This window comes from Candidatus Accumulibacter phosphatis (assembly GCF_000024165.1).
Classification (GTDB): Bacteria; Pseudomonadota; Gammaproteobacteria; order Burkholderiales; family Rhodocyclaceae; genus Accumulibacter; species Accumulibacter phosphatis.
On the sequence record NC_013193.1, the window covers coordinates 113,973 to 167,595 of the forward strand.

52 protein-coding genes and 3 pseudogenes (1 of these 55 running past the window's edge) are annotated in these 53,623 nt (G+C 62.0%); 6 read left to right on the forward strand and 49 right to left on the reverse strand.

The features are described from left to right. The 11 genes from CAP2UW1_RS22715 to CAP2UW1_RS22765 all read right to left on the reverse strand — a co-directional run. Window positions 1-1,966 carry the 5' portion of an efflux RND transporter permease subunit gene (locus tag CAP2UW1_RS22715; RefSeq protein ID WP_012806785.1) on the reverse strand. 1,154 nt of this gene lie to the left of the window's left edge, so only the first 1,966 of its 3,120 coding nucleotides appear in the window; its start codon is at window positions 1,964-1,966; the stop codon falls past the left edge of the window. Between the two features lie 12 nt (window positions 1,967-1,978). Beyond that, the gene (locus tag CAP2UW1_RS22720; RefSeq protein WP_012806786.1) at window positions 1,979-3,001 is read right to left on the reverse strand and encodes an efflux RND transporter periplasmic adaptor subunit; all 1,023 of its coding nucleotides are present in this window, start codon (window positions 2,999-3,001) and stop codon (window positions 1,979-1,981) included. Continuing rightward, entirely contained in the window at window positions 2,998-3,552 is a 555-nt protein-coding gene (locus CAP2UW1_RS22725; RefSeq protein WP_012806787.1) for a hypothetical protein, read from the reverse strand. Before CAP2UW1_RS22725 ends, CAP2UW1_RS22720 begins: the two co-directional genes overlap by 4 nt. Window positions 3,553-3,563: 11 nt before the next feature. Beyond that, complete coding sequence (locus CAP2UW1_RS22730) at window positions 3,564-4,862, reverse strand: TolC family protein (protein WP_012806788.1); 1,299 nt, start codon at window positions 4,860-4,862, stop codon at window positions 3,564-3,566. Window positions 4,863-4,996: 134 nt separating this feature from the next. Beyond that, a complete protein-coding gene (gene czcI / locus CAP2UW1_RS26310) occupies window positions 4,997-5,380 on the reverse strand; it encodes a cation efflux protein, CzcI family (RefSeq protein WP_412566882.1) in 384 nt (127 codons plus the stop codon). Between the two features lie 131 nt (window positions 5,381-5,511). Next, window positions 5,512-5,949 (reverse strand): DUF411 domain-containing protein, encoded by a 438-nt coding sequence (locus tag CAP2UW1_RS22740; RefSeq protein WP_012806791.1) that lies wholly within the window; start codon window positions 5,947-5,949, stop codon window positions 5,512-5,514. 70 nt (window positions 5,950-6,019) lie between these two features. After that, window positions 6,020-6,511 (reverse strand): protein-disulfide reductase DsbD N-terminal domain-containing protein, encoded by a 492-nt coding sequence (locus tag CAP2UW1_RS22745; protein WP_012806792.1) that lies wholly within the window; start codon window positions 6,509-6,511, stop codon window positions 6,020-6,022. A gap of 20 nt (window positions 6,512-6,531) precedes the next feature. Then, complete coding sequence (lspA, locus tag CAP2UW1_RS22750; protein ID WP_012806793.1) at window positions 6,532-7,134, reverse strand: signal peptidase II; 603 nt, start codon at window positions 7,132-7,134, stop codon at window positions 6,532-6,534. Window positions 7,135-7,255: 121 nt separating this feature from the next. After that, on the reverse strand, window positions 7,256-7,594 hold the full coding sequence (locus CAP2UW1_RS22755) for a c-type cytochrome (protein ID WP_012806794.1): 339 nt from the start codon (window positions 7,592-7,594) through the stop codon (window positions 7,256-7,258). Further along, window positions 7,591-7,935, reverse strand: a complete 345-nt coding sequence (locus tag CAP2UW1_RS22760; protein ID WP_012806795.1) for a c-type cytochrome — start codon at window positions 7,933-7,935, stop codon at window positions 7,591-7,593. Before CAP2UW1_RS22760 ends, CAP2UW1_RS22755 begins: the two co-directional genes overlap by 4 nt. Then, window positions 7,932-10,178 carry a heavy metal translocating P-type ATPase gene (locus tag CAP2UW1_RS22765; RefSeq protein WP_012806796.1) on the reverse strand — a complete coding sequence of 749 codons (2,247 nt, stop codon included), beginning with the start codon at window positions 10,176-10,178 and terminating at the stop codon, window positions 7,932-7,934. The genes CAP2UW1_RS22760 and CAP2UW1_RS22765 overlap by 4 nt, the downstream gene beginning before the upstream one ends. 89 nt (window positions 10,179-10,267) lie before the next feature. On the opposite strand from CAP2UW1_RS22765, the gene CAP2UW1_RS22770 reads away from it, so the two are divergent. Both CAP2UW1_RS22770 and cadR (CAP2UW1_RS22775) read left to right on the forward strand, forming a co-directional pair. Continuing rightward, window positions 10,268-10,606 (forward strand): YnfA family protein, encoded by a 339-nt coding sequence (locus tag CAP2UW1_RS22770; protein WP_012806797.1) that lies wholly within the window; start codon window positions 10,268-10,270, stop codon window positions 10,604-10,606. 16 nt (window positions 10,607-10,622) lie between these two features. Continuing rightward, window positions 10,623-11,099, forward strand: coding sequence for a Cd(II)/Pb(II)-responsive transcriptional regulator (gene cadR, locus CAP2UW1_RS22775; RefSeq protein ID WP_012806798.1), 477 nt, complete (start codon window positions 10,623-10,625; stop codon window positions 11,097-11,099). Window positions 11,100-11,394: 295 nt separating this feature from the next. Here the strand turns inward: cadR (CAP2UW1_RS22775) and CAP2UW1_RS22780 are convergent, their stop codons facing one another. From CAP2UW1_RS22780 to CAP2UW1_RS22845, 15 genes are all read right to left on the reverse strand, one after another. Next, a complete protein-coding gene (locus CAP2UW1_RS22780) occupies window positions 11,395-12,408 on the reverse strand; it encodes a tyrosine-type recombinase/integrase (RefSeq protein WP_012806799.1) in 1,014 nt (337 codons plus the stop codon). Beyond that, window positions 12,401-13,375, reverse strand: a complete 975-nt coding sequence (locus CAP2UW1_RS22785; RefSeq protein WP_012806800.1) for a tyrosine-type recombinase/integrase — start codon at window positions 13,373-13,375, stop codon at window positions 12,401-12,403. The genes CAP2UW1_RS22780 and CAP2UW1_RS22785 overlap by 8 nt, the downstream gene beginning before the upstream one ends. Next, entirely contained in the window at window positions 13,372-14,328 is a 957-nt protein-coding gene (locus tag CAP2UW1_RS22790; protein WP_012806801.1) for a tyrosine-type recombinase/integrase, read from the reverse strand. Before CAP2UW1_RS22790 ends, CAP2UW1_RS22785 begins: the two co-directional genes overlap by 4 nt. Window positions 14,329-14,623: 295 nt before the next feature. Continuing rightward, entirely contained in the window at window positions 14,624-16,939 is a 2,316-nt protein-coding gene (locus CAP2UW1_RS22795; RefSeq protein WP_012806802.1) for a heavy metal translocating P-type ATPase, read from the reverse strand. Window positions 16,940-16,943: 4 nt separating this feature from the next. Continuing rightward, window positions 16,944-17,606, reverse strand: coding sequence for a methyltransferase family protein (locus CAP2UW1_RS22800; RefSeq protein ID WP_012806803.1), 663 nt, complete (start codon window positions 17,604-17,606; stop codon window positions 16,944-16,946). Continuing rightward, on the reverse strand, window positions 17,606-17,866 hold the full coding sequence (locus tag CAP2UW1_RS22805; protein ID WP_012806804.1) for a DUF2933 domain-containing protein: 261 nt from the start codon (window positions 17,864-17,866) through the stop codon (window positions 17,606-17,608). Before CAP2UW1_RS22805 ends, CAP2UW1_RS22800 begins: the two co-directional genes overlap by 1 nt. After that, window positions 17,853-18,008: a hypothetical protein gene (locus CAP2UW1_RS24965; RefSeq protein WP_199931759.1), complete on the reverse strand. Its 156-nt coding sequence runs from the start codon at window positions 18,006-18,008 to the stop codon at window positions 17,853-17,855. Before CAP2UW1_RS24965 ends, CAP2UW1_RS22805 begins: the two co-directional genes overlap by 14 nt. A 52-nt stretch (window positions 18,009-18,060) precedes the next feature. Beyond that, window positions 18,061-18,492, reverse strand: a complete 432-nt coding sequence (locus tag CAP2UW1_RS22810) for a hypothetical protein (RefSeq protein ID WP_041568874.1) — start codon at window positions 18,490-18,492, stop codon at window positions 18,061-18,063. A gap of 125 nt (window positions 18,493-18,617) precedes the next feature. Further along, complete coding sequence (locus CAP2UW1_RS22815; RefSeq protein WP_012806807.1) at window positions 18,618-19,055, reverse strand: DUF411 domain-containing protein; 438 nt, start codon at window positions 19,053-19,055, stop codon at window positions 18,618-18,620. Between the two features lie 126 nt (window positions 19,056-19,181). Further along, window positions 19,182-19,709 carry a hypothetical protein gene (locus tag CAP2UW1_RS22820; RefSeq protein WP_199931760.1) on the reverse strand — a complete coding sequence of 176 codons (528 nt, stop codon included), beginning with the start codon at window positions 19,707-19,709 and terminating at the stop codon, window positions 19,182-19,184. Window positions 19,710-19,745: 36 nt separating this feature from the next. Beyond that, complete coding sequence (locus CAP2UW1_RS22825; protein ID WP_012806809.1) at window positions 19,746-20,213, reverse strand: hypothetical protein; 468 nt, start codon at window positions 20,211-20,213, stop codon at window positions 19,746-19,748. Window positions 20,214-20,244: 31 nt separating this feature from the next. Then, a complete protein-coding gene (locus CAP2UW1_RS22830; protein ID WP_012806810.1) occupies window positions 20,245-23,349 on the reverse strand; it encodes an efflux RND transporter permease subunit in 3,105 nt (1,034 codons plus the stop codon). 1 nt (window position 23,350) lies between these two features. Next, entirely contained in the window at window positions 23,351-24,502 is a 1,152-nt protein-coding gene (locus CAP2UW1_RS22835) for an efflux RND transporter periplasmic adaptor subunit (protein WP_049778703.1), read from the reverse strand. Next, window positions 24,502-25,047, reverse strand: a complete 546-nt coding sequence (locus tag CAP2UW1_RS24245; protein ID WP_012806812.1) for a hypothetical protein — start codon at window positions 25,045-25,047, stop codon at window positions 24,502-24,504. Before CAP2UW1_RS24245 ends, CAP2UW1_RS22835 begins: the two co-directional genes overlap by 1 nt. Further along, window positions 25,044-26,180 (reverse strand): TolC family protein, encoded by a 1,137-nt coding sequence (locus CAP2UW1_RS22845; RefSeq protein WP_049778704.1) that lies wholly within the window; start codon window positions 26,178-26,180, stop codon window positions 25,044-25,046. Before CAP2UW1_RS22845 ends, CAP2UW1_RS24245 begins: the two co-directional genes overlap by 4 nt. Before the next feature lie 342 nt (window positions 26,181-26,522). On the opposite strand from CAP2UW1_RS22845, the gene CAP2UW1_RS22850 reads away from it, so the two are divergent. Together CAP2UW1_RS22850 and CAP2UW1_RS22855 are read left to right on the forward strand one after the other, a co-directional pair. After that, window positions 26,523-27,200 (forward strand): heavy metal response regulator transcription factor, encoded by a 678-nt coding sequence (locus CAP2UW1_RS22850; RefSeq protein ID WP_012806814.1) that lies wholly within the window; start codon window positions 26,523-26,525, stop codon window positions 27,198-27,200. Further along, window positions 27,197-28,585, forward strand: coding sequence for a heavy metal sensor histidine kinase (locus CAP2UW1_RS22855; RefSeq protein WP_012806815.1), 1,389 nt, complete (start codon window positions 27,197-27,199; stop codon window positions 28,583-28,585). The genes CAP2UW1_RS22850 and CAP2UW1_RS22855 overlap by 4 nt, the downstream gene beginning before the upstream one ends. A gap of 256 nt (window positions 28,586-28,841) precedes the next feature. Here CAP2UW1_RS22855 and CAP2UW1_RS22860 read toward each other — a convergent pair whose 3' ends face one another. Continuing rightward, window positions 28,842-29,141: a CopK family periplasmic copper-binding protein gene (locus tag CAP2UW1_RS22860; protein WP_012806816.1), complete on the reverse strand. Its 300-nt coding sequence runs from the start codon at window positions 29,139-29,141 to the stop codon at window positions 28,842-28,844. Window positions 29,142-29,267: 126 nt separating this feature from the next. Then, on the reverse strand, window positions 29,268-29,591 hold the full coding sequence (locus tag CAP2UW1_RS24970; RefSeq protein ID WP_012806817.1) for a hypothetical protein: 324 nt from the start codon (window positions 29,589-29,591) through the stop codon (window positions 29,268-29,270). A 633-nt stretch (window positions 29,592-30,224) separates the two neighbouring features. Between CAP2UW1_RS24970 and CAP2UW1_RS22875 the strand changes: the two genes are divergently transcribed. After that, on the forward strand, window positions 30,225-30,536 hold the full coding sequence (locus CAP2UW1_RS22875; RefSeq protein ID WP_012806818.1) for an integration host factor subunit beta: 312 nt from the start codon (window positions 30,225-30,227) through the stop codon (window positions 30,534-30,536). 147 nt (window positions 30,537-30,683) lie between these two features. On the opposite strand, the pseudogene CAP2UW1_RS26315 reads toward CAP2UW1_RS22875, so the two are convergent. The 5 genes and pseudogenes from CAP2UW1_RS26315 to CAP2UW1_RS22895 all read right to left on the reverse strand — a co-directional run. Further along, window positions 30,684-31,037: pseudogene (locus tag CAP2UW1_RS26315) on the reverse strand (muramidase); the annotation flags it as partial. 32 nt (window positions 31,038-31,069) lie between these two features. Continuing rightward, window positions 31,070-34,036, reverse strand: a complete 2,967-nt coding sequence (locus CAP2UW1_RS22880; RefSeq protein WP_012806061.1) for a Tn3 family transposase — start codon at window positions 34,034-34,036, stop codon at window positions 31,070-31,072. A 2-nt stretch (window positions 34,037-34,038) separates the two neighbouring features. Then, window positions 34,039-34,599 carry a recombinase family protein gene (locus CAP2UW1_RS22885; protein ID WP_012806060.1) on the reverse strand — a complete coding sequence of 187 codons (561 nt, stop codon included), beginning with the start codon at window positions 34,597-34,599 and terminating at the stop codon, window positions 34,039-34,041. A 129-nt stretch (window positions 34,600-34,728) separates the two neighbouring features. Next, the gene (gene lspA, locus CAP2UW1_RS22890) at window positions 34,729-35,808 is read right to left on the reverse strand and encodes a signal peptidase II (protein ID WP_008063278.1); all 1,080 of its coding nucleotides are present in this window, start codon (window positions 35,806-35,808) and stop codon (window positions 34,729-34,731) included. Beyond that, complete coding sequence (locus CAP2UW1_RS22895; protein WP_008063280.1) at window positions 35,805-38,210, reverse strand: heavy metal translocating P-type ATPase; 2,406 nt, start codon at window positions 38,208-38,210, stop codon at window positions 35,805-35,807. Before CAP2UW1_RS22895 ends, lspA (CAP2UW1_RS22890) begins: the two co-directional genes overlap by 4 nt. 83 nt (window positions 38,211-38,293) lie before the next feature. Between CAP2UW1_RS22895 and cadR (CAP2UW1_RS22900) the strand changes: the two genes are divergently transcribed. Further along, window positions 38,294-38,734 carry a Cd(II)/Pb(II)-responsive transcriptional regulator gene (gene cadR / locus CAP2UW1_RS22900; RefSeq protein WP_008063281.1) on the forward strand — a complete coding sequence of 147 codons (441 nt, stop codon included), beginning with the start codon at window positions 38,294-38,296 and terminating at the stop codon, window positions 38,732-38,734. A gap of 45 nt (window positions 38,735-38,779) precedes the next feature. Here the strand turns inward: cadR (CAP2UW1_RS22900) and CAP2UW1_RS22905 are convergent. The 16 genes and pseudogenes from CAP2UW1_RS22905 to CAP2UW1_RS22980 all read right to left on the reverse strand — a co-directional run. Then, a pseudogene (locus tag CAP2UW1_RS22905) lies at window positions 38,780-39,016 on the reverse strand (hypothetical protein); the annotation flags it as partial. Window positions 39,017-39,034: 18 nt separating this feature from the next. Continuing rightward, window positions 39,035-39,619: a TrbM/KikA/MpfK family conjugal transfer protein gene (locus CAP2UW1_RS22910; protein WP_012806820.1), complete on the reverse strand. Its 585-nt coding sequence runs from the start codon at window positions 39,617-39,619 to the stop codon at window positions 39,035-39,037. Between the two features lie 14 nt (window positions 39,620-39,633). Further along, window positions 39,634-41,160, reverse strand: coding sequence for a P-type conjugative transfer protein TrbL (gene trbL, locus CAP2UW1_RS22915; protein ID WP_012806821.1), 1,527 nt, complete (start codon window positions 41,158-41,160; stop codon window positions 39,634-39,636). Between the two features lie 8 nt (window positions 41,161-41,168). Beyond that, window positions 41,169-41,396, reverse strand: a complete 228-nt coding sequence (gene trbK / locus CAP2UW1_RS22920; RefSeq protein WP_012806822.1) for an entry exclusion lipoprotein TrbK — start codon at window positions 41,394-41,396, stop codon at window positions 41,169-41,171. 15 nt (window positions 41,397-41,411) lie between these two features. Continuing rightward, window positions 41,412-42,215 (reverse strand): P-type conjugative transfer protein TrbJ, encoded by an 804-nt coding sequence (gene trbJ / locus CAP2UW1_RS22925; RefSeq protein WP_012806823.1) that lies wholly within the window; start codon window positions 42,213-42,215, stop codon window positions 41,412-41,414. Window positions 42,216-42,233: 18 nt separating this feature from the next. After that, window positions 42,234-43,685: a TrbI/VirB10 family protein gene (locus CAP2UW1_RS22930; protein ID WP_012806824.1), complete on the reverse strand. Its 1,452-nt coding sequence runs from the start codon at window positions 43,683-43,685 to the stop codon at window positions 42,234-42,236. Between the two features lie 6 nt (window positions 43,686-43,691). Beyond that, window positions 43,692-44,153, reverse strand: a complete 462-nt coding sequence (locus CAP2UW1_RS22935; protein ID WP_012806825.1) for a conjugal transfer protein TrbH — start codon at window positions 44,151-44,153, stop codon at window positions 43,692-43,694. Between the two features lie 2 nt (window positions 44,154-44,155). Next, window positions 44,156-45,046, reverse strand: a pseudogene (gene trbG / locus CAP2UW1_RS22940) (P-type conjugative transfer protein TrbG). A 13-nt stretch (window positions 45,047-45,059) separates the two neighbouring features. Beyond that, a complete protein-coding gene (locus tag CAP2UW1_RS22945; RefSeq protein WP_012806826.1) occupies window positions 45,060-45,833 on the reverse strand; it encodes a conjugal transfer protein TrbF in 774 nt (257 codons plus the stop codon). Further along, on the reverse strand, window positions 45,830-48,388 hold the full coding sequence (locus CAP2UW1_RS22950; protein ID WP_012806827.1) for a VirB4 family type IV secretion/conjugal transfer ATPase: 2,559 nt from the start codon (window positions 48,386-48,388) through the stop codon (window positions 45,830-45,832). Before CAP2UW1_RS22950 ends, CAP2UW1_RS22945 begins: the two co-directional genes overlap by 4 nt. Then, on the reverse strand, window positions 48,385-48,696 hold the full coding sequence (locus CAP2UW1_RS22955) for a conjugal transfer protein TrbD (protein WP_012806828.1): 312 nt from the start codon (window positions 48,694-48,696) through the stop codon (window positions 48,385-48,387). Before CAP2UW1_RS22955 ends, CAP2UW1_RS22950 begins: the two co-directional genes overlap by 4 nt. Window positions 48,697-48,698: 2 nt before the next feature. After that, a complete protein-coding gene (trbC, locus tag CAP2UW1_RS22960; RefSeq protein ID WP_012806829.1) occupies window positions 48,699-49,121 on the reverse strand; it encodes a conjugal transfer system pilin TrbC in 423 nt (140 codons plus the stop codon). 13 nt (window positions 49,122-49,134) lie between these two features. After that, window positions 49,135-50,097 (reverse strand): P-type conjugative transfer ATPase TrbB, encoded by a 963-nt coding sequence (trbB, locus tag CAP2UW1_RS22965; RefSeq protein WP_012806830.1) that lies wholly within the window; start codon window positions 50,095-50,097, stop codon window positions 49,135-49,137. Between the two features lie 323 nt (window positions 50,098-50,420). Beyond that, complete coding sequence (locus CAP2UW1_RS22970) at window positions 50,421-50,792, reverse strand: transcriptional regulator (RefSeq protein WP_012806831.1); 372 nt, start codon at window positions 50,790-50,792, stop codon at window positions 50,421-50,423. 425 nt (window positions 50,793-51,217) lie between these two features. Continuing rightward, window positions 51,218-52,261 carry a PDDEXK nuclease domain-containing protein gene (locus CAP2UW1_RS22975; protein WP_012806832.1) on the reverse strand — a complete coding sequence of 348 codons (1,044 nt, stop codon included), beginning with the start codon at window positions 52,259-52,261 and terminating at the stop codon, window positions 51,218-51,220. Window positions 52,262-52,273: 12 nt separating this feature from the next. After that, complete coding sequence (locus CAP2UW1_RS22980; RefSeq protein ID WP_012806694.1) at window positions 52,274-53,254, reverse strand: IS110 family transposase; 981 nt, start codon at window positions 53,252-53,254, stop codon at window positions 52,274-52,276. Window positions 53,255-53,623: the final 369 nt, after the last annotated feature.

The following is a 53,623-nucleotide window of genomic DNA, read 5'->3' on the forward strand; positions in this document are numbered from 1 at the left end:
CAACCGCTGCCGGCAGGTTGATCAGGCGGGCGCGAATGTCGGCCGAAATTTCGCCCATCGAGCGCGTCATTTCGGACGCCGGCTTCAGGCCGACATCCAGTTCACTGACGTGAACGCCTTCCGCATGCTCGTCGAGTTCCGCCCGGCCGCTGCGCCGCCCGACGTGCACAACTTCCGGCACTGCCTTGACTAGCACCTCGGCCTGTTGCGCCAGGGCCGACGACTCGGCCAGCGTGACGCCGGGATTAAGGCGCATGCCAATCAGTAGCGTTCCCTCATTGAAGGGCGGCAGGAAGGTTTTTGGGAAGAAGGGCACCGCGACCGCTGCCACCAGAACGGCAACAGCACCGGCAGCCAACGCCGCTTTAGGCCGGTTGAGCACCGCCTGCAAACTGCGGCCATAGCTGGCTTTCAGCCAGGCCAGCAGTTTCGTATCGCCATGATCGAGCGACTTCATTCTGGGCAGCAGGTAGAAGGAGAGCACCGGCGTCACCGTCACCGACACCACCAGCGAGGCCAGCGTCGAAACGATGAAAGCGATGCCGAGCGGCACGAACAGCCGACCTTCCATACCGGGCAGTGCGAACAGCGGCAGGAAAACCAGCACGATAATAATCGTTGCGTAGAGGATGGCCGAACGCACTTCCATCGTCGCATGGGCCACTAGTTCAATCGGGTGCATTCGATGATCGTGGTGCTTGGCCCGGTCTTCCTTCAGGCGCCGCAGCACGTTCTCGACGCCGACCACTGCGTCATCGACCAGGCCGCCGATGGCGATGGCCAGACCACCCAGGGTCATGGTGTTGATCGACAGGCCGTAATAGTCGAAGACCAGCGCCGTAATGAAAATTGACACCGGTATCGCGGTCAGCGCGATCACCGTCGGGCGCAAGGTGCCCAGGAAGAAGAACAGGATGACGGCGACGAAGACCGACGCCCCGATCAGCTTGCCTTGCAGCGTGCTGATCGACGACTCGATGAAACTGGCCTGGCGGAAGGTTACCTTGGGCGCCTCCATGCCGGCCGGCAGCGATTTTTTCAGATCCTCCACGGCGGCCTCAATGCTCCGGGTCAGATGGATGGTGTCCGCCGTTGGCTGCTTCTGGATGCCGAGAATGACCGCCGGCTTGCCCTCGAAACCGGCATCGCCCCGCTTGATGGCCGGCGCGAAGGTCACGTCGGCGATTTGCCGCAATAAAACGGGTTGACCGTGGCGGGCCGTCAGCGCCAGATTTTTCAGGTCGTCCAGACGCGACGTGCGGCCGAGATGGCGAATCAGGTATTCGCGCCCGTTGAGTTCGAGGAAACCGCCGGAGGTGTTGGCCGAGTATCCCTTGAGCGCCCCGGTCAGCTGTTCGTGCGAAATGCCCAGTTCCGCCATGCGCGTCGTGTTCGGCTGCACCTGGAACTGCCGTACTTCGCCGCCGATGGGAATGACCTGCGCCACGCCGGCGATGGCCATCAAACGCGGACGCAGCACCCAGTCGGCGTATTCGCGCACCTGCATCGGCGAAATCTTCGCTGTGTCGATGGGAATGGCGATCTGCATGATTTCGCCCATGATCGAACTGATCGGCCCCATGCGCGGCGTGACGCCCGTCGGCAGCCCTTCCTCCATCGAGGAAAGACGTTCCGACACCATCTGTCGCGCCCGGAAAATCTCTGTTCTCCAGTTAAAGGTCACATAAATGAACGAGAGGCCGGCACTGGAAACCGACCGTACGCTTTCCACCCCTGGCAGACCGTTCATGGTCGTTTCCAGCGGGAAGGTGATCAGTTGTTCAACTTCCTCGGCGGCCATGCCGCCGGATTCGGTCATGATGGTGACCGTCGGCTTGTTGAGGTCTGGAAACACATCGACCGGCGTGCGCGAGAGCGTGAATGCCCCATACGCCATCAGCACCAGGCTGGCGATGATGACCAGCAGGCGGTTGGCAAGGCTGTTGTCGAGAAGCCACTTAAACATGATTGGCTCCGCTCAGCGTATCTGGTTGATCAGAGTGGCCGCGCGGACGGCAACCCGATCCCCGGCTTTCAGTCCGCTGGTTACCGCCACGTGGGTGCCGTCCAGCGGCTCGGCGGTTACCGTGCGCGGCTCAAAGCGTTCCGGCGCCGTCTTGACCCAGACGATGCTCTGGTTGGCCGGGTTCTTCATTAGCGCCGCCGCCGGCACACGGATTCCTGGCACCGTGCTGCGCGTCTGCACGAAGACCCGAACCGGCTGGCCGACGGCCAATCCCGCCAAAGCGCTACCTTCACCCCGGAAGGTCAGCGGCAGGGCCTGTTCGCGCAGGCTGCGGGCAACGCCGACCAGGCGTAGCGGCAACTTCTGCTCGCCAACGGCAACAAAGGCCCCGGCCACATCGCTGGCGACGGCCATATCGAAAGCCAGCGCCTCGATCAGCAGGCGTTCCGGATTGACGATCTCGAACAGGATTTCGCGGGCTTCGAGCACCTGACCAGAGACGACGTTGGCCGAGGCAATAACGCCACTGACCGGCGCCACCAGTTGCTCGTTGGCCACGGCAGCTTCGGCTTCCTCGATGACCTTGCGCGGCACGGTGTCGGACAGTTCTCGCAGGCGGCGCAGGCGACTTTCAGCCAGGGAGCGGCTGTTGCCGCCGACTTCCGGCGTCACGTAAGCCAGCACCTCGCCTTTCTTGACCTGCTGGCCGGGCAATGGCAGACCGCGTGGTCCCGGCGTGACACGACCGGCAACGATGGCCTGCACTTTGCCGCCGGCATTCGGGTCCATGACCACCTTGCCGGCCAGTTCATGGGTACGGGGCAGTTCGCCTGGCTCAACCAGCAGGGTGCGAACGCCGATCTGGCGTTGCGCCGGTTTGGGCAGGAAGACGCTGCCGTCCGGCTGGCGTTTGGGGCCGCTGCCGCTGGCAGCGGGTGGGGCGTCACCGTGGTCATGGCCGTCGCCGGCCAGAGCCGGCATTGGGGAGAGCAAGAAGGAAAGACAAAAAGCGCTCAATAACAGCCGGGGCCTCATGCGGCACCTCCGAAATGCGGGTTGCGGGAAGCGCGCAGGCGGCGCAATAGGGCGGCGAGGAGTAGCAGCGCCCCGCCGGCGGCACCACCCCACAGGGCGTATTCCTTCCAGCCATGGGTGTGGGCGCTCGTTTCTCCATGCGCCTCTTCGTGGATGTCGAGTTCACCAGCCAGCAAGTCGGTTTCCTCGCCGGCGATGACGGTAGCCACGACCGACACGACCCCCGGCTTGAGTTCCTGCGCCAGCGTTGCCTCGAACTCGCCCTCGGCATGCGCTTCGACGGGGACTTTGACGCCGCCCAGTTCGAGTTCGAGCCTGGCGTTTTTGACTGGGCTGCCGTCGGCATAGCGGTCGAGATAGAGCGTCAGTTGCTTGCCATTGACGACGCCGACCAGTTCAAAGGTTTCGGACGTTGCCGCAAAAAGCGGCGAGGTGGGACCAGCCGATGATGCCGGCGCCTCGCCATGGTCGCCACCGGCCCAGGCCAGTGGAGTCGCCAGGACGATCCAGGCGGCCCATCCCAAAGCGACCAGCGTGTTTGTTGTTCTCATGTTCGGATTCCTCATTTTTGTTCGGGGAGCAGGCCCAGGGCCTGACGCAGGGCGGAGATGGCGGCGGCCAGGTCAATCCGGGCGCGAGCGTTTTGCCGTTCGGCTTCGACGGATTCGAGTTCGATACGCAGGCGGGTCGGCAGGTCACTTTCGCCCAGGCGGAAGGACTTGTCGAAAAAGCCCCGCGACTCACGCGCCAGTTGGGTGCGCTTCTCGGCGGCCGCCAGTTGCGTGCGACTCGATTCGACGCGCACGCGCGCCGCTTCCAGATCAGCCGCCAGGCGCTCGCGCTCGAGGCGAAGTTGCCCCTCGGTTTCGAGGGCTTCAGCGCGGGCAAGGCCGAGTTTGGCGCGATTGCGGCTCTCCGAACCAAAAGGGATGCGCACGCCTAGTGTGACGGTCTGCTGATAGTCGTCGCCGAAAGCGCCTCGCTCGCGGGTAGTCGCCAGCAGCAGTTCGGGATTGCTCCTCGTCTGCACGCTGGCCAGATCGGCACTACGGCGAGCAACCTCGGCCCGGTCGAACAGTTCGACGACCGCTGGGTGGGTCGAATCCAGGGCGGTGAAGTCGGCAGGCACCGCCGGCGGGGTTTCCGGGCCGTCGGCTGCTGCCACATCCGGCAGCTTGCCGATCAAGGCGCGCAGCTGCTGGGTGGCTGCGGCCAGCAGGCTGGCGCTTTCCGCCAGGGTCACCTCGGCGCTTGCCGCCACGCCATCGGCCTGATGCTGGTCCGATCGTGCCAGGTCGCCGGCCTTGACCCGGCGGCGGACATCTTCTGCCAGTTTTTGCGCGCTGACCAAGCGCTCGCGGGCCAGTGACTGTTCGCCGCGTGCCCGCTGCCAGTTCCACCAGGCATCACGCACGGCGGCGGCTGTGCGCAATTGGGCAGCCGTCACCCGGCTGTCCACGGCTTTGGATTCGGCGTCTGCCAAGGCACCCTGACGGGAGCGCTCGCCCGGCAGCCACAGGGGCAAGACCACACCGGCCGCGTATTCGCGGCTGCCTTGATTCTTGCTCAGTTGGTCGGTCTTGCCGTACAAATCCAGCGAAGGCGCTTGGGCCGTCCAACTGCCGGCAACCTGCCGACGCGCCTCGGCAGCATCGCGCCGCAGATCAAGGGATTGCGCTTCCGGTTGTCGCTCCCAAGCGGCCGCAAAGGCTTGCGACAGGGTAATCACGGCACCAGCGGGGGCTGACGTCGATTGCGCCCACAGGTCCCCGGTCGCTATTGCAGCGAGCGAGCACAGCCCGGCAACGACTAGGCGGGCCGGTAAAAAGGTAGTTCGTGAAATTGATTTGCTTCGAGACATCCGATTCTCCAGTGATGAAAAGACACACGGGGAATCGGCGAGGTGCGACCGGGAAGTGTCGCAATGCGTCAGGGCGGATCAGTCCACCGCAGCCACAAGGGAGAAGCGCAGAAAAGTGCTATCCACCCCGCCGATTAGGCGAGGACGGACCAGTTGGGGCGTTCGGGGTGCGCGAGAGGCGGCGCGGTCAGATTTCCCGGTGACCAGGGAATCGCAATGGACGCGCTGCTTGAAGCCGGCAAGGAGGCCATGCTGAAGATCGCCGCCGCACAACTCGCATGACAGGCGACGCAATCGCTGTCGATGCCACCACCCAGTGCTTTGGCATCCGGCGTGCCCTCCTGATCGGCAGCGGCCTGATGCTGGTGGTCATGATGGCCAAAGTGCTGCGCAGCAGCCCCGGACTCGTGCTGGCAATAGCCGGCCACCGCCGCCCAGGAGAACTGGAACGGCAGAAAAACGAGAAGAAGGATTGAGAGCCAGCGGCGCATTGGTCGGATTGTATCAGCGAAAATCATTTCCGGAAGCCCACCGCAAGATGCGCACGCCGTTGCCCACCACCAGCAGACTCGCGCCCATGTCGGCGAAGGCTGCCATCCACATGGACGCATTGCCAAAATTTCCCCAACCGCACTTTCGGGAATCGGCGCTATTCGACCGAGTAGAGGCGGGACGACTCACCCTCTTTGGGCAAGGTATATACCTTCAGCGTTCCCACGATGTGCGGCCCCATGCCGGGGGCATTGGTCGGCATGCCCGGAATGGTCAGGCCCCGAACCGACGGCTGCTCGGTCAGCATTTTCTTGACAGCGGAGGCGGGCACATGGCCTTCCACGGTGTAGCCGCCAACTTTCGCGGTATGGCAACTAGCCAAATGCGGGGGCACCCCAAACCGTTGCCGTTCCACGTCCATGGCACGGGTATTGACCTGTTTCACCTGAAAGCCGGACTCTTGCATGTGCTTGACCCACTCGGTGCAGCAGTCGCAATCAGGATTCTTGTAGACGGTCACTTCGGGCAGTTGTGCCGCAAGGGCACCCTGTAGTGCGGTGGTCACTAACAGGCAGGCAATGAGCTTTTTCAACATGAAAATAAATCCTTTCAATAAAATGGGAGATGGGCTAAACGCTAGTAATGGAAAAATGTGATAACCGGCGTCAATCGAACTTCATGTCAACGGTTTTCTCAATCGGCGGATAACAGATGCCGAGTGTCTCATTGCACCCCTGATAAGACGCATAAAGGGTGACGGCTTTAGACTTGGGAGCGCGTTCCACAACGATTTCCGCGACGACCGGCGACTTATAGACTTCAATCAGCCCAAAATAGGGGTCGTTCTTCATCTCGCCGGAAGGTAGCCTCACCTCCTTAATCAAGACGCCGCTGGCGTTCTTCAAGGCGAAGCGGACCTTGTTCTTGTAGAGGTAGTGCTTCTTGGCAGGAATGATTTCAGCCACCACCGTATCGCCACCCTTCAGGGATGCCTTGAGCCGAAACGCCTGATCAGGAGGCAAGGGTTCCTCGGCTGCCGAAGCGCAATGGACCAGGCCCATGAGCATCAAGGCAGACAACGTGCGACGGTCAAATAGGGAGAAGGATCGTTGAGCCAATTTGTGTTCCTGGTTTTGATTTATAGCCAAAATTTGCATCGAGATTTCCTGCGCACTTGCTAAGTGGGCGCCTTGCTTTGAGCTGACGACGGCAAGGTTCCCAAAAGAAGAATCAAGGCGCTCAGACAAAGCGCCGTATCGGCGAGATTGAAGGCTGGCCAGTGCCAGCCGCCGGCATGGAAGTCCAGATAATCCACGACCGCTCCCCGGCCCAAGCGATCTACCAGGTTGCCGACGGCACCGCCGAGGAGCAGGCTATACCCCCACCCTTCCCACCGGTTCGCCACGCCTTTCAGCAACATGATGGTCAGCCCCACCGAGACGGCCAAGGCAAGGGCAATCAAGACATAGCGTTGCCAACCGCCGGCATTCGCGAGAAAACTGAAGGCTGCGCCGCTATTCAGGATGTGGACGAGATTGAAAAACGGTAACACCGTTTCGCCTGCGCCCAAGGGGAAGGTACCCGCGATCCAATGCTTGGCCCATTGGTCCGCCAAGGCCACACCGATGGCCAATCCCAGCCAGCGGTACCGGTCCATCATGGGCTTGCGCGGGATTATTTGCGGAGCACTCGCCCTATCGCCAGAACCCTGTTGCGCGGTCTCTGCTCTCGGGAGCGCCGCGAGGGCGGTCATGGTCACTATGAGACGAGTCCTGTCCATGTCATCTCTCCTTGGTTGAATCAGCTATCAATGCGAGGCATGGCCTCGCGTCGCTACAGGAGCACGCCCACGACGAGCGCGCCTCTGCACTTCTAAAGGTGGCATCGGCGTCGAGACGGTGTCACCAGCAATTGCCCCACGTCGGCTGCTTGACGGTCAGCCCGGCCTGCGCCGCGTAGTACGCGGCGAGCTTCCCCATATCCTCATCGGACAACCCTTCCACCTGAGGCTTCATCACCGGATCGATTCGTCTGCCGTCGCGATATGCCCGCAGCGCACCCACGAGATAAGCCTCTCGTTGACCTGCAATCCGGGGAAACTGGTCGGTGGCGCTGTTGCCGTCGGTCCCATGGCATGCGGCGCAGACCTGCTGCGCCTTGCCCGGTGGCCTGACCTCGGCCGCGAGGACCGCTCCTGCGGCCAGTAAAGCGGTCAGGCCGCTTATCCAGGCATATCTCATTTGTTGTCCTTTCTGGCATAGAAGGCGGCGATCTCGGCAATTTCCCTATCGTCGAGCATCGAGGCCATGCGATTCATCAAGGGATGGCGGCGTTCGCCGCTGCGATAAGCCCTCAGGGATTTTTCGAGGTAAGCGGCGTGTTGTCCGCCCAACTTCGGCGCCGTCTCGCCGGGACCCATGCGAATTCCCATACCCATACCGCCGCGCATAGCCATGTCGTGGCAGCCGTGGCACATCTCGACCTTGTTCCAGCCCCCGTCGGCGCGGCCCATGCCCCAGTTCTGTGCGTGTGCCGATGTGCCGGTCATGAGGAACAAGGCCATCATTGCCAGATATTTCATGCAGCTGTCTCCTTCCCTGGACCGGTAACTCGCAGCAAACGCAAGCCGTTCGCCACCACGAGCAGGCTTGCACCCATATCGGCAAACACCGCCATCCACATGGTCGCATTACCGAAAACGGCGAGTCCGAGAAAGATCGCCTTGATGCCCAGGGCCAGCCCGATGTTTTGCCAGAGCACCGCATGGGTACGCCGGGACAGGCGAATGGTCTCGGGAATGCGCCGCAGGTCGTCGTTCATAATCACCACATCGGCCGCTTCCATCGCCGTGTCCGTGCCGGCAGCGCCCATGGCCACGCCGATGTCGGCACGTGCCAGGGCCGGTGCGTCGTTGATGCCGTCGCCGGTCATCGCGGTCTGACCATAGCGACGTTGCAAATCTTCGATGGCCGCCAGTTTGTCCTCTGGAAGAAGATTGCCCCGGACGTCGTCGATGCCGGCTTCCCTGGCGATGCTCGCGGCCGTAGCCACATTGTCGCCGGTCAGCATGGCCGAGGCGACACCGAGACGGTGCAGATCGGCCACCGCCTCACGCGAACTTTCCTTGATCGTGTCCGCCACCGCAAAAATCGCCAGCACCTGCTGTGCCGACGCCAGCATGGTGACCGTCCGGCCTTGCGTCTCATGCAACTGAAGGCGAGCCTCGATCTCGGCACTACACAGGTTGCGCTCCTCAACCAGGCGATGATTGCCGAGGACGATGAGTTGGCCATCCGTGCGAGCTTCAACACCTCGTCCGGCGAGGGCGACAAAATCGGTCAAGCCGTTCTCCGGAAGCTTGAGACCGGTCGCAATCGCTTTTGAGACCGGATGGTCCGAGTGCCCGGCCAGGCTGGCCGCCCAGGCCAGCACCTGGGATTCGGGGACCGCTGAGGGAAGGATCTCCATGGCGACCAGACGGGGTTTGCCTTCGGTAATGGTGCCGGTCTTGTCGAGGGCAATGACCCGCAGTTTGCGGGCCTCCTCAAGATAGACACCGCCCTTGATCAGGATGCCGCGTCGGGCCGCCGCCGCTAGGCCGCTGACCACCGTCACCGGCGTGGCAATCACCAGCGCGCAGGGGCAGGCGATGACCAGCAGCACCAAGGCTTTGTAGAGCGCCTGCGTCCAGGACCAACCGAGAAGCAAGGGTGTCAGAACCGCCACGGCAACCGCAATGGCAAACACGGTCGGGGTGTAGATTGCGGCAAAGCGATCCACGAAGCGCTGGGTTGGCGCTTGCGTCCCCTGCGCCTGTTCGACCGCGTGGATGATGCGGGCCAGCGTGGTATTGTCGGCAGCGGCGGTCACACGAAACTCCAGAATGCCGGTTTCGTTGATCGTGCCGGCGAACACCGGGTCGCCTGCCGCTTTGTCAATCGGGATGCTTTCGCCGGTGACCGGCGCCTGATTGACTGCACTGCTTCCTGCCGTCACCTGACCATCGAGCGGTATCCGAGCGCCTGGTTTGACCCGCACACTGGCTTCCAGCTTTACCTCAGCGGCTGGTACTTCCAGCCACGTCCCATCATCCTGCCGCACTTCCGCCGTCTCCGGCGTCAGGTCGAGCAGGCCCTTGATGGCGTTACGCGCCCGATCCACGGACCGGGCCTCAATCAGTTCGGCAATGGCATACAAGGCCATGACCATCGCCGCCTCGGGCCACTGTCCAATGAGGAAGGCACCAGTCACCGCCACACCCATCAGCGCGTTCATGTTCAACTGCCCGCGCCGCAATGCCGCCAGTCCCTTGCTATAGGTGGAAATGCCGGACAACCAAATAGCGACGACGGCCAACGCCATACCGAAGCCCTTGAAAGGCAGTGTGTCGGGCGCGAAATAATCCACCGCTTCCGCACCGATGGCCAGTACCAGCGCCAGAACACTTCGCCACAGCTCACTGACGCCAGCGTTTTTTGTCGCCGCCTGTTCTGCCGACACCGCCTTGGGGCTGAACCCCGCTTTGCGGATGGCGGCCAAGGCTGCATCGAGGGACTCCGTCGTCGCATCTATCGACACGGTGCGGGCCGACAGCTGGAACCGCAGGGAACGGATGCCGTCGATACCGGCCACCGCACGACGGATATCATTCTCCTCGTTCGGGCAGTCCATGGTTGGAATCAAGAAGACGGGCACGCCATCGCTTTGAACGAGACCAGAGGCTGCCGGGATTTCTGCGGCTGTGGTCACTGCTGCGGAACAGCCGCCCGCACATCCGCAATGGGCGGTTTCCGGAAGGGGCTTCGGGTTGGGATCAAGACTCATGGCGTGCTCCTTGTTTCCCGCATTAGAAACCCTTGAGTGACTACAGAGTCAAGGGATTACAATGAAAAAAACTATGCGGAGCCAAAGCGATGCTTGAGTTCGTCAAAGTTCTGGGATTGTTCGCCATAACCGCGCTGGCCGAGATTGTCGGCTGCTATCTGCCGTGGCTGGTCCTGACCCAGCAGCGTCCAGTTTGGCTTTTGATCCCCGCCGCCGTCTCCTTGGGGCTGTTTGCCTGGCTGCTGACCCTGCACCCCGGTGCCGCCGGGCGAATCTACGCTGCCTACGGAGGTGTCTACGTGGCAATTGCCCTGATCTGGCTATGGCGGATCGATGGCGTTGTGCCCACCAGTTGGGATTATGTCGGCAGTGCGGTCTCGCTGGCCGGTATGGCTATTATCATGCTCCAACCGGCCCGATCCGTTTGAACGTCAGGAGGCGAAGATGAAAATCGGCGAACTGGCCCGCCTTGCCGGGACGAACGTGGAAACGATCCGCTATTACGAGCGTGATGGGCTGCTGCCAGTACCTGCCCGCAGCGAAGGCAACTACCGTATCTATGGGGATGCCCATGTCCAGCGACTGTCTTTTATTCGGCGTTGTCGCAGTTTGGACATGACGCTGGATGAGATTCGTGTCTTGCTGCACTTCAAGGAGTCACCCCAGGAGAACTGCGCGGATGTGAATCGACTGCTTGACCGACACATTGGGCACGTTGCCCAACGGATGCAGGAGCTCCAGGAACTGGAGAGCCAATTAAAAGACCTGCGTGAGCGATGTGACGAGGGGCGGGACGCTGCCCACTGCGGCATTCTTGACGGGTTGTCTCAAGCGATTGTGCACAGCGAAAAGACGGTATCCCACGTTCAGGGAACGCATCGGAGCAGTTTGGCGAAGGGTAATCAAGGTAACCAAGTTTGATGGCATTAGCTTAGCGTATGAATTGTCCCAGTTTCCGTGATGCCCCTTGATACAAACCACAATTCAACATCAATGTCGGCAACCTTCGCAAAAACGATCATTCAATCCAGCCAATGCCACGGGCTGCTTTGGCAGAGCACCAGCGTCATGTCATCAGCAATAGACAGCGTTTCGGCCTTATGTGGAGCTCCACAGGGCCGATTATGTAGATGCCACGATTATGTTGAGCCAAGGCAGACGCCGTGCGCCAACCACCCATCTGGAGCGGCAGGCGCCGATTTTGAGCTCCACATAATCAGAGCGTCCGCAGGAAGTCGATCAGCGAGTCGGGTGCCCGATAGCGACGAAGCTTGGTCTCTGGCTCTTGGAGCCGGGCCAGCGCCCGTTCCTTCATGGCCAGATCGGCCTCGACGTATTGGTGCGTCGTTGCCGGACTCTCATGGCCAAGCCAAAGCGCAATGACGCTGATATCGACGCCGGCCTGCAGCAGGTGCATTGCCGTCGTGTGGCGAATCACATGCGGCGAGATGTGGCGTGTTGCCAACTCAGGGCAGGATTCTGTGGCAACCTGGACGGCGCGATCCAGTCGCTGCATCACGTTCCATCGCGACATTGCTTGGCCATCGCGATTGTGCAGCAGTGGCGAGTCGGAATCGAACTGCGGATTTCGTTTGATCCAGGCCCGGATTGCCCTGATGGTTGAACGCCACAGTGGCACGCTGCGCTGCTTGCGTCCCTTGCCGTGCAGATGAACGCAGGCGGCCCCATCGTCGAGCACCACCTCGCCGACCTTCACGCCGACGATCTCTGAAACCCGCGCACCGGTGTTGTAGAGCAACAGCACCAACACATGATCCCTTTGGCTGAACCATGTTCCATCCGGCGTGCCGATCACAGCGAGCATTTCTTCCCGGGACAGATAGCCAAGCATCGGCCGCTCGAAGCGCTTTGCCGGAACGCCGAGCGCGTGCTCGATCACCTGCAGCGATGTCACGTCGCGGTGCGCCGCGAACTTCAGGAACGAACGCAGCGCCGCGAGACGGCCATTCCGGCTGCGCACGCTGTTGTGCCGCTTGCGTTCCAGATGATCGAGGAAGGCCGTGATCAGGTCCGGCGTGATGTCGGCCAGCGTGATCAGCGCTGGCGAACGGCCAAGTCGCACCTCGGCAAAGCCCAGGAAGAGCACGAAGGCATCCCGGTAGGCGGCAACCGTCTGTGGACTGAGTGCGCGTTGTTGCGTCAGGTGCTCAACGAAGAAGGCTTGCACGAGTGCGGGAAACGATGGCGCTGGTTTGGGTTGTCTACGCATCATCATCTCCCGCGAGATCGGCGAATTGCTCGAACCGGCTGGCAGCGATTGCCATCAACTCGGGAACGGCGGTGAGGTACCAGTACGTGTAGAAGATCTCGGCATGCCCCATATAGGTCGACAGCGCCAGCATCTTCTGGTCAACATCAGCACCGTCGGCGTACCAGCGCACCAGCCGCCGCACAGCGAAGGTGTGGCGCAGGTCGTGCAGGCGCGGGGCATCGTGTCCACCGCGATTGACCCAGCCAAGACCGTCGCGCAGGCTGGTAAAGACGCGGTGCGCCTGTCGCTCGCCGAGTGGTAGCCCCAGTCGGCAACCGCGACTGCCGATCAGGAACGGCATGCCCGTCGTCATCGGAAGATGCCGCTCACGTTGTTTCCGGTAGCGCACCAGCGCCTTGACCGTGCTGGGATGGATCGGAAGTTGCCGGGACTTGGCGAACTTGGTCTGCCGGATCGTCAGCATTCCGCGTTTGAGGTCGACATCAGTATCGCGCAGGTGAATGGCTTCGGAAACGCGCAATCCGGTCGAGGCCATCAGGCCGAACAGGGTTTCGTAGGTGAATGGCCGAAGACTGCCGGATGGGCCGAGTGTGCGTGCCGCCGCGAGCAAGTCGACGACCTCATCTTCACGGTAAATGTGGGGTGCCACGCGACCGGGTTCCGGGCCGAAGAGCGATGCCTCAGGAATCTCAGTGTCCGGCTCAAACTGCCGCAGGTAGCAGATGAAGTGTCGCAGCCGTCCCCAACTGCGCGCCCAGGTGCCCACATCGCCATGGCCATCCTTGCCGGCACGTACCCATTCGACCATGAGTTCCGCAGTCAGCGGACCGTGATGGCCCTTTGTCTCCACGAAGCGTGCAAAACCGGAGAGGAAGGTGTCACGGGAGCGCAGGTGGAAACCCTGGCGGCGACGCTCAGCCAGATAGTCGTCGATTCTGGCCTGCAGGCTTCGGCGCCGGCTCATGATTCGCTCCCCGGCCAGGGCAACGGAACCTCGGTGAGCTTTGGCGTGTCGAGCTTGGCGTAGATCCGGGTGGTTTCCAGGGATCGATGCCGCAAGACATCGGCAACCTCCTTGAGCGAGCTGCCGTTCCCGACCAAGCGGCAGGCCAGCGTGTGACGCAGCAGGTGCGAACCGGAATCGGGCAGACCAGCCCGTCGGCAGGCACGGCGGATTACGTTCTCAACCGCATAAGTTGTGATCGGGATGTCACGCGATTCGCGGCGGCACAGAAAGAGTGCCCTGCTTGGGTTTGCCAGGCGCTCATGCTGCAGGTAGTCTGCCAATGCTTGTCCGGTCGCCATCGGCAACGGCAGGATGTCCTGCCGTCGCGACTTTGTGCCCTTCAGCGTGACCGTGCCTTCGCGCCAGTCAATGGCGTCGATCGACAGGTTCGCGATCTCGCCAGCGCGCAGCCCCATGTCCAGCGCACAGCGGACGATGGCATAGCCACGCCGGGGCTTTCGTCCGTAAGGGAGTGCAGCAAGCAGCCGTTGAACCTCGTCCGGCTTGAGAGCGCGTGGCAGCGATGCAAGCTTCCACTGCACCGGCGAGGAAATCGCCGCGCTCAGCCGGACAACCGAATCACCGCAGACGGTCCGGTAGCGGAGGTAACTTCGCAAGGCTGTCGCGACTTGAGCGGCAGCCGAATGCGATGGGCTATCCCCCAGTTGCCGAGCGATAAAGCGGCGTACGTCGGCTGCACTCAGCTTGGCAATGGTGACGACGCCACCGGCGAACTTCTTTCGCAACAACTGCGCGACGATGCGGCAATGGTTGCGACGCGTGCCTGCCGCAAGGCCGCGGACGTCACGCAGGTGGTCGTCGTACCGGTGCAGTTCGTCGGCGATGGGGTCGGGGATTTCTGCAGAAGAGCGCACCTGCTGCGCGCTCCGGGGCGGTGAGATTCGGTTCATGAGCGTCTCCTTGAGTGGAAACTCCACTTCAGGAGAACGCTGAAATTATGTCGAGCTCAAAATGCCATCAGCCGCCCGAATGGTCCACGGCTACGCGCTCCAGCAAGCTACGTCGAGGAAAGCTCAACATAATCGAATCATCTACATAATCGGCCAGAGTTGCCGGTGGCAAATCGAACGATGTCGGGCAGCAACGAGGCGGATAGCCGCCCTTCAACTGATGGAGTGTAAGAGGGCAACAGACCTCATGGGCATATTGAGTGATGGCGTGTGTCAGGCAAGGCTGTCCTGATCCTCAGCTACCCCGCAGCCGCAATGCATTGCCGACCACGCTCACCGACGACAAGCTCATGGCAGCAGCGGCGATGATCGGCGACAGAACCAATCCAAAGCTCGGGTACAGCACACCCGCAGCGATCGGCACGCCCAGCGCGTTGTAGAGGAAGGCGAAGGCAAGGTTTTGGCGCATGTTGCCGACTGTCGCCGCCGAGAGCAGGCGAGCACGGGCGATGCCGCGCAGGTCGCCCTTGACCAGCGTGACCTGGGCACTGTTCATGGCTACATCGGTGCCGGTGCCCATGGCGATACCGACGTCCGCCCTGGCAAGTGCCGGGGCGTCGTTGATGCCGTCTCCGGCCATGGCCACGATATGCCCTTCCTTTTGCAGGCGCTCGACGAGTGCCAGTTTGTCGGCCGGTTTGACCTCGCCGTGCACCTCGTCGATGCCGAGCCGCTGTCCGACGGCGCGCGCCGTCGTCTCGCCATCGCCGGTGGCCATGATCACTCGCAGTCCTGCTTGGCGCAGCACAGCCAGAGCCTCAGGCGTGCTTGCCTTAACCGGATCAGCGACAGCCAACAGGCCCAGTAGCTGGCCGTCGGCGGCCAGGTGCATGACGCTCGCCCCCTCGCGCCGCAGTTCCTCGGCCTGAGCCGCCAAGGGCGACACGTCCGCGCCTTCCTGTTCCATCAGCACGGTATTGCCCAGCGCAAGGCGGCGTCCGCCGACGCTGCCGCGCACGCCGATGCCGCTGGAGGACTCGAAGCCCTCGGCCTTGTCCAGCGTCAGCCCCTTTTCCCGGGCCGCCCGGACGATGGCGTCGGCGAGCGGATGCTCGCTGCCCTGATCGAGACTGGCCGCCAGCCGCAGCACCTCGTCTTCGGCAAGCCCCGGCGCCGCGACCGCGCGCTCGAAGGCCGGGCGGCCTTCCGTCAGCGTGCCGGTCTTGTCCACGATCAGGGTGTCGATCTCGCGCAGGCGCTCGATGGCCGCCGCATCGCGGAACAATATCCCCTGCGTCGCGGCCTTGCCGGTGGCGACCATGATCGACATAGGCGTGGCCAGGCCCAGCGCGCAGGGGCAGGCGATGATCAGGACTGAGACGGCGTTGATGAGGCCGAACAGCCAGCCGCGCTCGCCGCCGAAGATCCCCCAGCCGAAGAAGGAGAGCAGTGCGATCCCGACCACCGCCACCACGAAATAGCCGGCCACGACGTCGGCCAGACGCTGCATCGGCGCTTTGGAACGCTGTGCCTGGGCGACCATCTGGACGATCTGGGCGAGCACGGTCTGAGCACCGACCTTTTCGGAGCGGATCACCAGGCTGCCTGAGGTGTTGAGCGTAGCGCCGATCACCTTGTCGCCGGGCCACTTTGTCACGGGCAGGGGTTCGCCGGTCAGCATGGATTCGTCAACCGCACTGGCGCCTTCCGTGACTTCGCCATCCACCGGCACCTTCTCGCCCGGCCGCACGCGCAGGATGTCACCGACGTGAACATGCGTCAGCGGCACGTCTTCCTCGCTGCCGTCCGGCCGGATGCGTCGGGCGGTCTTGGGTGCGAGGCCGAGCAGGGACTTGATCGCCGCCGAGGTTTTCGAGCGGGCGCGCAGTTCCAGCATCTGCCCGAGCAGGGTCAGCGAGATGATCACTGCTGCCGCCTCGAAATAGACGCCGATGCGGCCGTGGGCTTCGAACGAGTCCGGGAACAGGCCGGGCGCCAAGGCCGCCACGACACTGTAGACAAAAGCGGCGCCGGTGCCGATGCCGATCAGTGTCCACATGTTCGGGCTGCGCCGGACGATGGACTGCCAGCCGCGCACGAAGAACGGCCCTCCCGCCCAAAGAACGACCGGAGTGCTGAGTAACAACTCGGCCCAGGTACGCGCTGCCGGGGTCAATCCGGCGACGAGGTGCCCGGCCATGGCCAGCAGGACTACGGCGACGGTGAGCGGCAGACTGCCCCAGAAGCGTCGCCGGAAATCCCGAAACTCACCATCGTCTTCCTCACGTTCCAGTTCGGGCACGGCGGGTTCCAGGGCCATGCCGCACTTCGGGCAGGTGCCCGGCCCGAACTGGCGGACTTCCGGGTGCATTGGGCAGACATATTCGGTGCCCGCCGACTCTGCCTCTGCTTTCGTCGGCGCGGGAGACAGATAGCGCTGCGGGTCGGCAACGAACTTGTCGTGGCATTTCTGCGAGCAGAAGTGAAAAACCGTGCCCGCGTGTTCTGCAGTCGGCTTACCGGCATCCAGCGACACATCCATGCCGCATACCGGATCTCTCGCGCTCGTGGCATGGTGGGTGTGGCCATGAATAGCGTGATCGTGACTCATGCGGTCAACTCCTTGGCGACGCCGGGTTCTGTCCGTCGTTCCAACGTGGAAAGAAGGCCGGCGTCATGCTGGCATAGCGTATCCATGCCTCGCCAAAGGCAGCAGCGGAATCGCGCTCCTCGCGCCGGGCGAGACGCACATACACGACGAGCAGGATGGGGAACATCACCAGCGTAATCAGCGTTGGCCATTGAAGCAGGAACCCGACCATGATCAGGACGAAGGCGACGTACTGCGGATGACGCACACGCGCGTAAGGGCCGCTGGTCGCCAGCCGACCGCTTGCCTGCGCCGCATAGAGCACGCGCCATGCGGCCGCGAGCGACCAGAAGCCGCCGCCGATCAACGCCGCTGACAACAGGTGGAACGGCCCGAAGTGCGGATTGGCGCGCCAGCCGAACATCACTTCCAGAAGATGCCCCGAGTCATGGGCGAGGAAGTCCACGCCGGGGAACTGCTTGGTCAGCCAGCCCGAGAGCAGATAGATGGTGAGCGGAAAGCCATACATCTCCGTGAACAACGCAAGCACGAAGGCCGAAAACATGCCCAGAGTGCGCCAGTCGCGAGCGCTTTGAGGTTTGAAGAAGCTGAAGGCAAAGAAGATGAACAGCACCGAGTTGATCAGCACCAGCGACCACAAACCATAGGCGGGAGCAGTTTCTGTCATTATCCTGCTCCATCGTTGGATCTGCCGTCGCCTCCACCATGGCCATGGCCGCCGTGCATGAACAGGTGCATCAGCGGGCAGGCTAGCAGGACCAGGTAGGGCAGCCAGCCAATCAGGCCGGAGAGGTGCATCCAGTGCTCAAAAGCCAGGAGCAGAACGGCGAGGAGTGCGAAGCCTCCCAAGACCCAGCGGGAGCGCCGGCTTATCCTGGCGGTTGTCGCATGCAGTGTCCCGTGTGGGGAATGGTCATGGGTTTGCATCGTATTCACCTGCTGGTAATGACTTAGGTGGCGGGGGTCGATGCGTTTCGTCCTTGCTGGTGCGACCGGCCGCCGCTTTGGCGAACAGCCAGACCAGCAAGGCGATCGGTATCAACCAGAGCAGAATCATGCCGATGCCCATCAGGCCTCCTCCGTGATCGTATCCCCACATGGCAATGCCTCCATGAATGTGGTCAGGCTGGTTTCGGGGGCTCGCCCAGCGGCATGCCCATGCGGCCCTGCATCATCATCTCCATGCGTTTGGACATCATGTCGTGCTGGGAAACCTTGCCTTGTCCCATCATTCCCATGCCCCCCTGCATCATCGGACAGTCCATCATGCCCGATTGCATCCCCGTGGCCATGCCCATGTTCTCCTGCATCGTCTTCATATGCTCGTCCATGAGTTTCTGGCGTTTGTCGGCGGTCTTCGCTTTCGCCAGCCGCTGGAGCTGGGTGTGCATTCGGCCCAGGTTGTCCTGCATCTTTTGCACGGTCTTGCCATCCGCCTGCGCCTGGGTAGTTGGCGCCCCGCCGGGTTGCGCCGGGTGATGCGATTCCTCAGCGAATGCCGGCATGGCAAGGGCAAGTGAAACAGCAATTGCTGAAAGGGCGACGGTTCTCAAAAAATTCTCTTTGATCGATGTTGTGAAACGACTTCAAAGCCAGAAGTGCAGGCCCGCCACCCAGCGCGCTTCGCCGGAAGGACGAGAGAAAATCCGCTGTGTCGCATCAATTAATCCTCCCGGGGTTAATGACGTGCGTAAGTTGCGGTACTGCCGTCCTGGCGCACGAGGAAAATCTCGTAGGGCTGCTTGCCGGGCGCGTCCATGCCGGGTGCGCTCTGCGGCATTCCCGGGGAGACGAGGCCCTTGGCCTGCGGCTTCTCGGCGAGCAGGCGCTTGACGTCGGCGGCCGGCACGTGGCCCTCGATCAGGTAGCCGGCAACCTCGGCGGTGTGGCAGGAGCCCATCGCCGGTGGGACGCCCAGTCGCTGCTTGTGCGGGGTGACGTCGTTCATGTCCTGCGTGACGACCTTGAACCCGCTGGCCTTCATGTGATCCACCCAATTGCTGCAGCAGCCGCAGGTCGGTGTCTTGTAAACCTTGACGGTCGGCAGCGCTTCGGCCGCCCATACGGCAGGCGCGAACAGGGCAAGCAGGACTGTGGTGCGGATAGCGGGTTTCATGTGGGACTCCTTTGTGATTCGATGGGTTCAGTATGAACTGCGGACACCAACACCAGCCTGACCGCGGGATTACATTTCTGTCATTCTGCGGCGCAAGTAGGCATCATTTGAAATCGGTGGTATCGATCAATTTCGTCGCAAGAAGATGATGTAGGCAACGATGGTCATCACAGCGTAGTTGATAGACATAAACCACGGCGCATTCCATGCGATGCCATCGAATCCCCAGTAGGTCAGTGGATATAAGACGGGGGAAGGGTAGAACTCCGCCGAATGCGTAAATACATCTATCAGAATATGCGACCACCAACCCAATAGTGGAACCCAGAGGCGCCCCAGCCACAACCAAACGGCAGCAGTAATCGCGCCGGCCACCAAGGCACTGTGCATCACGCAATGCAGATGATGGGTAAGTTGATTGAGGTTGGGGGACAACGGAGGCTCAAAGCCCGGTGAAGCATTGACATAGGCAGTGAATATTTCCAGCCCATTTGCCGCGAATGGCGCCGCGATCATCAGGGGGAGCAAATGTATGAGATCGGGGGCAACCGCCAGCCCGATCGTCGCCATCTTCGTCTTTGTGTTTATGCGATGATATTTTCCGGCCCAAGCAATGCCGAGGCCAGCCCAAAGACCATGTGCAACGATGTCCAAGTTTTCGCTCCCGAAGTGTTCAACGGCGCGTTCCGTTCAGTGCGAGTGCCCGGCGTGCCCGTCCTGAGTAGAGAGCATCGGTTTGTCCAGTGGCGTGAAGCGAGCTTGTTCTGGAGACTTGTTCGGGAGCGTGACCGAAACGATAGCCTTCATATCCGGCGCTGAGGCGTAGGCGCCCGAACCCTTTAGTCGGTTGTCGCCATCCGGTATCAGGCTGACGGTGACCTTGGCTTTTCCGGAAAGGATGGTTACCGTACCTTTTGCACCTGCCGTCGGCACCTTTGTACCGGCATGGTCGGTGACATACACGACCACCGGGTTGTCCTTCGCTTCCTTGCTGTCCTTGGCGACTACCAGTTCGTAGTGATAGGCGCCGGCCATGCGCAACTGGCCGCCGTTGGGCGCTTTCTGGGTATCCAGGGCTTCGTCGGTGTGGGCAAGCAACGTCGGGCTCGCCAGAGCAAATGCACTGGCGGCAGCAATCAGGAACAGGGCTTTCTTCATGGCAAACATCTCCTTGGGCGGGTTGAAAGGGTCAGAAACTCTCTTTTTCCTGACTGGCCAACAGGCTATCCAGGGGACGTTGTCCCCATAGCCAGAACATCACCGGGGTCAGCAGCGTATCGAGCAAAGTGGAGCTGATAAGGCCACCGAAGATCACTACCGCCACCGGATGCAGCACTTCTTTGCCCGGAGCATCGGCCGAGAGCAGCAGCGGCATCAGCGCGAAGGCGGCGACCAGCGCGGTCATCAGCACCGGGGTGAGCCGCTCCAGCGACCCGCGCACGATCATGTGCTGACCGAAGGTTTCGCCTTCGAAGGCGCACAGATTGATGTAATGACTGATCTTGAGGATGCCATTGCGCGTGGCGATGCCGGTTAAGGTGATGAAGCCGACCAGCGCAGCGACCGACAGCGGCTGGCCGGAAATCCACAAGGCGATCACGCTGCCGATCAACGCCAGCGGGATGTTGCCCATGATGATCAGTGTCAGCGCCATCGAGCGGTAGCGGCTGTAGAGCACCATGAAGATCATCGTCAGCGACACCAGCGCCAGCAAGGTGATGAGTTTGGCAGCCTGCTCCTGCGCCTGGAACTGTCCTTCGAGCGCGGTGAAATAGCCCTCCGGGAGCGGCTTCGCGGCCAGCTCGGCGCGGATGTCGGCGATCACCTTTGACATGTCGCGGCCGTCGGTGTTGGCCGAGAGCACGATACGGCGACGTGAGTTTTCGCGGCTGACCTGGTTGGGACCATCGCTTTCCTCGACGCTGGCAATCTTGGACAGTGGGACGTAGCCCGTTGGCGTCTCGATCAACAGGTCGGCCAGCGCCTGCGGCCCGCGCGCGGATTCCGGCAGGCGCACCAATAGATCGAAGCGGCGGTTGCCTTCGATGATCTGGGTGATTTTCTCGCCCTCGATCATCTGTTCCAGCCCACGCAACAAACTGCCGGGCGCCACGCCGTAGCGAGCTGCCTGCTCGTAGTCGAGGCGAATCTTGATCTGCGGGATCAGCACCTGCTTTTCGATCTGCAGATCGGCGACGCCGGGAATCCGTGCCAGCCGGTCGCGCATCTCGGCCGCCAGGCCGCGCAGGGTATCGAGATCGTCGCCGTAGATCTTCAGCGCAATCTGGGCGCGCACACCGGAAAGGAGGTGATCAAGCCGGTGCGAAATTGGCTGGCCGACGTTGGAGGCGGCCGGCAGGCTGGCAAGACGCTGCCGGATGTCGGCAATGATCTCTTCACGGCTGCGCGCCGAGGCTTTCAGGTCGACGTCCATTTCGGTGTAGTGCACGCCTTCCGCATGCTCATCGAGCTCCGCGCGGCCGGTGCGGCGTCCGAGCTGCGTGACCTCGGGCACTTGCATCACCAGTTGCTCGGCCAAAGTGCCGATGCTGTTGGATTCGGCGAGCGAGGTACCGGGATTGAGCAGGACATTGACCGTCAGCGTGCCCTCGTTGAAAGGCGGCAGGAAGGAGCGCGGAAAGAAGGGCACGCTCGCCGCGACGATGATGACCAGCGCCGCGGCCCCGGCCAGCAGGCGGCGTGCATGACCGAACGACCAATGCAGAAGCTTGGCATCCCAGCGCTTGAGCCAGATCACCAACGGGCTGTCCCCGGCGTGGAGCTGCTTCATCTGCGGCAGCAGGTAGTAGGCCATCACCGGCGTCAGCGTTACCGAAACGATCATGCTGGCGAGAATCGAGACGATGTAGGCGACGCCGAGCGGGGTAAACAGCCGGCCCTCGATGCCCGGCAGCACGAACAGCGGCACGAACACCAGGACGATGATCACGGTCGCATAGACGATGGCGGAGCGCACTTCCAGCGTCGCGGCGGCGATGACTTCCGCCACCGGGCGCGGCGAATCAGTGGCCCGGTTCAGCTTCAGACGTCGCAACACGTTCTCCACGCCGACCACCGCGTCATCCACCAGCTCGCCGATGGCGATGGCCAAACCGCCCAGCGTCATGGTGTTGATCGACAGGCCGAAGTAATGGAACACCAGCGCCGTAACGAGCAGCGACACCGGAATCGCCATCAACGAAATCAGCGTGGTGCGCACATTGAGCAGGAACACGAAGAGGATCACGGCCACCAGGATGGCGCCGTCGCGTAGTGCCTCTTCAACGTTGTTTACCGAATGCTCGATGAAGTCGGCCTGCTTGAACAGGAAGGACGGCGTATCGAATCCCTTGGGCAGGCTCTTGCCGAGCTCGGCCATTGCTTTCTCGACTTCGCGGGTCAGCTGGACGCTGTCGGCAGCCGGCTGTTTCTGCACCGACAAAATCACTGCCGGCTTGCCCTTGTAACTGCCGTCGCCGCGCTTGACGGCCGGGGCGAGTTTCACGTCCGCCACTTGCCGGAGCAGGATCGGCTGGCCATTCTTGGTCGCCACAACGAGATTTTGCAGGTTTTCAATGCGCGAGCTGCGGCCGATCTGGCGGATCAGGTATTCGCGGCCCTGGGCTTCAAGAAAGCCGCCGCTGGTGTTGGCGCCGAAGTCCTTCAGGGCGGCCTCCAGCTTCTCGCGCTCGATACCCAGCGCCTGCAACTGTGCCGGCTTGATCTCCACCCGGTATTGCCGCACCTCGCCACCGATCGGGATGACCTGGGCGACACCGGGAATCGTCAGCAGACGCGGACGCATCACCCAGTCTGCGTATTCGCGGACGGTCATCGGACTGATCTTGTCGGGATCGGCCGGGAGCGCGATCAGCAAAATCTCGCCCATGATCGACGAGATCGGCCCGAGCTGCGGCACGATGCCGGGCGGCAGGGCCTCGCGCACCAGATTCAGCCGCTCGGCAATCTGCTGACGGTTGCGATAAATGTCCGAACCCCATTCGAATTCGACATAGATGATCGACAGACCGATGCCTGACACCGAGCGGACGCGCGTCACGCCCGGCATGCCGTTCATGCTCGATTCGACCGGGAAGGTCACCAGTTGCTCGACCTCCTCAGGGGCCATGCCGCCGGCCTCGGTCATCAGCGTCACCGTTGGCTTGTTGAGGTCGGGGAAGACGTCGACCGGCATCTGCCGCAGGGTGATCGCACCGTAGATGATCAGCAGCAGTGAGATGCCGAGGACGATCAACCGCTGCTTGAGCGCGGTGTGAACGATGTAGTCGAACATATCAGCGCACCTGCGAGAGCAGCCCGGCGCCGACGGTCACCACGCGGTCGCCGTCATGCAGGCCGTCGAGGATGGCGACGTTGGCCGCATCGAGCGACTGGTGGCGAATCCGGCGGGCAACGAAGCGCTCAGCCTCGATATGCACCCAGACCGCCGTCTCGCCAGCACCGACTTGTGTCAGTGCCGTCCTCGGCGCAGTCGCACCCTTGACGCCTTGCTCGGTGCGGGCGAACACCTTGACCGGCTGACCGACGGCCACTGCCGCGTTGCGGTTTGTGATGCGAAACAGCAGGGGCAAAGCCTGCTCGCGCAGTTGCTGACCGCCGCCGACAAACTTGAGGTCCAGCGCCGTTTGATCTGCCAAGGCGCTGGCGGAAACCAGTGTCTTGGCGATGCCGACATCGTAAGCCAGCGCCTCCACGGCGAGGCGGGCGGGATCGACGATTTCAAACAGCACTTCCTTGGCGTCGACCACCTGCCCGGCCAGCAAGTGATGCGAGGCGCTGATGATGCCGGCTGCCGGTGCCACGAGGGGTTCGGCGGAGTCGATGCTGGCCCGGACATAGGCCCGCCGTTGCTGCAAGGCGGCATGCTCGATGCGCGCCGCCTCGATCTCCTTCTGCGGCACGGCGCCTTCGAGTTGCTCGAAGCGCTTCATCTTGCCCTTGGCGATGGCCAGTTGCGCTTCGAGTTCTGCGAGGCTGGCTTTCTGGTTGCCACGCTCGATGGCACCGCTGATCGGTCGCAGGTAGACCAGGACTTCGCCCTTGGCGACCTTTCTTCCGGCCGTCGGCATGCCCTTTGGGCCAGGGATGACGCTGCCGGCGAACATGGCCTGCACCCGACCGCTGGTTTCCGGATCGGGAATAATCTGGCCATTCAATTCGACCGTCGCCGCCAGTTCGGCGATACGCACCGGCTGGGTACGCAAGCCGAGCTGGCGTTGCACCGGCTTCGGCACGAACAGACTGCCGTCGGCCAACCGCTGCAGCGCTGCAGTCACCCCGGTTGTGCCTACCGCCGACACAGCGGCCGGCGCCTTCTTCTTGGCGTCCTGACTGTGATCTTCGTCCCCGTGAGCCAAGGCTGCCTCCGTGACCATACTTAATGCCAGCGCGGTCACCAGTACATGCAAATCGATCTTGCGCATCATCAAATCCCCTTCTTGGCGCGTTTGTGACGCCGAACGGCAAACCATATTCCGGTGATCAGCAGCAGCGCTCCGGGCAAAGCCCAGACGACCCACTCGCGCCAGCCGTGGGTATGCACCTCAGTGGTCACGGAGCCGGAGGTGTCCAGTGTGGTGGTGAGGAGATCGATACTGTCGCCGGCCTCGACGCTGATGGTCAGCGGGTGCCTGGCCGGCGGCAGCGGCGTGGCAACATCAAGAACGTAGGTTCCGGGCGTGGTTTCGCTGGCCACTCCCTTCAGCCCCGCACCCTCGATTTCCACCTTGGCCTGCGCCACGGGTTCGTTACTGGCGAAACGATCCACATACACCACCAGCTTCTTGCCTTCGAGAGACGTGACGACTTCGAATTCCTCTGTCGCTGCGACGGCACGCGGCGTGACGCTCTGACTGACTGGGAGAGGTGCCGGCGCTTCGTGGCTATGCCCATCGCTACTGTCCCCGCCTGCCCAGACGGGCAAGGAAAAAGCGACGAGCGTCACAAGAAGAAACCTCTTCACATGCTTCACGGCAACACTCCCAGAGCTTGGTTAAGACGTGATACCGCAGCGGCGCGGGCCACGCGCTGGCGGTCAAAAAATGCATCGGCATCAAAGGCGGCGGAGCGAATGCGCAGCAAGGTCGCGAGATCGGATTCGCCTAGCGCAAAGGCTTTCTCGGCAAGGCGCAGGTTCTCGGCGGAAAGCTGGCGGCGCTCCTGCGCCATCGCGAACTGGCGTTCGGCCGATTGCAGGTTGCGCTGCGCGCGCTCGGCGTCGAGCCGGACCCGGGTGTGGGTACGCAGCAAATCAGCATCGGACTGATTCGCCTCGGCCTGTGCTGCCGACGTTTCCCGACGTACTTGCGAACCGGACGAGAACGGGATCTTGAGTTTGATGCCTACGTTGTTGGAATAGGAGTCGGCAAAGTCGTCCCGCTCGCGCACGACCCGCAGAGTCAGTTCCGGCGCGGCACGACGCGACTCATCTGCGACCTTGACGCGCGCACGGGCGCTGCGCGCGGCGGCGGCGGTAACAGCCAGCAAGGGATGAGATGCGGCTGAATCGCCGGTTTCATCCGCCAGTGGTCGCGTTGTCGGCGACTCTTCGTCCAGATTCTTCGGGGCAGGAGAACCAGTGAGGGCTTGTACGGCCTGCTCCGCCTGGAGCTGGTTTGCTTCCGCTTCGACCAGCTCGGCATTGGCAACATAAGTCTCGGTTAGCGCAAGGTTGGCGTCGATGCGCGACAGTTCGCCAACCTTGTAGCGCCGCATCACGTCGGTTTCCAAAGCGCGGGCGGTTTCCACGCGACGCGATGCCAGAACCTTGGCACCGCGGGCCGCCGCCAACGCCCACCATGCCTCCCGCAGTTCGCCGCTCACCTCCAGACGCACGGCAGTGCGTCGGGCAACGGCTTCGTCAATGCGACTGGTTGCCTCGGCTTCGCGCGCCGCTTTCTGGCCGGGCAGCCACAACGGCACCGCCAGTTCGACCTCATATTCCTGCTTGCCCTGATTGCGGTTGAACTGGTCGCTCAGGTTGCCGATGCTCACCGAACCTGGCTCGGGCGTCAGTCCAGCCGCGACATCCTGTGCTGCGCGTGCTTCGGCCTCGCGAGCATCCAATCCGGCGGCTTGCGGGTTCAAGCGCCAGGCCTGTTCCACGGCTGTCGCCAGTCCGGATCTTGGCGTTTCTGCCGCATGTACGGATAAACCGGCAAGCAGAACGGTGGCGCAAACTGCCGCTCGCCTCAGTTGGCGGAATTGATGAAACCTGACGGGTTTCATGACTGCCGGGAAGAAAGAAGCAGGAATAGGCGACGGCCCGCAACTTCCTGACGATTTCGAGTATGAGTTTCCACAGCGTTCGCTCCTGTTCGACGATGAGCGAATTCTGCGCAACAGCAGTTAACGCCATGCTGACCTTCAGATTACATTTCGGTAATCTTGGAGGACTACCTAAGTTGCCGGCGCAGAATAGCGCAAATCGCAACACGGGAGATACACATGAAAATACTGGTGGTCGAAGACGAGATCAAGACCGGGGATTACCTGCGACAAGGCCTGACCGAAGCCGGGTTCGTTGTCGACCTGGCGCGTGATGGCCTTGATGGGTTGCATCTCGCTCAGACCGATGCCTATGACCTGGCGATACTGGATGTCATGCTGCCCGGTATCGACGGCTGGGCGGTGTTACAGGGCATTCGCAGGGCCGGCAAGGACATGCCGGTATTGTTCCTGACGGCCCGCGATCAGGTGCAGGATCGTGTGCACGGCCTGGAGTTAGGGGCGGACGATTACATGGTGAAGCCCTTCGCTTTCGCCGAACTGTTGGCGCGCGTGCGTATCCATCTGCGGCGCGGCAGCAAGACGAAGGAGTCCGAGTATCTGCGCGCAGCCGATCTAGAACTCGACCTGATGCGGCGGCGCGTCACCCGCGCCGGCAGGCGAATCGACCTGACGGTGAAGGAGTTCGCTCTGCTCGAATTGCTGTTGCGACGGCAGGGCGAAGTGCTGCCGCGCTCGCTGATCGCCTCTCAGGTGTGGGACATGAACTTCGACAGTGACACCAACGTTATCGAGGTGGCGATCAAGCGTTTGCGGCTCAAGATCGACGAAGACTTCGAACTCAAGCTGATCCGCACCGTTCGTGGAATGGGGTATGTGTTGGAGATCGCCGAGTGAAATCAGCCGGACGCAAATCCATCATTTTCCGCCTGACGCTGCTATTCGCTTCGGCATCGACCGCCGTCCTGCTTGTGCTTGGGCTTTTGATCGGCAATTCAGTCGAGCACCATTTCGAAGTGCAGGACATGGAGGTACTGACCGGCAAACTGGAACTGACCCGGCACGCGCTGGAAAAGGTTCATTCGCAAAGCGACCTAGATGCTTTGCCACAGCAACTGGATGACTCCCTGGTGGGGCATCATGGCCTGGCGGTCATTGTGGTGGCGCCTTCAGGACAAACCCTGTTTGTTACCAGTGGTGCCGAGTTTCCACAGGTCTTGCTTGCGCGAAGCCCTGATATGACCAACTCGGGTCCGATCATCTGGAAATCGACGGATCACATACCGCTGCGCGGGATTTCGGCGATGGTCAAAACCGGCATCGAGGGGGCGAAACCTGCCGTCGTTGCCGTAGCGACGGACATATCGAAGCACGAACACTTCATGAGTTGGTTTCGATTCACATTATGGTCTGTCGTGATTCTGGCTGCACTCATGACCGGATTTCTCGGCTGGGTGGCTGTCAGACGCGGGTTGGCGCCATTGCACGCGATCAAGCTGGAGGCAGCGGCCATTACAGCGGATCGCCTGCACTCCAGGTTAGCTACCGAATCGATCCCGATCGAACTGGTGGATCTTGCCGAGACTCTGAACCAGATGCTAGCCCGTCTGGAGGATTCTTTCCGGCGGTTGTCGGATTTCTCCTCGGATATTGCCCACGAACTGCGAACGCCGGTGAGCAATCTGCTGACGCAGACCCAAGTCATGCTCTTGCGTGTCAGGACGATTGACGAATATCAGGATGTACTTGCGTCAAACGCGGAGGAACTGGAGCGCATGGCGAAAATGATCGCCGACATGCTGTTCCTCGCCAAGGCCGACAATAACCTCGTGGTACCAAATCTCGAGGCCGTTGATCTTCGGGCAGAGGCGGAAGGATTAGCCTCGTTCTACGAGGCTGTCGCCGAGGAAAACAGCGTTGCTCTGACTGTAGACGGGAGCGCTACCGTAACCGGAGACCGGTTGATGTTGCGTAGAGCCATCGGCAACTTGCTGTCGAATGCCTTTGGGCATACCCCCCGAGGAGGTTACGTACGAATTCAGATCGGCAAGAATGAAGACCGAATGGCAACGATCCAGGTTGAAAACTCCGGCGAGACGATCTCGCCAGAACATCTGCCGCGTCTCTTTGACCGTTTCTACCGGGCAGACCCTTCAAGGAAACGCCTTGCCGATGGAGTTGGTCTGGGGCTGGCGCTCACACGCTCGATCATTCAAGCGCATGGAGGATCCGTATCGGTTCGGTCGGCCGATGGGGTCACCATATTTGAGCTGCAAATGTAGCCAAGACCGCCTTTGATACAGACTTCTGGGTTATGGCCGGTGTGTCGACCGCATACCGGGCGTTTGTGCATCAGGGGCGCAACGATAAGTTGCTGCGGCGTTCATAGGGACTGCACCCGAGATGTTCGCCAAAGCTTGTCCAGGCCAGCAGCACCGAACTGCGACAGGAAATGCGTTCACTGCTTTCTCGTTACTGCCAAACGGAAGCAGCCCCCGAAGGAGCCGCTTCACGATCAGAGGAATCGGCTGTTTAGCCTCAGCCTCCTTTGTGCCCTTTGTTGATCAGGGAATTCAGACGCGCGACCTCGTCACTCTGCGTCGTGATTTTCCGTCCATCACTGGTCTCTACCTCCGTGCCCGGAGTCGTTCGAGTGGCACGACCGTACCGGTCCTCGATCGCCATTTTCCCATCATTGAAGATGTAAAGGGTTGCCCCGTTTTTCAGATCGACAACCTGTTTCGCTTCGGCACGGGCAGCATCATCGGCAAACGCGGTTGTCGCACCTGAGGTGCTCAAGACCGCAATCAGGGCCAGTTTGGCAAGCTTGGTTTTCATGGTTTACTCCTTGTGAGATGGGTTGATTCCATCGGGCATATCTCGTCCGACGGTGATGCCATCTTAGGAGACGCATACCAACAGGGAGGTGACCAGGAAATTACGTTTCAGTCAGCATTCGTTTGGCTATGAGGTTTTGTTGAGGTGGCTGAATGAATCGCCGTTGAATGACAGCATACCGACCTCATTGCTGACAGATTGGGATCGCAGGTTCAAGGTCAGCTCCGGCCGAGCTGCAGCCGGCGCCCAGGTCACAGTGTCCGTCAGCTTGCGGATCAGGAAGCCGCCAAAGAGCTTGTAAACATCATCAGGCAGCAATGGGTCGTTATGCAAAGCGACCCTTATGGAAAGCTTTGCATAAGGGTCGGTGGCAGCCGGTGGCCCAAAAAATGTGAACGACTGCTTCCCGTCTGACCCGGCCGGTGATGCTCGGCCTCGGCGGTTTCCCATCGAGCTGGTCGCTCCAGGACCACAAGCGGCCACTGAGTTTTCGTGGCTTGCTGTCGGCAACCGACCCATCTCCAGCCGAATGACCGGTTACGGTTGATCGCCCCGAGGTCGGCAGGCCGCAGCTCATGCCGCATAGCTACCCAGGCGATGGCGAACGGTCTGAAGCAGCGCTTCCCGTTCGTTGAGGCAATCGTGCGGGGCACGAGCACGCTGGACTTGGCCTGGACCGGCGCTGGCGAGCCAACCGCTGGGGAAATGGAAGCACGCTGCGATCTCCCACGTGTCGGCGACCTCGCCGAGTTGGGCGAGAACACCGGCAATCACCGGCAGCGGTTGCAACGCTTCGCTGAACTGGTGGGCAGGGAAATACTCTCTCCCGTCCTAGCTTACGGCGTAGATCTTGCCTGCCTTGAAAGGGAAAACTGCGGAGCATGCTGCGTGCCCATCGATCGACGCTGTCGTGGAAGCAAAAATGTGCCGTGCAAGGGAGGAAACCGGTCATGGTTCTCATCATCGGAGGTGTCCGCCATGACTGTTGGGCAAGGCAATGGCTGGCAATTAGTCATTTCCTTGCCCAGATCGGGGCATCATCCACTCATGGCTTTCCGCATTCGAGAAGGTAAAATTATCGCCATGACACGCTCTGACCTCATCACCGTTCTCGCTTCGCGCTTCCCCAGTCTTGTGGCGAAGGATGCCGAAATCGCGGTTAAAGAGATTCTCGACGCCATCGGGATTGCTCTGGCACAAGGTGATCGCGTCGAAATCCGTGGTTTCGGAAGCTTCCGTTTGAACTACCGCCCAGCACGAACAGGCCGCAACCCGAAAAGCGGAGAGCCCGTGGCGGTTGCCGAGAAATATGTGCCGCACTTCCAGGCCAGCAAGGAAATGCGCGAACGCGTTGAACAGTCGGTCAAGCCCGCGCCACTCCAGCGGGCTGCCTGATGCGCGTCCAGCGGTTGTTTGCGCTGATCGTGTTGAGCGGAGGCCTGGTTTTCCAGTGACGGCCAAGCGCCGATCGCCATGCCGCCGGCACAGCCTGTTTTCGCAAGACGTGGCCATCGCTGTCGCCGCCGACTTTGAGCGTGTTGCTCATGGCTGTCCGCCGATGATGACTTTTCGCGGGACATACCCGGAGGTATTCCACGCAACCGTTGCCGCCTTCGTCGTCTGCGCCGAGCCTGGCTGTACCGTTGCCAGAGCCCCAGGCATCGACGAGGGCAGGGCCCCGACTTTCGTCACGTCCACCGTGACAAAGCGAGCCTCCAGCCAATCCGCCCACCTTCCCGCCTTGACGAGCAGATCTGCCCGATACACCGCGTTGTACTGCGGCGTCCGGGAGTGGTAGTTGGCGGCTCGCGTCCAGAGATCGCCCCTGTCCTTCTTGATGTGCTGCCGCAGCCGCCAGGCGGCGAGGTCGAAGGCATAGCAGCCGGCCGTTGCTAGGGGTCGTCTCAGAAAACGGAAAATAAAGCACGCTAAGCCGGTTGCAATGGTCGTAGCGGCCTGAACTTGCCCGCGCCGATCTTGGCGCTGCTGCGCCAGAGGTAGTCGCCGGTCAGGTTGATGTGTTCCCAGCCGAGCGGCGACAGGTACTGCAACAACGCGTTATCGACAGTATGGCCATTGCCACGTAACGCTTGCGCTGCGCGCTCCAGATAGACCGTGTTCCACAGCACAACGGCCGCCGTCACCAGGTTGAGGCCGCTGGCCCGATAGCGCTGCTGCTCGAAACTGCGGTCGCGGATTTCGCCCAAGCGGTTGAAGAACACGGCCCGGGCCAGTGCGTTGCGGGCTTCGCCCTTGTTCAACCCGGCATGCACACGGCGGCGCAGCTCGACGCTTTGCAGCCAGTCGAGGATGAACAGCGTGCGCTCGATGCGGCCCAACTCGCGCAGGGCGACGGCCAGGCCGTTCTGGCGCGGGTAACTGCCGAGCTTCCTGAGCATCAGCGAGGCCGTCACCGTGCCCTGCTTGATCGAGGTGGCCAGCCGCAAAATTTCGTCCCAATGGGCGCGGACATGCTTGATGTTGAGCGTGCCGCCGATCATCGGCTTGAGCGCGTCATAGGCGGTTTCGCCCTTGGAAATGTAGAGCTTGGTGTCTCCCAAATCGCGGATGCGCGGCGCGAAGCGGAAGCCCAAGAGGTGCATCAGAGCAAAGACATGATCGGTGAAGCCCGCCGTGTCGGTGTAGTGTTCTTCGATGCGCAGGTCGGACTCGTGGTACAGCAGGCCATCGAGCACATAGGTGGAGTCGCGCACGCCGACATTTACCACCTTGGTGTGGAACGGCGCGTACTGGTCGGAGATGTGGGTGTAGAACGTCCGTCCTGGGCTGCTGCCATATTTCGGGTTGATGTGGCCGGTACTCTCGGCCTTGCTGCCGGTGCGGAAGTTCTGGCCGTCCGATGATGACGTGGTGCCGTCGCCCCAATGCTCGGCGAAGGGATGCCGGAATTGGGCGTTCACCAATTCAGCCAGCGCCGTCGAATAGGTTTCGTCGCGGGTATGCCAGGCTTGCAACCAGGCGAGCTTGGCGTAGGTCGTGCCGGGACAGGACTCAGCCATCTTCGTCAGGCCCAGGTTGATTGCGTCGGCCAGGATCGTCGTTAGCAGCAAGTTTTTGTCCTTGGCCAGATCGCCCGATTTCAGGTGCGTGAAGTGGCGGGTGAAGCCCGTCCACTCATCGACTTCGAGCAGCAATTCGGTGATCTTGACGTGTGGCAGGATCATGGCCGTCTGGTCGATCAGCGCCTGCGCGGTGTCGGGCACCGCCGCATCCAGCGGCGTGATTTTCAAGCCGGACTCGGTGATGATGGCATCGGGCAGATCGTTGGCCGCCGCCATGCGGTTGACGGTGGCAAGCTGCGTTTCCAGTAGGGTCAGCCGGTCGTGCAGATATTGGTCGCAGTCGGTGACAACGGCCAGCGGCAATGTGCTGGACTGCTTGAGGCTGGTGAACTTATCGGGCGGCACCAGGTAGTCCTCGAAGTCCTTGAACTGGCGCGAACCCTGCACCCAAATGTCGCCCGAGCGAAGGGAGTTCTTGAGTTCCGACAGGGCGCACAGTTCGTAGTAGCGTCTGTCGATACCAGCGTCGGTCATCACCAGTTTCTGCCAGCGCGGCTTGATGAAGTCGGTCGGGGCATCGGTTGGCACCTTGCGGGCGTTGTCGGTGTTCATACCGCGCAGCACCTCGATGGCATCAAGCACACCCTTGGCGGCGGGCGCGGCCCGCAGCTTGAGCACGGCAAGGAATTCCGGCGCGTAGCGGCGCAAGGTGGCGTAACTCTCGCCGATGCGATGCAGGAAGTCGAAGTCATCGGGCTGCGCGAGCTTTTGCGCCTCGGTGACGCTCTCGGCGAAAGCGTCCCAGGACATGACGGCCTCAATGGCCGCGAACGGGTCGCGGCCTGACTGTTTGGCGTCGATCAGCGCCTGACCGATGCGCCCGTACAGTCGCACCTTGGCGTTGATGGCTTTACCAGAAGCCTGGAACTGCTGCTGATGCTTGTTCTTGGCGGCGTTGAACAGCTTCCCCAGGATGCGGTCGTGCAAGTCGATGATTTCGTCGGTGACGGTGGCCATGCCTTCGATGGCCAGCGCCACGAGGGTGGCGTAGCGCCGCCGCGGCTCGAACTTGGCCAGGTCGGCGGGCGTCATCTGGCCGCCCTCGCGGGCGATTTTGAGCAGCCGGTTCTGGTGAACCAGCCGCTCGATGCCAGAAGGCAGGTCGAGGGCCTGCCAGGCTTTGAGGCGCTCAATGTGTTCGAGCATGTGGCGGGAGTTCGGTTTGACAGGCGACTGACGCAGCCAGGCCAGCCAGGTCATCTTGCCGTTGTCGCGGCGTTTCAGCAGATCGTCGAGGCGATGCCGGTGTCCGTTCGACAGCGGCTCGGACAGGGCTTCATAGATGCGTCGGTTGGCGCGAGTGATGGCCTCAGCACTGGCGCGCTCGATGGCGTTGAGCGCGGGCAGGATGATCGACTGCCGCCGCAGTTGCTCAATCAAGGCGCTGGCCAGCACGATGCCTTTGTCGGTCTGCATGGCCAGCTCGGTCAGCGTGTGGACGGCCTGTCGGTAATGGCTCATGGTGAACGGCTGGAAGCCGAACACCGTTTGCAGTTCGACCAGGTGCTCGCGCCGGGTCTGTTCCCGCTGCCCGTAGTCGTTCCAGCTTTCAACACCGACCTTGAGCTGGTCGGCGACCAGTTTCAGCAAGGGCAGGAACAGCGGCTGATCGACGCCAAGGAGAATGCCGGGAAAGCGCAGGTAGCAAAGCTGCACCGCGAAGCCCAACCGGTTCGCAGGCCCGCGCCGCTGCCGGATGATCGAAAGGTCACTATCACTGAGCGAGTAATGCCGGATCAAATCGTCCTTGGTGTCCGGCAACGCCAGCAGGCTTTCCCGCTCGGCGGCGGACAGGATGGAACGACGAGGCATATTTACTGATCCGTTCTCAAGTATTGATACAGGGTCTCCCGACTGACGCCGAACTCGCGCGCCAGTTTCGACTTTTGTTCGCCTGCGTCGGCCCGTTGACGTAACTCGGCCGCACGCTCTGGCGACAGGGCTTTCTTGCGGCCCCGGTAGGCACCGCGCTGCTTAGCCAGCGCAATGCCCTCGCGCTGCCTCTCGCGGATCAGGGCACGCTCGAATTCGGCGAATGCACCCATCACGGACAGCATCAGATTGGCCATCGGCGAATCCTCGCCGGTGAAGGTCAGGCATTCCTTGACGAACTCAATTCGTACGCCGCGCTTGGTGAGCTTTTGCACGAGGCGGCGCAAGTCATCGAGGTTGCGCGCCAGGCGATCCATGCTGTGCACCACCACGGTATCGCCTTCGCGCACGAAGGTCAGCAGCGTGTCGAGCTGCGGGCGCAGCGTATCTTTGCCCGACGCCTTGTCGGTGAATACCTTGTCCACCTGGACCTGCTCAAGCTGGCGATCCGGGTTCTGATCGAAGCTGCTGACCCGCACGTACCCGATGCGTTGACCTTTCAAGGGTGTCTCCTGCACAAATGTGTCAGGAAAGAATTTATAAGCCTTTGCTACATGTGTCAATAAATATTCATTAATACTCTATCCTGACGCATTTCGAGTGCAGCACTTGACGCCAAGTTAGGGTATAGCTTAACCGGACACATCGGCCTCTGTGCCTCTACTGCTTTTCGGTACAACCGTCAAGAACAGGCAGAGCGCTCCGATAGTTATCGCCACATCAGCGAGGTTGAAGGCGGGCCAGTGCACAAGCTGCCAATGGAAGTCGAGGAAATCGACAACCGATCCACGCAGCACACGATCCACGACATTGCCGAGCGCACCACCAAGGATCAGGCTGTAGCCCACCGCTTCAAGGCGTGGCCGCTGCTGGCACAGCATGCGGCCCAGCCAAGCAGAAACGACCAGACCCAGCGCCATGAGAAAGTAACGTTGCCAGCCGCCAGCGTTCGCCAGAAAGCTGAATGCCGCGCCGGGATTCAGGACATGGACAATGTTGAAGAAGGTGCTGACTTCGACCTGTTCACCGTAGGCAAACGTGCGGGTGATGGCGAACTTTGCGAGCTGATCTGTCATGACAGAACTGGCGGCCACTGCGAACCAGACCCAAGTCGATGTGCGGCGAGCCGATTGCCACACAGGGGCGGCCAGCGGCATCAGCCACCCGGCGAGCGCCGTGCAGCTCAATCCAAGTACCCACCCCGCCAGCACATCGGCAGGAAAGTGCATTCCGGCTGCGATGCGTGACCAACCGACCAATGCGGCGTACAACACCAAGCCGATGCGGCCACGACGGCCTATCAAAGGCCAGAGCGCGCCGACCACCAGCGCGGCATAGGTGGCATGCCCGCTGGGCAGGCTGTAGTGTCGTTCGATGCCCCCGATAACGCGCACCATGTCGCCAAAAACGGCAGGCGGGCGTGGAAAGTCGATCCATAGCTTCAAGATGGTGGCGACGAGAAATGCCAACGCAAAGGCCACGCTAAAGACTCTGAGTCTGTACCGGATGGCATCGGCCCGCGTTGGGTCAGGTGCCGACTTTGACCATCCCCACATCGCCAAGAGCATCAGTGGTGCAGTCCAGTAGTTGCCTATCACAAGGTTGAAGAACGATACCGGCGGTTCCAGCGCTGCAGGTGTGCTCATGTTGATGGCTTGGAACAACGCGATGTTTAGACCACCCCAGTCGTAGAGAAAGAATTTCCAGCTCATTTGCGCAACAGCCTCAAGCCATTGCCAACGACGAGCAAGCTGGCCCCCATATCAGCAAACACCGCCATCCACATGGTCGCTTGACCCGTGAAGGTCAGCACCAGAAATACTGCCTTGATGCCAAGGGCCAGCACAATGTTTTGCATCAGCACCTGCGCCGTCGCACGCGACAGGCGCACGAAGGTCGGAATCTTGCCCAGGTTGTCGTCCATCAGGGCCACGTCAGCGGTCTCGATGGCGGTATCGGTGCCAGCCGCTCCCATGGCAAAGCCGATGTCCGCACGCGCCAAGGCCGGGGCATCGTTGATGCCATCACCGACCATGCCGACCTTGCCCTTTATGGCCAGTAGCTCAACTTCGCGCAGTTTGTCGTCTGGGAGCAGATTGCCTTGCGCACTGTCGATCCCGGCTTGTGCGGCAATGGCCTGTGCCGTGTGGGGGTTGTCGCCGGTCAGCATCATGGTGTTGATGCCCAGTGCATGAAGCTCGGCAATGGCGCTCCTGCTGCTTTCCTTGATGGTGTCCGCTACGGCAAATAAGGCATGAACCCCTTTTGCGCTGACCAACATCACGACAGTTTTACCCATGGTTTCCAGCGCCGCGATGCGCTGTTCCAGTTCTGGTGTGCATTGCCCCAGCGCTTCGAGCATCCGCTGGTTGCCAAGATGGTAGGTCTCACCGTTGATTTGGCCTTGCACGCCCCGACCGGGCAGCGCGCTGAACTCGGCTACGTCGAGTAAGGCAACCCCATCCGTCTGCGCGGCTTGTGCCACCGCTTTGGATACAGGGTGGTCGGAACGAGCCGCCAGACTGGCAGCGATGCTGCGGCTGTTTGCGGCGAGTGCATTGCCCCAAGTGACAAAATCGGTCTGTGCGGGCTTGCCGTGCGTGATCGTGCCGGTCTTGTCCAGAGCCAGCCAGCGCAGCTTGCGGCCTTCTTCCAGATAGACGCCGCCCTTGATGAGAATGCCGTGGCGGGCGGCAGCGGCCAGGCCGCTGACGATGCTGACCGGCGTAGAGATCACCAGTGCGCACGGGCAGGCGACCACCAGCAGAACCAATGCACGGTAAATCCAGTCGAGCCATGCCGCACCCATGAACAGCGGTGGCAACAACGCGACGGCGATGGCAACACCGAAAACAATGGGCGTGTACCAGCGGGCGAACTGATCGACAAAGCGCTGAGTCGGCGCACGGCTTCCTTGGGCAGCCTCTACCGCGTGAATGATGCGGGCCAATGTGGAGTTGCTGGCCACGGCGGTGACGCGGTACTCGAATGAACCGGATTCGTTGATCGTGCCCGCAAACACCGGATCACCGGGGGATTTCTCGACCGGAAGGCTTTCACCCGTGATCGGGGCTTGGTTGACGGCAGAGCGGCCTTCCAGCACCTCACCATCCAGGGCGATGCGCTCACCTGGCTTGACCCGGACGCGGCTACCGATGGCAATTTGCTTTGCACCCACCTCGCGCCATGTGCCGTCAGCCTGCTGCACCGTGGCCTGTTCCGGGGTCAGGTCGAGCAGGCCACGGATGGCATTGCGGGCGCGATCCAGCGACTTGGCTTCGATCACCTCGGCCAGCGCGAAAAGCACCATCACCATTGCCGCCTCGGGCCAGTGCCCGATCAACATGGCACCCGTGACGGCAATCGACATCAGGGCGTTCATGTTGAGATTACGGTTCTTGAGCGCAATCCAACCTTTCTTGTAGGTGGACAGACCGCCGGTGAAGACCGCGACGAGCGCCAGAACGACGACCGACCAATGATTGCCGTTGTGGAGCCAGTAGACCGCCTCGGCCGCCGATGCAGTTACAAAGGAGATGCCCAGCGGCCACCAGTTGGTCGGCGTGGTCACAAGGGATGCGGATGGCGATGCGGCCTCTGCGGTGTCCAACACCTGCGCCTCGAATCCAAGCGCTTGCAGTGCCGCGAGCACGTCCGGCAGAACCTGGTCCGCATGGCGTACCGACAGCGTGCGCTGCATCAGGTTGAAATCGAGATCGGCAACTCCGGCCATGGTACCGAGCTTGTTGCGGATCAACGTCTCTTCGGTCGGGCAATCCATTTTGGTAATGGACAGCTTGGTCGTTTGCCCGGTCGATGCCTGATCCATGCGCACGGCTTGCATGCCGATGGCGGTTAGCGCCTGCTCAACGGGAAACAACGAAGGCAGTTCGTGCCGAACGGCCAAAGTACGCTGCATCAGGTTGAACTCAAGACCAACCACCCCCGCCAGCCCGACCAGCTTGCCTCGGATCAGCGCCTCTTCCGTGGGGCAGTCCATGTTCTCGATGCGATACACCGCTTGAGCCGATCCGGTTGTCGCTGGGGCTTGTGTCGTGGGTTGGATGATCGGCCCAGCCGAGCAGCCACACGCCGTGGAAGCGCATTCGCTCATAAATAACTCCTTCAAATCTATACAACTTCCATTACAAACCCTATAGTTACTATAGAGTCAAGTGAAATAAAGGAGATTGATGCATGGAAATCAGAATTGGCGACCTCGCCAAGCGCTCTGGATGCGAGGTTGTGACCATCCGCTACTACGAGAAGGAAGGGCTACTGCCGAAGCCAGCGCGAAGCGGTGGCAACTTCCGGCTGTACGGTGAGGCGCACATTGAGCGCTTGCAATTCATCCGTCATTGCCGTTCGCTCGACATGACGTTGAGCGAGATTCGCGCATTGCTGGGTCTGCGAGACAACCCGATGCAGGACTGTGGGGAGGTCAACACGCTGCTGGAGGCCCATATTCAACAGGTGGAAATGCGTGTGTCCGCGCTGTTGCAGTTAAAGCGGCACTTGGTTGATTTGCGCGAGAAGTGTTCTGGCTCTCGATCTGTAGAGGCGTGCGGCATTTTGCAAGGGTTGGGCAATTGCAATTGCCATGGTGAAAGTGCCACGAAAAGTCAAACATCTGGGTAAGTAAGGGCTTAGCGTGCTTTATTTTCCGTTTTCTGAGGCGACCCCTGCTACATCATCCGGCGTGATGCCGTAGCGAGCTAAGTCGCGCAGGTACGCCGTGTTGAATTGCATCGGCCCCACGTCATGCGTGCCGTTGGAGTTGCGCACCCACTGGCCCGGCTTCCCCCCTTCCTTCTCCGCCACCGCAAACACGATGTTCGCGGGAACTTGGTACTTCACAGCGGCCGCGATCGAGCAGACGACGCGCTCCTGAAGCTGGGGCGGAAGATCGGCAACAGGCATGAGCTTTCTGCTTTCCTCCTACCGATACCACTCTTCATTCCTGCGCCGGCTATCTTCGGCAGCAATTCGATCGTTGTACCGAGCCACGGCAGCGTTATAGTCGCGCGCATCGACCCAATAGCCGCCTCTTTCCGGCGTCCCGACATAGCGGGGAGCCAGGTCGCCGAGGTCGGTGTACTGGTGCCCGGTGTAGGCCGCGCAATAGCCCGGCATCTGGTTGTTGATCAACACCCTGCCACCGTCAGCGTCCCAGCTGTTCCACACGAGAAGCGTCACATTCAGTGAAGCCGCGTCGCAGCGGCCCGCGCCGTTCGCCATGGCGTTCACCAGCGAGCGCATTTCCGGAGTCTGATCCGACACCGGGCACAGGCTGAGGAAGTTGGCGCGTGCTCGCACGGTGTCGGACCACTTCCGTTTATGGATACTGAAATAGCGCGAGAGCGACGGCGAGCACTCGCTCGGCCGGGTGCTCGTCGCCAGGCACAGGGTGGCCTCGCACGCCAGGCGGGTATCGCCGGTCAGCACCTCCTGGGCACCGGCGGAGGCCGCGGTTGCGGCGGCGATTGCCAGGATGAACGGAGCGAAGACGCAGTGGTTTTTCATCGGGGAGGCTCCTTTCAAGAAGATCGGGCGGCGCGGTCACGGAATGCGGCGATTTCCGCTTCTGCGTCCACCGATTGGTCGTCTGCCTTTGCCAGGCTGTCGCTGCCGAATGCGGGTTGCTGGTCGCTCCTCGCCTTGATGGCCGCAGCGATCTTGCCGCCCGTCGTCTCGCCGATGCGATCCATCGCGGCATCCTTCACTTCGCCGGCTCTGGCCTTTGCGACGTCCCAGCTGCCTTGCGCCAGATTCGCCGCAGTGCCTGCGACGACCTTCCCGACCTTGGCCACTACGGAAGCCATGTCGCCCGACTGCGCTTGGCCCGGCGTTCCACCCCGCTTGGCGCTCGCCTGCCTGGTGTCGGATCTGCCGGAATGTGAACTGCTGCCACCAGACGGCCCGCCGCCGGCTGAACTGCTGTCCATCGCCGCCGCCAGCGGGCTTGCGCCGCTACCGGCCGACGATCGGCCCGCACCCGACGAACTGCCGCCGGCCAGGCTCGCAAGCATGTCGCTACCACCGGCCACGTCCTGCGACGCTTTCGAGCACGCCGCCATCAAGGCTTGAGTACCGCCAGCCATGCTCGCCGCCCCGGTGGCAATGGCTGCGCCGGCGACACCCACGGCCGCACTGGCCATGCCGACCGCCGCCATCGCCGCGCCCGTACCGAGGCCACTGCCCATGGTGTGTACGCTGCCACCCATCGCCAGGCCGCCGATCAACGAAGGCAGTTTGGTCACGAGCGCAAACAGCACCACGGCGACGATCAACATCACGCCCAGTTCCTTCAGGCTGATGCCCGGATCCATCCCGGCGTAGTACTGGTCGACGAAGGATTTGCCGATGCCAACCAGCAGGACCATGGTAAAGAGCTGCGCGGCAATGTTCAGAACGGTCTTGTAGTAGCCGATCGCCATGTCGGAGGTCCAGCGGGACCCACCAAAGCCGAGGAAGAACACGCCGGCGTAAGACAGGATCCAGCCACTCACCAGGAGCACCAGCATGTTCACACCGATCAACGCCAGGATGATGAGGATGGCAGCGCTGATGAGGATGCCGACCGCACTGTCAACGGGTGACAATATCGACGACTTGTCGAGCACCTTGAAGAAGATGTCGAAGCCGATATCGACAATGCCCGACGGGGTCAGCGTGGCGCCTGTCCCGGTGGCCATGCCGCCGAGGGTGCGTAGGGAATCCATGATGTCGGTAGCGAAGCGCGGGCCGTTGGTGAGCAACCACCAGAAGAAGCCGGTGAACACCGTGAACCGGAAGAACTCGGCGTAGAAGTCACCCAGGTCAGCTTTGCGCAAGGCCAGCATGCCGAAGGTCCAGACCATCGAGATCACGGCGAGCGTCCAGAACAGGAAGCTGGCTCGCGCCGTGATGACGCCTGCCCAGGCGCTGGCCGCAGCCGCATAGCGCGCCAGGACGTTGTCGAGGACACCCGCATTGTTGATCGCTGCCTGGGCGTCGATGGAGAAAAACGCCAGCCACAATAGCATCGTAATACTGGCGCTCTTGAGTACGGTGGGCAGGCTCATCGCTTACCTCACCATTCTTTCTTTGGACTGGGTGTGAACCCGGGACCGCGACGCGCACACGCCGAGGCGAATTGCTCGCGCGTCCCCTTGTCCTCGATCTTGAGCATGTTTTCCCACTTGCAGTTTTCGTCGTTCACGGCCGGCACTTCCTTCTTGGGCGTTTCTGGTGAGCAGGCGCTGATCAAGGAGGACACAAGGGCTGCCAGCGTCAGGAGGGCAGGGCGGTTGGTGATCATGTCGATTCCTTTCGTTTACCAGTTACGGACCGGGCTGGCGACGTAGCTCCCCTGACGCAGTTGCTCGCCGGCAGCGGCTTGTTGTGCTTCCCGATCCGCAAGCACCTGGTTGCGGGTGGCGATGGCGTTCTGCTCGGCCACCAGCAGGGCGCGGATTTGCAGCAGTTGGTTGGCCTGCTGGCTGGCGAGCTGATTCGCGTAGCTGATCGCCTGCATCTGGCCAGTCGCACCCTGCGCGCTCGCCTGCAGGCGCTGCAAGGTCATGGCATCCGCTTCCAGGGCGGCTTGTTGCTTGTCGAGGCCACGGAACAGCGCATCGGTGGCCCTCTTCTGTGCTTCGGAGCCGAGGCGTTGGTTCTCCTTGATCGCGGCCCACTCCGCGTCGGTGCAACCGCCTTGCCTGAAGCAGGGCGAGCCGCGGTAATAGGACGCATCCTGGAACTTGCCGAGGTACGCGTCGATGCTCCCCAGGTTGGTCTTGTAGTAATTCAGCGTGTCGATCGCACTGCGCAGCTGGTTCATCGTGCTGGTGGCCGAGTCCCAGATATAGGCTGCCGGCGCCAGCGTGTTCTGCAGCATGTTTTCGTACTGCTGCAGTTGCGTCTGGTACTGCTGAATCTGCTTCAGCGTCTGGGCGACCGCTTCGATCGAGCTGATGACGGTCTGCGAGAGGTTCGCGGTGTCGATAACCGGGATCCCTGCTGCATGCGTCGGCGTCGTCATTGCCGGGCCGGCGAACAGGGCCAGAAGCAGGGCCCGAAGCAGGGTGCCTGTGGCAGTTAGCTTTGTGGCGGCTGGTTTGCTGGTCAAGACTTTCATGCTCACTGCTCCTTGGCGTCAGTAGTCAAACGATTGGTACGGCTTGGAGAACGTCATGTCCCTGGCGACAATGACGTTGAAGCGATACCCCGGCCGGATCTCGAGCGTCGGTGCGATGTTCATGTTCTTGGCGATCAACTGCGCGGTCACTTGGCCGAGCTGCTGGCCCAGGGCTTCGCTCATCGCGCTGCTGGCGGTCGGTGCGCCATAGACACTGTTGCCCTGGTTCTGGCCCTGGCTGTAGGTGATGCCGGCGGTCACGGCAGACATCAGGAGGGCTGATCCGAACAGGCGCAGGTAATGATTGTTCACCTGGTCCGTAAGGCCAGCATAGCCGACACCATCGGCGCCCGGCATGGCGCCGATATCGATCGCCTTGCCATCGGGGAAGACGATGCGTTGCCAGGCGACGAGCACGCGCGCCTGGCCGTAGGCGACATCACTCGAGTATCGGCCGACCAGGCGCGAGCCTTGCGGGATCAACAGATGTTTGCCGGTTGGCGTGTCGTACACATTCTGCGCGACCTGGGCCATGATCTGGCCCGGTAGTTGGGAGTTGATCCCGGAGATCAGCGTTCCCGGGATGACGAAGCCAGCCCGCAGCTCAAACGGCGAGCGCGGCGCTTCCATCCGGGAATCCAGCTTCCAGCGATCGCCCTGGTCGCCGCTGCTGCTGCCGCTGCTGCCCCCGCTGCTGCCATTTCCGAATTGCGCGACGTTGTTCCTGCCGCCCGCGGCCGCTGAGGGCAGCAACTGGGGAGACGACGAGGCGGCACCGCTGCCGCCGCCCCCGATGCCGGCACCCTGCAGTGTCGCCAGCCGGGCCTTGTAGGCTGCCGTCGGGTCGTCGTGCACCGCGGCCTCGCTCTGTTGCCGTAGGGCTGCCAGGCGCGCCAGTGTTTCCTCCCGGCTACCCGGTGCGCCGGCATAGCCCGCAGCGCCGGGCGCCGAGCCGGCGCTGCGCGGGGCAACCATCTGCACCGTGGTTTTGGCCTTCACCGCTTCTTCGAGCTGCTGCATCTTCGCCATACGGATGCGATTCAGTTCTTCGTCACGGGAGCTGCTCTGGGGCGTGCCACCGCCGGCCGAGGTCGGTGGCTTTGGCGGGGTATCGAGGTTGTCCGGGCGTGCAATCAGCACGGCGCCGTCGGTGGTCGCGGGCGGGGAGAGTTCGGGGACTTGCAGCGGCTTCGCGGCTGCCGGTGGAATGATTCCATCCTTCTGTTCGCCGGCGATCTCGCTGGCGAACAGGCGGGTATTGCCACCCTTCTCCTTCGGCCCGCCGTTGGGCTTGTTCTGCTGGGCATTACGGTCCGCAGCGACCAGCACCATGATGGCCAGGAACACGGTCATGACACCGCCGACGAGATACACCGGCAGGTTATTGACCCGGCGCACGCCGGATTTTCTCGAGAGTTCGCCGGGCGACGCCTCGGGGGACATCTGGTCTTCGGTCACTTGGTCAACCATCGCCGGTCACTCCTTGCGAACCCAGGCACCGGCCGGCGCCACGCGGTCGTTCTGTGCCAGGTAGGCGCGGCTGAGCGATTGCTGCCCGACCATCACGGTGATCCGGTAAAGGTTCGGACTGGCCGCTGTGTCGAGCAGGTAGTGCAGGTTCAGCCCTGGCGCAGTCGCCGCTGCGGCTTCCGGAGAGCCTGCCTGCGGGGCCGTTCCCGGCTTGAACTCCACGAGCGCATAGCCCTTCGCCCGCAGTGCTTCCACCAGGGCGCTGCCATAGGCATCCGGCGTCGGCTGGCCAAGATGGAAGCGCGTTCTTGCCGGCGGGTACAGGGTGACCAGCTGCTTGACCGTGTCGGTGGCAATCCTTTCCTCCAGGCCGGCTGGGGGCTCGGTCGCGAAGTTGCCGTAGGGCGCGGTCGACGCACAACCGGCCAGAGCCATCACCAGGAGCGCGGAGAGGGCGAACTGGCGCATGGCTATTTCCCCCTTTGGATTGTCACGCGATCCTGCGACGAGCCGACGCCGGCAATCAGGATTGCCTTGTCGAACACGCTATCGACGATGTAACGGTCGCCCTGAACGCGGTAATTGACCATCACGGTTTCATCGTCGGTGAACACGCCGCCGTCCTTGCGCACCACCAGCAGCGCCGGCGCTTCGGTCTGGGCCATCGTCGAAGGCATCTGGATGACGGTCTTGCGGCCATCGTTGTAGACCCGCACCGGCTTCCAGGCCGCGCTGCCCGATACCTCGTACTCGAAGCTCAGGTTGCCCATGTACTCGCGGGTTCCCGGCATCGTCCGGTCTTCGCGGTCCCTCCCTTCGCGGGCCTTGATCGCTTCCCACTTGGCCATGGCCTCCTCGGGGTAGGTGAAGGACACCTGCGGCATGTACTGGGTGCGATGCGAGCGCAGCTTCAGGTGATAGCTGCGTCGGTTGGTGGTCACGACCATCGACGTTTCCAGGCCGACGTCGAGCGGTTTGATGATCAGGTGCTGCACTTCCCCCGCGCCGCTGCCAGTGACGGCCGGTTCGACCGTCCAGCGGGCGGTATCGCCGAGGTTGATCGAGTTGACCTGCTCGCCGGCCTGCAGGGCGACGTCGCACACTTGCAGCACCGCGCAGACGATACTCGGTTGCTACGCGCCGTACAGGAACTTGATCGAGCCGTTGGGCCCGGTCACCGGCGCAACCCCTTTGGCCCTCGGGTTCTTCCACTTCTCGGCGATGGCAATGGCCGCTTTCTCCTGCTGCGTCAGGGTCGGGTTCTTGTCCGAAAAATACAGCTCGGTCAGGTGGTCGCCCGGGGCTGCCAGGACAATGGCGGAAGCGACGCCAGGGAGCAGGGCGAAGAGCGGTTTTTTCATGAGGGCTCCTTTCTTAGAGCTGCTTCGCCCAGGAGAAGTCACGGACGTACAGGCCGATCGGATTGTTGCGAATCTGTTCTTCGCTGGTGCTGGGGGTCGGTTCGGCGACATAGACCGTCACCAGGGCACGCATGCGGAAGGGCTGGCCCTTCAGGATCCCCTGGCGGTCGCGGCTGGTCTCGACCCAGTCGACCTGCCAGGTTTCCGGCGTTTGCGGCAGCACCGAGGCGATCTCGATGCTGACCGTCTCCTTGGCGGCCCGCTTGAACGGGCTGGAGTCTTCGGCGCCGTTCAGCCATTCGTTCATCCTGGCCGTGGCCGGGTCGTTCGGTGCGAGCATCGAGTACACGCGGAACACCGCCTTGCGCTGCAGGGCCACGTCGGGTGTTACCAGGCGCGCGTCGGCGATGAAGGAAGCCACCGACGCTTCGATCACCCGGGCATCGGCCGGTGTGGCGCGATCGGCCGGCGCCACGGCCACGGCCTGCCCGAGCCGGTCGACCTGGACGACATACGGCACGAATTTCGATTGGCTGCCGATGTGGATGATGCCGCCGACACCCGCCAGCGCGATCAACAGCGACAGGATGCCGATCACCTGCCAGGTCTGGCGCGACGACACGACGCCGCCGACATGTTCGTTCCAGGTCCGACGAGCGGCCAGGTAGGGGTTCTCGCTTTCGTCCTGGCGGAAACCCCAGGTCGTCGGTTCTTTGGCGCTTTGGCGATCGGCGTCCGCTGCGGGCTTTCGGCCGATCAGGCGCTTGAGTGGGTCTGCGAAGTTCATGCGGCGACTCCATAGGTGTCCAGCGTCAATCCCCGCCCGGCCAGCCACTCGTGCACCCAGCCATCGCCCAGCTTGCTCTCCAGGTGCTGGATGGTGGCCAGCGACTCCTTGTCGGAGGCGCCGACGAAGGCGAGCGCCAGGGGGCCGAGGGCGAGGTCGTACAGGCGGCGGCCGTTCTCCGAGACGTAGTAGTACTGGCGCTTGGGAATGGCTGTCGCCAGAATCTCGATCTGCCGGGTGTTGAGGCCCATGCGGCGGTAGAGGGCGGCCGTGTCCTCGTCGCGGGCATAGAGGTTGGGCAGGAAGATCTTGGTCGCGGTCGATTCGACGATCACATCCAGAATGCCTGAATTGGCGGCGTCGGAAAGACTTTGCGTGGCCATCAGCACCAGGCAGTTGGCCTTGCGCAAGACCTTGAGCCACTCGCGGATCTTGGCGCGAAAGGCCGGGTGCCCGAGCATCAACCACGCCTCGTCGAGCATGATCACGGCCGGCTGGCCGTGCAGGGCGCGCTCGATGCGTCGGAAGAGATAGAGCAGTACCGGCAGCGCGTACTTCTCGCCGAGGTTCATCAATTCGTCGATTTCGAAGACGGTGAAATCGGAGAACGACAAGCCGTCTTCTTCGGCGTCCAGCAGGTGCCCCATGGCACCATCAACGGTGTATTGACGGATCGCGTCGCGGATCGCTTCGTCCTGGATGGTGACCGAGAATTCCGACAGGGTGCGGCCGCCGCTGGCGTGCAGACTGAGGATCGCATGGCCGATCTCGTTGCGCTGCGCCGGCGTGGTGTGCAGGTCGTTCAAGGCGAGGAGGGTGTCGATCCACTCCATCGCCCAGGCGCGGTCGCCCTTGGTTTCGAGGAACTGCAGCGGGCAGAAGGCCAACTGATCGTCGTCGGCCGCCACCGTGAAGTGCCGGCCGCTGCGACCCTGGGTCTGGGCGCGGATGGCGGCAGCGAGCGGATACATCGCCATGCCCTTGTCGAAGGCAAAGATCGACATGCCGGCGTAGCGGCGAAGCTGCGCAGCGAGGATGCCGAGGTGGGTCGACTTGCCGGAGCCGGTCGGGCCGAACAGGAAGGTATGGCCAAGGTCGCGCACGTGCAGGTTCAGGCGGAACGGTGTCGCGCCGTGGGTGACGCAGTGCATCAGCGCCGGCGCGAGTGGCGGGTACATCGGGCAGGGGGCAGCGTTGCTGCCGGTCCAGATGGTGCTCGTCGGCAGCAGATCGGCCAGGTTCATGGTGTTGATCAGCGGCCGGCGGACGTTTTCCACGCCGTGGCCGGGCAGGCTGCCGAGGTAGGCGTCCATGGTGTTGAGGGTCTCGATGCGGGCGGCGAAGCCGAGGCGGTTGACGGCCTTTTCCACCTGGCGGGCAGACGCTTCCAGGCGGCTGCGATCCTCGTCCATGAGCACGACAACGCTGGTGTAGTAGCCTTGCGCGACTAGGCCGCTATTGACTTCGGCAATCGCCGCTTCGGCATCGGCGACCATCGACAGCGCGTCCTGATCGATCGGCCCGAGGTGGGTGTTGAAGACCTGGTCGAAGAAGCCGCGAATCTTCTGCCGCCATTTCTTGCGGAACTTGTCGAGGTGTCTTACCGCCTCGTGCGTATCCATGAAGATGAAACGCGACGACCAGCGATATTCGCAGGCCAGCTCACCGAGGGCGGTCAACATGCCCGGCGTCGATTCCAGCGGGAAGCCTTCGATGGCGACGACCTGGATGAACTTGCGGCCGACCTTCGGCACGACGCCGGTCCACAGTTCCTGCCCACCGATGAGCGCGTCCAGGTACATCGGGTTGCTCGGCAACTGCACCGGATGATTCACGCCGGTGACGCAGAACTGCAGCCAGCGCAGGAAGTCATCGTGGGTGACTGCCGAACCGTCCTCGTTGACCACCTGGTGGCCGCGTAGCCGCTGCAGCTCCACCGCCGACGACAGCCGCGACTCGATGCTGACGCACTCGCGCTTGAAGAACTCGATCAAGCCGTGGGTGTGCGCCTTGTGGTCGGGTGCCTTGGCGTCATCGTCGAACATCAGCTCGACGAACTTGCGCTGCGCGAGCAGCGCCGGGAACCAGGTCAGCGTCAGCACATAGTAGCCTTCGTAGAGGGTGCCCAGACCCTCGAACAGTTGCCGCCGCTCCTCGTCGATCGCTGCCGACACCCCGTCGGGAAAGTGGGAGGTGCCACGATCGAGATAGTTGGGTGCTGGCAGCCGCGCTGCGTCCACGTGCACCATCCAGCCATTGCCGAGACCGGAGAGCGCCTGGTTGATGCGCAACGAGACGATCTCGCGTTGCTCGTCGGTGCTGCTGGCGTTGTCGGCGCCCTTGTACAGCCAGGCAGCCAGGAAGGCGCCGTTTTTGCCCACCATCACGCCGTCGTCGACCATCGCGGCGTAGTTGAGCAGGTCGGCCAGCCCGGCATCCCGCGAGCGATGCTTTTTGAGCTTCAGTTCCTCGTCGACCGCACGGATGCGGGCGTAAAGCACGAGCAGCAGCAAGGCGCCGAGGGTGGCAATGGCGAAGGCAATTCCGGCGATCATTGGTACTGCTTCCCCTGGCTGGTCGTGTTGTCCCGGAAGGGCGTGCTGCGCGCCGGGTAGTACGGCTTGTAGCGCCGGTGCCGCAGGTACACGTGGCGCATCCGGGGGTCTGCCTTGGCCATGATCCGCAGCGCGTAGAGCGCGCCGAACCAGAGCAGCAGCCCGACGACCGTGGCCCGCAGCTCCTGTGCGCTGAAGACCAGCGCGAAAGCCAGCAGACCCGAGAACATGACCAGTTCACGATCGCCGCCCATGAACAGGTTGTCCCGATTACCGGCCCGCCGAATGGGGATCTTGCGCAGCGCCATGCTCAGGCGAGCCTTCCCGGAGCGATCCCGCCGGCAAGCTGGACCGGGTCGAACCCGCCTGCACCGAGGGCGGCGATTTCTGCGCCACGGCCGAAGAAGCTGCTCATCATGTTTTGCGCGCCAACCAGCAGGGCCATGACGAGAACGACGAAGATCAAGGTGCGGAAGAAGCCGTTCAGATCGCCACCGAAGATCAGCACGCCACCCGCAACGACGATGCCGATCATCGCCAGTGCGAACGCCACCGGGCCGGTGACCGAGTTGCGGAGGTTGGTCAGCCAGCTTTCATAGGGCAGCGACCCGCCGGTGCCTTCCGCTGCCAGGGCGTGTTGCGGGACCAGCAAGAACACCAGCAGGAGGATCGCCAGTCCGCAATAGAACAGAGTCGAACGGGCGAGCGGGTAGGGGAGGGCGGGCGAGTGCATGGGGCTGGCTCCTTTACAGAGGACGAGTGAGGTAAGCGCCGTTGGCGTAGCCGGCCACTTCCAGGATCTCCTGAACGCAGCGGCCTTCGGGGGTGCGAGCGATATGGACGATGACGTGCACCGCTTCGCCGATCAGCGGTTCGATCGGCCGCGGTGATTCCGGGTGCATGCTGATCAGCATGGCGAGGCGGTCAAGCCCGGACCGGGCATTGTTGGCGTGGAGCGTGGCCGCACCGCCTTCGTGGCCAGTGTTCCAGGCCATCAGCAGGTCCAGCGCTTCGGGGCCGCGTACTTCGCCGACCAGTATCCGGTCGGGCCGCATGCGCAGGGTGGTCTTGAGAAGCATGGTCATCGTGACTTCGAGCGAGGTGTGGTACTGCACGAAGTTCTCGGCGGCACACTGGATCTCGCCGGTGTCCTCGATGATGAAAACGCGCTCGGCGGGATCGAACTCGACCATGGCGTTGATGATCGCGTTGACCAGCGTGGTCTTGCCGGAACCGGTGCCACCGATCACCAGGATGTTCCGGTGCGCCTTGATGGCGGCCGTCAGGGTCGCCTGCTGCGCAGCGGTCATGATCCCAGCCTCGACGTACTGGTCGAGCGTGAATATCGCCACGGCCTTCTTGCGGATGGCGAAAGTTGGCGCGGGAACGACCGGCGGAAGCTGGCCGGCGAAGCGCGAGCCATCAATCGGCAGTTCGCCTTCGAGAATCGGCTTGTGCCGCGTCACTTCCTTGCTGTGATAGCCGGCAACGGTCTTGATGATCGCTTCGGCGCGCGCGAAGGAAATGCTGCCAATGCAGTGCATCTTCTCGCCCAGCCGCTCCTGCCACAGCCTGCCGTCGGCATTGAGCATCATCTCGACGGTCCTGGGGTCGGCCAGGGCGTCCATCAGGAGCGACCCCAGATCACGCTCCAGCTTCCTCTTCGCCCGTTCCTTGAGGGAGGAAACGGACTCTTCGATTTCTGCCATTTATCGATCCTCGTCTGCTTCGGTTGGATGCCAACCTTCGACACACAAGAAACGATATAACGAATTACAGAACTTTGCAAGACAACGACTATGGTGAACCAGAAGGCGGCTATGTGCAAGCCTCAGACTAAGTCGATGGAGCGAACAGCGGGTACTGGCGTCGGAGAGGTGGCCCTTGCTGACAAACTGGGGCGCTCGTCAGGCGTGGATCGTGGAATCCGGAACTGGGCGTGGTCGGCGCGGAATGCGCCTTTGCAGGGGAGGAAGCAGGAGGGAGGAGGAGGGCAGGGAGGGCTTCAGCGGCTAAAGACCCTCACCTGGCGTCAGGACGAGGACGGCTTGCGTAACTTGCTCCGTGCCGCTTCGTCCCACTTCTTGACGATGAATGCCTGATGTTCCGGCAGGACCGCCGACACCCGCACCACGCCTTCGGGAAGGCTCCGCGGGGCGGTTCCGCCGGCCAGGGCATCCAGGCTCTCACGGTCAAGGTCGGTCGATTCCAGGAGAGTCGGCAGCGGCGTCTCCAGCGCTTCCGCGATCGCTTCCATGATCTTCAAGGAAGGGTTCGCCTTGCCATTGGTCAGGTCGGACAGGAAAGAGATGGAGATGTCGGCCTTTGCGGCCAGTTCGTTCTTCGTCATGCCGCGCTCGTCGAGCAAGCGAAGGATGTTCGTGAAAAAGATGTGGTTGTGCACAGTGCCCGTCGCCGTCCGGTTGTGCGGCTTTTATGAAATTTAGCCGCTAAAGTTCTTGATCTTGGATTGTGTTTTAGCTAAAGCGTGGTTTGATGCCATCCGGAGAAGCGGGTCTGCAGACGACGCCGGCCCATCGATCGGCAATCCTGCCCGTCGACGTGGCCAGCCGACAGCCGTTAATGATCGGCGTCGTATGCACCTTCACGATCCCCCGGGAAATCGAAAGCAAGAAACACGCCGTATTACCTGTGTCGCATAAAATCAATGGCTTGGTTCTGGTTTGTGGGAAACGGAAGGGCGAACTGTAAAAATAGTCGACAGTCATTCGCAACCCGGTGGCGGTGCTGGGGTTTGGGCGTGACCAGTGCTTCCGGGTATTTTGGGTTGCAGGCGGCAGGCATATCCACCGCGGAGGGTGCATTGCTTCACTGATCGGGTTCGAGATCGTCGTGTTCGCCGCCCTGGAGCGCTTGCAGTTCTTCCGTCAGCGCCTCGATGCTCGGCAGGACGCCCGCCATGGCATCAGGCAGGGCGGTGCGGTAGGTGGAGACCCCCATCGGCGCATGGATGTCTCGGAGCGCATACTCAACGACCGTTCCTTTCTTGCTCTTGCAGAGCACGAGACCGATCGTTGGCGCATCGACAGTCTGGTTGCGCACCAGCTCATCGACGGCGGCGAGGTAGAAATTGAGTTTGCCGACGTACTCGGGCCGGAAGGCGGTATTCTTGAGCTCGATCACCACGTAGCAGTGCAGGCGGGTGTGATAGAAAAGCAAGTCCATGAAGAACTCGTCGCCGTCCACCTCAAGACGGTACTGACTTCCCACAAACGCGAAACCGACGCCGAGTTCGATCAGGAAATCTCGCAGGCGCAGCACGAGCGCCTTTTCGATGGTGCGCTCGTTTGACGCATCCGTGATCCCGAGGAAGTCGAAGGTGTAGGGGTCCTTGAGGATGTCGCGTGCCAAGTCCGACTGTGGCGACGGCAGCGCACGATCGAAGTTGGTTTGCGCGGCGCCCACGCGCCGGTGCGCGGCCGTCTCGATCTGGAGTTCGAGCACCGACCGGCTCCAGCCGTTTTCGATGGTCTTGCGGATGTACCACTCGCGGGTCGGACGGTCTTTGGCCTGGTCGATGATGACGCAGTTGTGCCGCCATGGAATTTGTCCACCAAGCTGGTGGACAATTGCTTCCTCTGGCCACGCTGAGGCAAATGCCCGCATGTAGAGCAGATTGGTGCGGGAAAAACCTCTCATGTCGGAGAACTCGGCACGGAGGTCGCGGGCCAGTTGGTCGATGACCTTCGCCCCCCAGCCCTGGGCGGATTGGCGTTCGAGAATCTCCTTGCCGATACGCCAATAGAGCAGGACCAGTTCCCGGTTAACGGCGAGCCCGGCCTTGAGTCTCGCCGTGCGGATGGTGGTCTTCAACTCCGCCAGCCATGCGGCGTAGTCGGGAGGGATGAGCAACTGTGTTCCAAGTCAAGCGTTTTTAGGGGCGTTTGGGTGTTCTGGATTCCAGGGGATACCCGATTTGACGATCGCGTTCATAATCGTCAGCATCTTATGCATGCAAGCGACCAAGGCGACCTTTTTGAGCTTGCCTTTGGCGAGCAACCGTTCGTAGAAGATCTTGATCACCGGGTTGTACCGTATGGCGCTCAGGGCCGCCATGTATAAAGTGGTACGCACTGTCGCGCGACCCCCCCAGGTGATGCGCTTGCCCTTGTGGCGACCGCTGTCCGCGTTCAAGGGAGCCACGCCGACCAGCTTGCCAATTTGCGCATGGGTGAGTTGCCCCAACTCAGGCAAGGCGCCCATCAGAGCCGCTTGCATGCAGGGCCCGACTCCTTTGAAATCCTTGAACAACGCGAGCTTCTGAGCAAAATGTCCCTTCAACATGCCATCGATGTTCTTGTCAATCAGCGCAATCTGCCGATCGAGCATCTTGAGTACCAGCTTGATGCTTTTGTGCTGCGACGGATGGCTCGTGGCCAAGCGGTTTGCCTCCGCCACGCGCATGGCGACCAACTGGTTGTGGCGCACCAGCAAGGCTTCCAGTGCCTCCTGGTTGGCGTCGGGCAGTTTCATCAACAGCCGCTCCCGCTGCGCGGACTGGTGCAGCGTTCTCCCAAAGTGCGAGAGCACTCGCGCATCAATGGCGTCCGTCTTGGCGAGGTATCCCATTGATTTCGCGAAATCCCTCGCCTGCCGTGGATTCACCACCATCACCGGCAGACCGGCCGCACAGAGCGCCGCTGCCACTGGGCGCTCATAGCCACCCGTGGCCTCCAACAGGATCACGCCAATTCGCTCCGCAAGCAGCTTCAGCCGGTTCACCAAGGCTCCGATCTCCTTCCCGCTGTTGGCGATGCATTCGGTCTTGGACTGGTCGTCCAGAGCAAGTTCGAGCGTGTCTTTCGCAACATCAATGCCGGGGAAAATCAATTCCGGAACGTTCATCTATAGCCATCCTTGCAAATACGAGGTCACGCTCTTGCGACACGCGCCAACAAGCAACTGTTCGGTATCCAGACAAACGGCTGACCAAGCATGCCAAGTGCTCATCCACGGGCTTGAGGTCCCAGAGGGACAGCGGGCTATGCCTGGCCTTCCGAACTCTCCTCGACAACATTCATGCGGCTCTCCGTCACCCACACCTTGGGGCTCTGCCCCAAACCCCGCACTCGCCGTGAGGCAGGGCTGGGGATGATACACCCCTCCCCAGCCCCTGCCTCCAGCGTACTTGGCTTACAGGGCGTCAAGAGACTTTCGCGGCATAAACGCGAGAGAAAAAACCTCTCTCGCATTTATTCCACGGTTCTCTTGACC

Excerpts from the sequence above, each read along its gene's own strand:
- cadR (WP_008063281.1), top strand. The coding sequence starts at position 38,294 with ATGGAAATCAGAATTGGCGACCTCGCCAAGCGCTCTGGATGCGAGGTT.
- CAP2UW1_RS22815 (WP_012806807.1), bottom strand. The coding sequence starts at position 19,055 with ATGAAACCCGCTATCCGCACCACAGTCCTGCTTGCCCTGTTCGCGCCT.
- CAP2UW1_RS22765 (WP_012806796.1), bottom strand. The coding sequence starts at position 10,178 with ATGAGTCTTGATCCCAACCCGAAGCCCCTTCCGGAAACCGCCCATTGC.
- CAP2UW1_RS22790 (WP_012806801.1), bottom strand. The coding sequence starts at position 14,328 with ATGAACCGAATCTCACCGCCCCGGAGCGCGCAGCAGGTGCGCTCTTCT.
- CAP2UW1_RS22730 (WP_012806788.1), bottom strand. The coding sequence starts at position 4,862 with ATGTCTCGAAGCAAATCAATTTCACGAACTACCTTTTTACCGGCCCGC.
- CAP2UW1_RS22760 (WP_012806795.1), bottom strand. The coding sequence starts at position 7,935 with ATGAAATATCTGGCAATGATGGCCTTGTTCCTCATGACCGGCACATCG.
- trbC (WP_012806829.1), bottom strand. The coding sequence starts at position 49,121 with ATGCACTCGCCCGCCCTCCCCTACCCGCTCGCCCGTTCGACTCTGTTC.
- CAP2UW1_RS22825 (WP_012806809.1), bottom strand. The coding sequence starts at position 20,213 with ATGAAGAAAGCCCTGTTCCTGATTGCTGCCGCCAGTGCATTTGCTCTG.
- lspA (WP_008063278.1), bottom strand. The coding sequence starts at position 35,808 with ATGAGCTGGAAATTCTTTCTCTACGACTGGGGTGGTCTAAACATCGCG.
- CAP2UW1_RS22860 (WP_012806816.1), bottom strand. The coding sequence starts at position 29,141 with ATGAAAACCAAGCTTGCCAAACTGGCCCTGATTGCGGTCTTGAGCACC.
- CAP2UW1_RS22895 (WP_008063280.1), bottom strand. The coding sequence starts at position 38,210 with ATGAGCGAATGCGCTTCCACGGCGTGTGGCTGCTCGGCTGGGCCGATC.
- CAP2UW1_RS22850 (WP_012806814.1), top strand. The coding sequence starts at position 26,523 with ATGAAAATACTGGTGGTCGAAGACGAGATCAAGACCGGGGATTACCTG.
- CAP2UW1_RS22755 (WP_012806794.1), bottom strand. The coding sequence starts at position 7,594 with ATGAGATATGCCTGGATAAGCGGCCTGACCGCTTTACTGGCCGCAGGA.
- trbJ (WP_012806823.1), bottom strand. The coding sequence starts at position 42,215 with ATGAAAGTCTTGACCAGCAAACCAGCCGCCACAAAGCTAACTGCCACA.
- CAP2UW1_RS22785 (WP_012806800.1), bottom strand. The coding sequence starts at position 13,375 with ATGAGCCGGCGCCGAAGCCTGCAGGCCAGAATCGACGACTATCTGGCT.
- CAP2UW1_RS22835 (WP_049778703.1), bottom strand. The coding sequence starts at position 24,502 with ATGATGCGCAAGATCGATTTGCATGTACTGGTGACCGCGCTGGCATTA.
- CAP2UW1_RS22805 (WP_012806804.1), bottom strand. The coding sequence starts at position 17,866 with ATGCAAACCCATGACCATTCCCCACACGGGACACTGCATGCGACAACC.
- lspA (WP_012806793.1), bottom strand. The coding sequence starts at position 7,134 with ATGGACAGGACTCGTCTCATAGTGACCATGACCGCCCTCGCGGCGCTC.
- trbL (WP_012806821.1), bottom strand. The coding sequence starts at position 41,160 with ATGAGCCTGCCCACCGTACTCAAGAGCGCCAGTATTACGATGCTATTG.
- CAP2UW1_RS24970 (WP_012806817.1), bottom strand. The coding sequence starts at position 29,591 with ATGGGAAACCGCCGAGGCCGAGCATCACCGGCCGGGTCAGACGGGAAG.
- CAP2UW1_RS22910 (WP_012806820.1), bottom strand. The coding sequence starts at position 39,619 with ATGAAAAACCACTGCGTCTTCGCTCCGTTCATCCTGGCAATCGCCGCC.
- CAP2UW1_RS22875 (WP_012806818.1), top strand. The coding sequence starts at position 30,225 with ATGACACGCTCTGACCTCATCACCGTTCTCGCTTCGCGCTTCCCCAGT.
- CAP2UW1_RS22945 (WP_012806826.1), bottom strand. The coding sequence starts at position 45,833 with ATGAACTTCGCAGACCCACTCAAGCGCCTGATCGGCCGAAAGCCCGCA.
- CAP2UW1_RS22795 (WP_012806802.1), bottom strand. The coding sequence starts at position 16,939 with ATGAGTCACGATCACGCTATTCATGGCCACACCCACCATGCCACGAGC.
- CAP2UW1_RS22880 (WP_012806061.1), bottom strand. The coding sequence starts at position 34,036 with ATGCCTCGTCGTTCCATCCTGTCCGCCGCCGAGCGGGAAAGCCTGCTG.
- CAP2UW1_RS22725 (WP_012806787.1), bottom strand. The coding sequence starts at position 3,552 with ATGAGAACAACAAACACGCTGGTCGCTTTGGGATGGGCCGCCTGGATC.
- CAP2UW1_RS22955 (WP_012806828.1), bottom strand. The coding sequence starts at position 48,696 with ATGGCGCTGCGCAAGATCCCCATTCGGCGGGCCGGTAATCGGGACAAC.
- CAP2UW1_RS22935 (WP_012806825.1), bottom strand. The coding sequence starts at position 44,153 with ATGCGCCAGTTCGCCCTCTCCGCGCTCCTGGTGATGGCTCTGGCCGGT.
- CAP2UW1_RS22745 (WP_012806792.1), bottom strand. The coding sequence starts at position 6,511 with ATGCAAATTTTGGCTATAAATCAAAACCAGGAACACAAATTGGCTCAA.
- CAP2UW1_RS22720 (WP_012806786.1), bottom strand. The coding sequence starts at position 3,001 with ATGAGGCCCCGGCTGTTATTGAGCGCTTTTTGTCTTTCCTTCTTGCTC.
- CAP2UW1_RS22930 (WP_012806824.1), bottom strand. The coding sequence starts at position 43,685 with ATGGTTGACCAAGTGACCGAAGACCAGATGTCCCCCGAGGCGTCGCCC.
- CAP2UW1_RS22830 (WP_012806810.1), bottom strand. The coding sequence starts at position 23,349 with ATGTTCGACTACATCGTTCACACCGCGCTCAAGCAGCGGTTGATCGTC.
- trbK (WP_012806822.1), bottom strand. The coding sequence starts at position 41,396 with ATGATCACCAACCGCCCTGCCCTCCTGACGCTGGCAGCCCTTGTGTCC.
- CAP2UW1_RS22780 (WP_012806799.1), bottom strand. The coding sequence starts at position 12,408 with ATGCGTAGACAACCCAAACCAGCGCCATCGTTTCCCGCACTCGTGCAA.
- CAP2UW1_RS22770 (WP_012806797.1), top strand. The coding sequence starts at position 10,268 with ATGCTTGAGTTCGTCAAAGTTCTGGGATTGTTCGCCATAACCGCGCTG.
- CAP2UW1_RS22950 (WP_012806827.1), bottom strand. The coding sequence starts at position 48,388 with ATGATCGCCGGAATTGCCTTCGCCATTGCCACCCTCGGCGCCTTGCTG.
- CAP2UW1_RS22740 (WP_012806791.1), bottom strand. The coding sequence starts at position 5,949 with ATGTTGAAAAAGCTCATTGCCTGCCTGTTAGTGACCACCGCACTACAG.
- cadR (WP_012806798.1), top strand. The coding sequence starts at position 10,623 with ATGAAAATCGGCGAACTGGCCCGCCTTGCCGGGACGAACGTGGAAACG.
- czcI (WP_412566882.1), bottom strand. The coding sequence starts at position 5,380 with ATGATTTTCGCTGATACAATCCGACCAATGCGCCGCTGGCTCTCAATC.
- CAP2UW1_RS22800 (WP_012806803.1), bottom strand. The coding sequence starts at position 17,606 with ATGACAGAAACTGCTCCCGCCTATGGTTTGTGGTCGCTGGTGCTGATC.
- CAP2UW1_RS22980 (WP_012806694.1), bottom strand. The coding sequence starts at position 53,254 with ATGAACGTTCCGGAATTGATTTTCCCCGGCATTGATGTTGCGAAAGAC.
- trbB (WP_012806830.1), bottom strand. The coding sequence starts at position 50,097 with ATGGCAGAAATCGAAGAGTCCGTTTCCTCCCTCAAGGAACGGGCGAAG.
- CAP2UW1_RS24965 (WP_199931759.1), bottom strand. The coding sequence starts at position 18,008 with ATGGGCATCGGCATGATTCTGCTCTGGTTGATACCGATCGCCTTGCTG.